This window comes from Acetobacterium sp., from assembly GCF_036508315.1.
Taxonomy (GTDB): domain Bacteria; phylum Bacillota; class Clostridia; order Eubacteriales; family Eubacteriaceae; genus Acetobacterium.
Window position 1 is genome coordinate 1 of record NZ_DATCHP010000107.1, and the last position, 57,671, is coordinate 57,671.

55 protein-coding genes, 1 tRNA gene and 1 riboswitch (1 of these 57 running past the window's edge) are annotated in these 57,671 nt (G+C 40.9%); of the genes, 44 read left to right on the plus strand and 12 right to left on the minus strand.

The genetic code is table 11. The features are described from left to right. Together VIK44_RS12860 and VIK44_RS12865 are read left to right on the plus strand one after the other, a co-directional pair. On the plus strand, window positions 1-2,031 hold a 2,031-nt coding region (locus tag VIK44_RS12860; RefSeq protein ID WP_331554295.1), incomplete at its 5' end, for a CheR family methyltransferase. Continuing rightward, a complete protein-coding gene (locus VIK44_RS12865) occupies window positions 2,028-3,074 on the plus strand; it encodes a PAS domain-containing protein (protein WP_331554296.1) in 1,047 nt (348 codons plus the stop codon). The genes VIK44_RS12860 and VIK44_RS12865, both read left to right, overlap by 4 nt. A 107-nt stretch (window positions 3,075-3,181) precedes the next feature. Here the strand turns inward: VIK44_RS12865 and VIK44_RS12870 are convergent, their stop codons facing one another. After that, window positions 3,182-3,370 (minus strand): hypothetical protein, encoded by a 189-nt coding sequence (locus tag VIK44_RS12870; RefSeq protein ID WP_331554297.1) that lies wholly within the window; start codon window positions 3,368-3,370, stop codon window positions 3,182-3,184. A gap of 8 nt (window positions 3,371-3,378) precedes the next feature. Continuing rightward, window positions 3,379-3,531 carry a hypothetical protein gene (locus tag VIK44_RS12875; protein WP_331554298.1) on the minus strand — a complete coding sequence of 51 codons (153 nt, stop codon included), beginning with the start codon at window positions 3,529-3,531 and terminating at the stop codon, window positions 3,379-3,381. A 237-nt stretch (window positions 3,532-3,768) separates the two neighbouring features. Here VIK44_RS12875 and VIK44_RS12880 point away from each other — a divergent pair, with 237 nt between their 5' ends. The 27 genes from VIK44_RS12880 (at window position 3,769) to VIK44_RS13010 (ending at window position 31,337) form a co-directional block, all read left to right on the plus strand. Then, on the plus strand, window positions 3,769-4,443 hold the full coding sequence (locus VIK44_RS12880; protein WP_331554299.1) for a response regulator transcription factor: 675 nt from the start codon (window positions 3,769-3,771) through the stop codon (window positions 4,441-4,443). A gap of 13 nt (window positions 4,444-4,456) precedes the next feature. After that, window positions 4,457-5,461, plus strand: a complete 1,005-nt coding sequence (locus VIK44_RS12885) for a sensor histidine kinase (protein ID WP_331554352.1) — start codon at window positions 4,457-4,459, stop codon at window positions 5,459-5,461. 129 nt (window positions 5,462-5,590) lie between these two features. Continuing rightward, window positions 5,591-6,358, plus strand: coding sequence for an ABC transporter ATP-binding protein (locus VIK44_RS12890; RefSeq protein ID WP_331554300.1), 768 nt, complete (start codon window positions 5,591-5,593; stop codon window positions 6,356-6,358). After that, window positions 6,351-8,345, plus strand: coding sequence for an FtsX-like permease family protein (locus VIK44_RS12895; protein WP_331554301.1), 1,995 nt, complete (start codon window positions 6,351-6,353; stop codon window positions 8,343-8,345). The genes VIK44_RS12890 and VIK44_RS12895 overlap by 8 nt, the downstream gene beginning before the upstream one ends. A 225-nt stretch (window positions 8,346-8,570) precedes the next feature. Beyond that, window positions 8,571-9,497, plus strand: coding sequence for a metal ABC transporter substrate-binding protein (locus VIK44_RS12900; protein WP_331554302.1), 927 nt, complete (start codon window positions 8,571-8,573; stop codon window positions 9,495-9,497). Beyond that, window positions 9,497-10,309 carry a metal ABC transporter ATP-binding protein gene (locus VIK44_RS12905; RefSeq protein WP_331554303.1) on the plus strand — a complete coding sequence of 271 codons (813 nt, stop codon included), beginning with the start codon at window positions 9,497-9,499 and terminating at the stop codon, window positions 10,307-10,309. Before VIK44_RS12900 ends, VIK44_RS12905 begins: the two co-directional genes overlap by 1 nt. Further along, window positions 10,302-11,144, plus strand: coding sequence for a metal ABC transporter permease (locus VIK44_RS12910; RefSeq protein ID WP_331554353.1), 843 nt, complete (start codon window positions 10,302-10,304; stop codon window positions 11,142-11,144). Before VIK44_RS12905 ends, VIK44_RS12910 begins: the two co-directional genes overlap by 8 nt. A gap of 69 nt (window positions 11,145-11,213) precedes the next feature. Then, window positions 11,214-11,666, plus strand: a complete 453-nt coding sequence (locus VIK44_RS12915) for a Fur family transcriptional regulator (RefSeq protein WP_331554304.1) — start codon at window positions 11,214-11,216, stop codon at window positions 11,664-11,666. Between the two features lie 155 nt (window positions 11,667-11,821). Next, window positions 11,822-12,001, plus strand: a riboswitch (cobalamin riboswitch). Window positions 12,002-12,231: 230 nt separating this feature from the next. Next, window positions 12,232-12,978, plus strand: coding sequence for an energy-coupling factor ABC transporter permease (locus tag VIK44_RS12920; protein WP_414637083.1), 747 nt, complete (start codon window positions 12,232-12,234; stop codon window positions 12,976-12,978). Further along, entirely contained in the window at window positions 12,956-13,255 is a 300-nt protein-coding gene (locus VIK44_RS12925) for an energy-coupling factor ABC transporter substrate-binding protein (RefSeq protein WP_331554305.1), read from the plus strand. Before VIK44_RS12920 ends, VIK44_RS12925 begins: the two co-directional genes overlap by 23 nt. 28 nt (window positions 13,256-13,283) lie before the next feature. Then, window positions 13,284-13,985 carry a cobalt ECF transporter T component CbiQ gene (gene cbiQ / locus VIK44_RS12930; protein WP_331554306.1) on the plus strand — a complete coding sequence of 234 codons (702 nt, stop codon included), beginning with the start codon at window positions 13,284-13,286 and terminating at the stop codon, window positions 13,983-13,985. Then, on the plus strand, window positions 13,978-14,820 hold the full coding sequence (locus VIK44_RS12935; protein ID WP_331554307.1) for an energy-coupling factor ABC transporter ATP-binding protein: 843 nt from the start codon (window positions 13,978-13,980) through the stop codon (window positions 14,818-14,820). Before cbiQ ends, VIK44_RS12935 begins: the two co-directional genes overlap by 8 nt. Next, window positions 14,795-16,087 carry a glutamyl-tRNA reductase gene (hemA, locus tag VIK44_RS12940; protein ID WP_331554308.1) on the plus strand — a complete coding sequence of 431 codons (1,293 nt, stop codon included), beginning with the start codon at window positions 14,795-14,797 and terminating at the stop codon, window positions 16,085-16,087. The genes VIK44_RS12935 and hemA overlap by 26 nt, the downstream gene beginning before the upstream one ends. Beyond that, the gene (locus VIK44_RS12945; RefSeq protein ID WP_331554309.1) at window positions 16,065-16,637 is read left to right on the plus strand and encodes a bifunctional precorrin-2 dehydrogenase/sirohydrochlorin ferrochelatase; all 573 of its coding nucleotides are present in this window, start codon (window positions 16,065-16,067) and stop codon (window positions 16,635-16,637) included. Before hemA ends, VIK44_RS12945 begins: the two co-directional genes overlap by 23 nt. A gap of 52 nt (window positions 16,638-16,689) precedes the next feature. Continuing rightward, complete coding sequence (hemC, locus tag VIK44_RS12950; protein WP_331554310.1) at window positions 16,690-19,107, plus strand: hydroxymethylbilane synthase; 2,418 nt, start codon at window positions 16,690-16,692, stop codon at window positions 19,105-19,107. A 196-nt stretch (window positions 19,108-19,303) separates the two neighbouring features. Then, window positions 19,304-20,269, plus strand: coding sequence for a porphobilinogen synthase (gene hemB / locus VIK44_RS12955; RefSeq protein ID WP_331554311.1), 966 nt, complete (start codon window positions 19,304-19,306; stop codon window positions 20,267-20,269). A gap of 147 nt (window positions 20,270-20,416) precedes the next feature. Further along, window positions 20,417-21,706, plus strand: coding sequence for a glutamate-1-semialdehyde 2,1-aminomutase (hemL, locus tag VIK44_RS12960; RefSeq protein WP_331554312.1), 1,290 nt, complete (start codon window positions 20,417-20,419; stop codon window positions 21,704-21,706). A gap of 192 nt (window positions 21,707-21,898) precedes the next feature. Continuing rightward, window positions 21,899-22,690 carry a sirohydrochlorin cobaltochelatase gene (locus tag VIK44_RS12965; protein WP_331554313.1) on the plus strand — a complete coding sequence of 264 codons (792 nt, stop codon included), beginning with the start codon at window positions 21,899-21,901 and terminating at the stop codon, window positions 22,688-22,690. Window positions 22,691-22,898: 208 nt separating this feature from the next. Beyond that, window positions 22,899-23,657 carry a precorrin-4 C(11)-methyltransferase gene (cobM, locus tag VIK44_RS12970; RefSeq protein WP_331554314.1) on the plus strand — a complete coding sequence of 253 codons (759 nt, stop codon included), beginning with the start codon at window positions 22,899-22,901 and terminating at the stop codon, window positions 23,655-23,657. Window positions 23,658-23,660: 3 nt separating this feature from the next. After that, on the plus strand, window positions 23,661-24,716 hold the full coding sequence (locus tag VIK44_RS12975) for a cobalt-precorrin 5A hydrolase (RefSeq protein WP_331554315.1): 1,056 nt from the start codon (window positions 23,661-23,663) through the stop codon (window positions 24,714-24,716). Between the two features lie 41 nt (window positions 24,717-24,757). Beyond that, window positions 24,758-25,495, plus strand: coding sequence for a precorrin-3B C(17)-methyltransferase (gene cobJ / locus VIK44_RS12980; RefSeq protein ID WP_331554316.1), 738 nt, complete (start codon window positions 24,758-24,760; stop codon window positions 25,493-25,495). Then, window positions 25,492-26,259, plus strand: coding sequence for a precorrin-6A reductase (gene cobK, locus VIK44_RS12985; protein ID WP_331554317.1), 768 nt, complete (start codon window positions 25,492-25,494; stop codon window positions 26,257-26,259). Before cobJ ends, cobK begins: the two co-directional genes overlap by 4 nt. 34 nt (window positions 26,260-26,293) lie before the next feature. Continuing rightward, on the plus strand, window positions 26,294-27,787 hold the full coding sequence (locus VIK44_RS12990) for a cobyric acid synthase (RefSeq protein ID WP_331554318.1): 1,494 nt from the start codon (window positions 26,294-26,296) through the stop codon (window positions 27,785-27,787). Window positions 27,788-27,792: 5 nt separating this feature from the next. Beyond that, on the plus strand, window positions 27,793-28,806 hold the full coding sequence (cbiB, locus tag VIK44_RS12995) for an adenosylcobinamide-phosphate synthase CbiB (RefSeq protein WP_331554319.1): 1,014 nt from the start codon (window positions 27,793-27,795) through the stop codon (window positions 28,804-28,806). Window positions 28,807-28,829: 23 nt separating this feature from the next. Continuing rightward, on the plus strand, window positions 28,830-29,873 hold the full coding sequence (locus VIK44_RS13000; RefSeq protein WP_331554320.1) for a threonine-phosphate decarboxylase: 1,044 nt from the start codon (window positions 28,830-28,832) through the stop codon (window positions 29,871-29,873). Window position 29,874: 1 nt separating this feature from the next. Further along, window positions 29,875-30,429: a bifunctional adenosylcobinamide kinase/adenosylcobinamide-phosphate guanylyltransferase gene (gene cobU, locus VIK44_RS13005; RefSeq protein WP_331554321.1), complete on the plus strand. Its 555-nt coding sequence runs from the start codon at window positions 29,875-29,877 to the stop codon at window positions 30,427-30,429. 212 nt (window positions 30,430-30,641) lie between these two features. Beyond that, a complete protein-coding gene (locus VIK44_RS13010) occupies window positions 30,642-31,337 on the plus strand; it encodes a DNA alkylation repair protein (protein ID WP_331554322.1) in 696 nt (231 codons plus the stop codon). Window positions 31,338-31,499: 162 nt separating this feature from the next. Here the strand turns inward: VIK44_RS13010 and VIK44_RS13015 are convergent, their stop codons facing one another. The 5 genes from VIK44_RS13015 to VIK44_RS13035 all read right to left on the minus strand — a co-directional run bounded on the left by VIK44_RS13015 (window position 31,500) and on the right by VIK44_RS13035 (window position 36,557). Continuing rightward, entirely contained in the window at window positions 31,500-32,750 is a 1,251-nt protein-coding gene (locus VIK44_RS13015; protein WP_331554323.1) for an ABC transporter permease, read from the minus strand. Continuing rightward, the gene (locus tag VIK44_RS13020; protein WP_331554324.1) at window positions 32,737-33,465 is read right to left on the minus strand and encodes an ABC transporter ATP-binding protein; all 729 of its coding nucleotides are present in this window, start codon (window positions 33,463-33,465) and stop codon (window positions 32,737-32,739) included. Before VIK44_RS13020 ends, VIK44_RS13015 begins: the two co-directional genes overlap by 14 nt. Next, on the minus strand, window positions 33,466-34,389 hold the full coding sequence (locus VIK44_RS13025; protein WP_331554325.1) for an efflux RND transporter periplasmic adaptor subunit: 924 nt from the start codon (window positions 34,387-34,389) through the stop codon (window positions 33,466-33,468). 367 nt (window positions 34,390-34,756) lie between these two features. Then, the gene (locus VIK44_RS13030; RefSeq protein ID WP_331554326.1) at window positions 34,757-35,860 is read right to left on the minus strand and encodes a HAMP domain-containing sensor histidine kinase; all 1,104 of its coding nucleotides are present in this window, start codon (window positions 35,858-35,860) and stop codon (window positions 34,757-34,759) included. After that, window positions 35,853-36,557, minus strand: a complete 705-nt coding sequence (locus tag VIK44_RS13035; protein ID WP_331554355.1) for a response regulator transcription factor — start codon at window positions 36,555-36,557, stop codon at window positions 35,853-35,855. Before VIK44_RS13035 ends, VIK44_RS13030 begins: the two co-directional genes overlap by 8 nt. Before the next feature lie 183 nt (window positions 36,558-36,740). On the opposite strand from VIK44_RS13035, the gene VIK44_RS13040 reads away from it, so the two are divergent. Next, window positions 36,741-37,241, plus strand: a complete 501-nt coding sequence (locus VIK44_RS13040; protein WP_331554327.1) for an SEC-C metal-binding domain-containing protein — start codon at window positions 36,741-36,743, stop codon at window positions 37,239-37,241. 70 nt (window positions 37,242-37,311) lie between these two features. Here VIK44_RS13040 and VIK44_RS13045 read toward each other — a convergent pair whose 3' ends face one another. From VIK44_RS13045 to murC, 5 genes are all read right to left on the minus strand, one after another. Then, window positions 37,312-38,640, minus strand: a complete 1,329-nt coding sequence (locus tag VIK44_RS13045) for a patatin-like phospholipase family protein (protein WP_331554328.1) — start codon at window positions 38,638-38,640, stop codon at window positions 37,312-37,314. Between the two features lie 83 nt (window positions 38,641-38,723). After that, window positions 38,724-39,617 (minus strand): DUF4190 domain-containing protein, encoded by an 894-nt coding sequence (locus tag VIK44_RS13050; RefSeq protein WP_331554329.1) that lies wholly within the window; start codon window positions 39,615-39,617, stop codon window positions 38,724-38,726. Between the two features lie 59 nt (window positions 39,618-39,676). After that, window positions 39,677-40,444: a prolipoprotein diacylglyceryl transferase gene (locus VIK44_RS13055; RefSeq protein ID WP_331554330.1), complete on the minus strand. Its 768-nt coding sequence runs from the start codon at window positions 40,442-40,444 to the stop codon at window positions 39,677-39,679. A gap of 87 nt (window positions 40,445-40,531) precedes the next feature. Further along, on the minus strand, window positions 40,532-40,816 hold the full coding sequence (locus tag VIK44_RS13060) for a hypothetical protein (RefSeq protein ID WP_331554331.1): 285 nt from the start codon (window positions 40,814-40,816) through the stop codon (window positions 40,532-40,534). 59 nt (window positions 40,817-40,875) lie between these two features. Beyond that, window positions 40,876-42,294, minus strand: a complete 1,419-nt coding sequence (gene murC / locus VIK44_RS13065) for a UDP-N-acetylmuramate--L-alanine ligase (protein ID WP_331554332.1) — start codon at window positions 42,292-42,294, stop codon at window positions 40,876-40,878. 264 nt (window positions 42,295-42,558) lie between these two features. Between murC and purR the strand changes: the two genes are divergently transcribed. The 14 genes from purR to VIK44_RS13135 all read left to right on the plus strand — a co-directional run. Further along, window positions 42,559-43,362, plus strand: a complete 804-nt coding sequence (gene purR / locus VIK44_RS13070; RefSeq protein ID WP_331554333.1) for a pur operon repressor — start codon at window positions 42,559-42,561, stop codon at window positions 43,360-43,362. A 219-nt stretch (window positions 43,363-43,581) separates the two neighbouring features. Beyond that, the gene (gene spoVG / locus VIK44_RS13075; protein WP_331554334.1) at window positions 43,582-43,905 is read left to right on the plus strand and encodes a septation regulator SpoVG; all 324 of its coding nucleotides are present in this window, start codon (window positions 43,582-43,584) and stop codon (window positions 43,903-43,905) included. Between the two features lie 76 nt (window positions 43,906-43,981). Continuing rightward, on the plus strand, window positions 43,982-45,340 hold the full coding sequence (gene glmU, locus VIK44_RS13080) for a bifunctional UDP-N-acetylglucosamine diphosphorylase/glucosamine-1-phosphate N-acetyltransferase GlmU (protein WP_331554335.1): 1,359 nt from the start codon (window positions 43,982-43,984) through the stop codon (window positions 45,338-45,340). Between the two features lie 67 nt (window positions 45,341-45,407). After that, complete coding sequence (locus VIK44_RS13085) at window positions 45,408-46,367, plus strand: ribose-phosphate pyrophosphokinase (RefSeq protein ID WP_331554336.1); 960 nt, start codon at window positions 45,408-45,410, stop codon at window positions 46,365-46,367. Between the two features lie 15 nt (window positions 46,368-46,382). Next, on the plus strand, window positions 46,383-46,991 hold the full coding sequence (gene pth, locus VIK44_RS13090) for an aminoacyl-tRNA hydrolase (protein ID WP_331554337.1): 609 nt from the start codon (window positions 46,383-46,385) through the stop codon (window positions 46,989-46,991). An 87-nt stretch (window positions 46,992-47,078) separates the two neighbouring features. Continuing rightward, window positions 47,079-50,510 (plus strand): transcription-repair coupling factor, encoded by a 3,432-nt coding sequence (gene mfd, locus VIK44_RS13095; protein ID WP_331554338.1) that lies wholly within the window; start codon window positions 47,079-47,081, stop codon window positions 50,508-50,510. 84 nt (window positions 50,511-50,594) lie between these two features. Continuing rightward, on the plus strand, window positions 50,595-52,094 hold the full coding sequence (locus VIK44_RS13100) for a SurA N-terminal domain-containing protein (RefSeq protein WP_331554339.1): 1,500 nt from the start codon (window positions 50,595-50,597) through the stop codon (window positions 52,092-52,094). Between the two features lie 139 nt (window positions 52,095-52,233). Next, entirely contained in the window at window positions 52,234-53,865 is a 1,632-nt protein-coding gene (locus tag VIK44_RS13105; protein WP_331554340.1) for a polysaccharide biosynthesis protein, read from the plus strand. Window positions 53,866-53,893: 28 nt separating this feature from the next. Continuing rightward, entirely contained in the window at window positions 53,894-55,375 is a 1,482-nt protein-coding gene (mazG, locus tag VIK44_RS13110; RefSeq protein ID WP_331554341.1) for a nucleoside triphosphate pyrophosphohydrolase, read from the plus strand. Window positions 55,376-55,481: 106 nt separating this feature from the next. Continuing rightward, window positions 55,482-55,757 (plus strand): HU family DNA-binding protein, encoded by a 276-nt coding sequence (locus tag VIK44_RS13115; protein WP_331554342.1) that lies wholly within the window; start codon window positions 55,482-55,484, stop codon window positions 55,755-55,757. 88 nt (window positions 55,758-55,845) lie between these two features. After that, window positions 55,846-56,085, plus strand: a complete 240-nt coding sequence (locus tag VIK44_RS13120) for an RNA-binding S4 domain-containing protein (RefSeq protein ID WP_331554343.1) — start codon at window positions 55,846-55,848, stop codon at window positions 56,083-56,085. A gap of 29 nt (window positions 56,086-56,114) precedes the next feature. Beyond that, the gene (locus VIK44_RS13125) at window positions 56,115-56,447 is read left to right on the plus strand and encodes an FtsB family cell division protein (RefSeq protein WP_331554344.1); all 333 of its coding nucleotides are present in this window, start codon (window positions 56,115-56,117) and stop codon (window positions 56,445-56,447) included. After that, the gene (locus VIK44_RS13130) at window positions 56,425-57,405 is read left to right on the plus strand and encodes a Ppx/GppA phosphatase family protein (protein WP_331554345.1); all 981 of its coding nucleotides are present in this window, start codon (window positions 56,425-56,427) and stop codon (window positions 57,403-57,405) included. Before VIK44_RS13125 ends, VIK44_RS13130 begins: the two co-directional genes overlap by 23 nt. 191 nt (window positions 57,406-57,596) lie before the next feature. Further along, window positions 57,597-57,671 (plus strand) — tRNA-Leu (locus VIK44_RS13135); it runs 13 nt beyond the window's last position.

The window sequence follows — 57,671 nt, forward strand, 5'->3', positions numbered from 1 at the left end:
GTTTGGTCCACAGGTTGTTCCACAGGTGAGGAGGCTTATTCCATTGCGATCCTCCTTCAGGAACGCATGGATATGCTTAAGAAAAGTTATATTATTAAAGTGTTCGGTACCGATATTGACACCCATGCCATTGAAACTGCCAGAGCCGGGCTTTACCCGGCAAGTATTGCTGCCGAAATTTCACCGGAACGGCTGGCCCGTTTTTTCACATTGGAGTCTGATGGTGCCAATTACCGGATTCACAAAAGCATTCGCAACATGCTGATTTTTTCCGAACAGGACGTGATCAAAGACCCTCCCTTCTCAAAAATCGACCTGATCAGTTGTCGTAATCTGATGATCTATATGACCGGAGCATTGCAGAAAAAATTAATTCCATTATTCCATTATGCTCTAAAACCAGGTGGCTTTCTCTTTTTGGGATCATCAGAAACCATTGGTGAGCATGGGGAGCTATTTAATGTACTGAACCAAAAAGCAAAACTGTATGAAAGCAAAGAAATTCCTTTCGGTGAACAACGCATGAAGATGAATGGCGTCATACAGCCATTATCGCTAATGAATCCAATGACTCCCCATGTCAATAAAAGGATCGGAAATGTTGAAAAAATACCGCTCCGGGAAATCACTGAGCAAGCACTTTTGCAACAGGTCGGTTTGGCTGCGGCACTTGTCAATAGTATCGGCGATATATTGTATCTCCATGGTCGCACTGGGATGTACCTTGAACCAGTATCGGGAGAGTCGGGAACGAACAATATTTTAAAAATGGCAAGGGAAGGATTAAGGCACAAACTCACCATGGCTATTCAGAGTGTTGTGGTGAAAAATGAAACAGTGGAACATCCGGGACTGTTGGTTAAAACAAATAGTCATTTTACAGGTGTTAACCTTACCGTTCGCAGAGTATCAGCTGGTTCAGATAAGAGGCCAGAGTCGCTTTTGTATCTGGTCGTCTTTGAGGATGCAAAAACAACGGCACTTCCAGGAGCGAAACAGGAGTGTTCAGATGCGGTCCCAGTAAAAGCAGGCGACAATCCGGAGATTAATAACGAAATCATCACTTCCCTTAAACAGGAACTTCAAGCAAAAGATGAATACCTGCTCACAATAAAAGATGAACTTGAAACATCAAACCAAGATCTGAAATCTACAAATGAGGAAATGCAATCTATAAATGAAGAAATGCAGTCCGTCAACGAAGAACTGGAAACATCCAAGGAAGAATTGCAATCCGTTAATGAAGAACTGGCAACCGTTAATGGGGAGCTGCAGATTAAGGTGGAGGATCTTTCCCAGGCCAATAATGATATGAATAATCTCCTGGCGGGAACCGAAATTGCAACCATCTTCTTAAATCAAAAAATGGAGATTTTGCGCTTTACACCTGCTGCCATACAAATTATCAATCTGATCCAGGGAGATATTGGAAGACCTGTCGGACATATCGTGCCTAATCTGGTTGGCTACAATTGTCTGGTCCAGGACACAAAGGCGGTGTTAAAAAACCTCATTCCCAAAGAAATTGAAGTGCAGACAGTGGAAGGTAAGTTTTACATCATGCGTATTCTGCCCTATCGTACCCAAAACAATGTGATTGAAGGGGCGGTAATCAATTTCATTGATATTACTAAAAATGTGAAGACCCGGGAAGCCCTCCGTACAGCCAACATTGAGTTGTTGCGGTTGGCTGTCGTAGTGAGAGATTCACATGATGCCATTACCGTACAGGACCTGGAGGGTAACATCAAAGCATGGAATCCTGCTGCAGAGAAGACGTATGGGTTTAGTGAATCTGAAGCGCTGCTCATGAATGTCAGTGAACTTATTCCAAAGAACCTGATTGCGAAAGAATTAGAAAAGATAAACCAATTGACCCAGTCAAAAATTTTAAAACCCTACAAGACTCGGCGAATAGCTAAAGATGGGTCTGATGTAGAGATATGGATGACCTCCTCAGCTTTGTTAAATGGGGATGGAAAAATATATGCCATAGCGACAACAGAACGATCAATAATGAGAGGTGCATGATGAAAAGACAGGATACAAAATCTGAAAAATCTGATTCTACCGCGAATGAAAAGCGGGAATTGCGAAAGCGTGCTGAAGATTTGTCCAAAGGGAGGGAGAAATCAGTTCCTGAAGACCTTGAATTAATGACTTTGGAAGAAATAGAACAAATCGTTCATGAACTGCTTGTGCATCAGATAGAACTGGAGTTGCAGAATGAAGAGCTGCGAAGAGCCCAGTTAGAAGTGGACCGTGTCCGGGCACGCTATTTCGATCTGTATGATATGGCACCGGTTGGCTATTGCACAATCTCCGAAACCGGAGAGATTCTAGAGTCCAACTTTACGTTATCAACGCTTCTAGGCCGAACTCGGGGAACACTAAAGGGCAAATTAATCTCCAACTTCATTTACAGTGAGGATCAGGATATTTATTACCTTATCAGTAAACAGCTCTTTGAGATCAGGGAGCCTCAGGAATGTGAGTTGCGCATGGTCAAAGAAGATGGAACACTCTTTTGGGCTCATATGGTGGACACGGTTGTCCAGAATGAAGATGGCAAACCTGTATTCCGAGTCACCGTCAATGATATTACCGAGCGTAAAAATGATGAAAATAAAATACGTATAAGTGAAGAAAAATATAGGACCATCGCAGAAAACATATCTGACGTCATTTCAGTATATAATATAAAAAATGATAAATTCACCTATATCAGCCCTTCCGTCTTCCAATTTAGAGGATTTACAGCAGAAGAGGCAATGAAGGAGGGTCTGGAGGAAAAGCTTACCCCTGAAACACTGGTGATTGAAAGAAAAAATGCAGGAAGATGCCTGAATGAGTTTTTGAGGGATCCGGAAAATCCTAAAAATTACATTAGTGAGATTCAGCAGTTCTGTAAAAACGGGGATATTATTTGGGTTGAACTCTCAAAAAAACTTCGCTTCAATGCTGATGGAGAAGTCGAAGTTGTGAGTGTAAGTCGAAATATTACTGAAAGAATTATTGCATTTGCAGATGCATATGATGAGATGATTAACCATAAAACATTTCAAAAGCATTAAGCATGGAAGATGGCATTAGCAGTTTTTAATCACAAAAAAACGTCTAAAAAAGTAAAACTCCCAGTCAAATTCAGGCTGGGAGTTTTCACTTTTTTTGACACTGAAATTTAGTCCATTGTAATAATATCCGATCCGGCAAATTCAAATGGCAAACGATATTGGCCATTGCCAAGATATTCTGCAGCACTATATTCGAACCATGTTTTATTTTCATGACGGCAACTCAATTTATTATCGCCTGGTGTGCCAAAATCAAATTCAATGGGGATATCCCCTGCATTATAGCCCTCAATCATAATAATTATTACTTTAATATTGCCTCCGTTTTAAGCAGTATCAACGACGACATAGTCACCACCACTGGTTCAGGATCTTTTGAATGCGCTTCTTTTGAAATTAATTCGTCACTTTCAAAATTTTCTTCAATGGTTCCATCTTCCTTTTCCTGAGTATTCATGATTAACCCTCCAAAATTAAAATAATTCCTAGTGAATATCAATACTCAACCCATGTAGTTAGTCAATACCCACAAATACTGGTTATAATTATGTGATGAACAATCATTATAATGGGCGTAATATTTTGCCATAATGTTTATCATAGTTTGAATTTATTAAGATTTGAATTATAATAGAAAGTAATAACTGAAATTCAAATAATTAACAGTGAAAAATAAAAATAGAGCGGGGAAGCCATGTATAAAATATTAATCATTGAAGATGATGGAATCATTGCACAATCCTTAAAAACCCACCTGTGCAAATGGGGATTTGAAGCACAGTCGATCCTGGATTTTCACCAGGTGATTAATGAGTTTGTGGCCTATGATCCCCAGCTGATTTTAATGGATATTTCATTACCATTCTTTAACGGATACCATTGGTGCAGTGAAATAAGAAAGATCTCAAAGGTTCCCATTATATTCATTTCATCAACCAGTGACAACATGAATATTGTCATGGCCATGAATATGGGGGGAGATGATTTTATTGCCAAGCCTTTTGATCTAAGCGTGGTGGTCGCAAAGGTTCAAGCCCTGCTGAGACGGACCTACTTGTTTCAGGGACAGATGAATCTCCTGGAACACAAGGGTGCCATTCTCAATCTGAATGATGCAAGTATTACCTATGAGGATCGTAAGGCAGAGCTCAGCGGAAATGAATTTAAAACCCTTCAGATTCTTTTGGAAAATAAGGGGAAAACAGTATCCCGGGACATCCTTATGAAACGCCTTTGGGACAGTGACTGCTTTGTGGATGATAATACACTAACGGTTAACATCACACGGCTTCGAAAAAGATTGGATGGATTAGGACTTGCTGATTTTATTACCACAAAAAAAGGAATAGGCTATTTGATTGGGGATTAGCGTGAAAAGTTCAATGAGATTTATGTTTTATTCATATATAAAAAGTCGGTTAAAAGTGCTGTTGGTCTTTGTTTTATTTATCATTATTTTTACAATCGTTTATGCCTTGTATGGATTGCCTCTGGAACCCATCGTTTATAGCCTTGAATTGGTGGTTGTCCTTGGGGCTGTTTTTGTTAGCATTGACTTTGTGGGGTTCTATCAAAAACATCAAATCCTATCGGGGTTGATCACTTCAATAGCATTCAATATGAAAGAATTGCCAAATCCAAAAAATCTTTTGGAAAATGACTATCAGAATCTGATTAAATGCCTGGCTGAAAATCGCCGGGATCTGATTTTTCAGTTTGACAATAAACAAACTGAAATGATTGATTACTATACCCTCTGGGCCCATCAGATAAAAACCCCCATATCAGCCATGGGATTATTGCTTCAAACCGAGGATAAACCCAGTGAACAAACCAGGGCATACCAACAGGAATTGTTTAAAATTGAACAATACGTGGAAATGGTGCTCCAGTACCTGAGGCTTGAAAGTATGACTTCGGATTTAATTATAAAAGAATATGACCTGCTTTCAAGTGTGAAACAGGCGGTTAAAAAATACAGTATGATATTTATTAATAAAAAGATCGCTTTAGATTTGGAAGAAATACAGTGTCAGGTGATCACCGATGAAAAATGGCTGGTTTTTGTTCTGGAACAGATACTGTCAAATGCCCTGAAATATACTCATCAGGGAAAGATTGCAATTTATATGGACCAGGAAAAAGAAAAAACCCTGATTATTGAAGATACCGGGGTAGGCATCCGCGACGAAGATATTCTCCGGATTTTTGATCGGGGCTTTACCGGCTATAATGGACGAATGGACAAAAAATCCACCGGCATCGGCCTTTATCTGTCCCAGCAGGTTTTGAGTAAGTTATCCCATTCGATGACGGTGACATCAGAAGTTGGCAGGGGAACAAAAGTCAGAATTGATTTATCCACCCGGGAGTTTGAAGCTTTATAAGGCAACCTTACAAAACTGTAAGGTTAAAATGGAAAATGTAAGCCAAAACGATGGTCGAGCATTTTCTTTTTTATTATACTTAAGTTGTAAATAAAGTTATTAAAATTTCAAACTAAAAGGGAGAAAAACATGCGGTTATTAGAGGTTAGGAGTTTAAAAAAAATATACACAACACGTTTTGGCGGAAATCAGGTTCAGGCGCTGTCTAATGTGACTTTTTCTGTGGATCAAGGGGAATACGTGGCCATTATGGGCGAGTCCGGTTCAGGGAAAACAACCTTGCTTAATATATTGGCTTCTCTGGATAAGCCCACCAGCGGAGAAGTGTTTTTAGATGGCAAAAACATCGTAACGATTAAGGATAGTGAAATCTCAGCGTTTCGACGGGAAAATCTGGGTTTTGTTTTTCAGGATTTTAATTTGCTGGATACCTTTTCCATCGAGGATAATATCTTTCTGCCCCTGGTACTGGCACAGAAAACCTATGATGATATGAACAGTCGGTTAAAACCGCTTGCTAAAAGGCTGGAAATTAATGACATCCTTAAAAAATTTCCCTATGAAGTCTCCGGAGGACAGAAACAGCGGGCGGCAGTGGCGAGAGCCCTGATTACCCAACCTAAACTGGTCCTGGCCGATGAACCCACCGGTGCCCTGGATTCAAAGTCCGCCATGAATTTATTAAAAATATTCTCCAGTATTAATGCTTTGGGGCAAACAATTTTAATGGTGACCCACAGTATTGTGGCGGCAAGTCATGCCAATCGGGTATTGTTTATTAAAGATGGGGAAATCTTCAATCAAATCTACCGGGGTTCCATGAGCAATGAGGACATGTATCAGAAAATATCCTTTACCCTGGCATTGTTGGCAACCGGAGGTAACGACGTTGAATAGGCTATTTTACCCCAAATTAGCATTTCTGAATCTTAGAAAAAATGCCAACACATATATTCCTTACATTTTGACCTGTATTGGTTCGATTGTTACCTTTTATATCATGATTTCCATTTATGGGAACAAGGGCCTGGACACCATGCCGGGTTCTGAAAATTTAAAAATCATTCTTTTTCTGGGTACCATTTTTATCGGTATTTTCTCAGTGATTTTTCTCTTTTATACCAACAGCTTCCTGATTAAACGGCGAAAAAAAGAACTGGGCCTGTACAGTATTTTAGGCCTGGAGAAGAAACATATTGCCAGGGTATTGTTTTATGAAACCTTGTTTTCCAGTACGATCAGTTTGGTTCTGGGATTACTGGGAGGAATACTCATTGGGAAATTGCTCTTTCTGTTATTACTTCGGATGATTCATTTTCAGATTCCCCTGGCTTTTAGTGTGGATGTTTTCGGATTGATTGTTACAGCCATTGTATTTCTCATTGTGTTTTTATTGACGTTGCTGACAAATTTTCTGCAGGTTAAACTGGCAAATCCCATTGATCTTTTAAAGGGCGGCGAACAAGGGGAAAAAGAACCAAAGGCCTCCTGGATCGTCACCATTATTGGGCTTATTTCTTTGGGTGTGGGTTATACCATTGCATTGATGGTGGAATCCCCGGTTGAAGCGATCTTTCTCTTCTTTGTCGCCGTATTGTTTGTCATTATTGGAACCTATGCATTGTTTACTTCAGGGAGTATTGCCCTATTAAAATTATTAAAAAGAAATAAGAAATATTATTATCAATCGAGAAATTTTATTTCTGTTTCAGGCATGATTTACCGTATGAAACAAAATGCCGTTGGGCTGGCTAGTATTTGTATTCTTTGCACCATGGTGCTGGTGACGATCTCCACCACAGTATCCTTGTACATCGGTCAGGAAAGCATGATGCGGGATCTTTATCCCCTGGATGTGGGTATTATTGGAACGGCCAGTGAAGTTGATCCCTTAGCCACTCAAAGCCTGATTGCAACAGAAAAAACAAAGGCCAATGTGGAAGTGACGGATGTGTTGGTATTTAATTTCAATCAAATAAGGACCATTCGTGATGGCAATCTTTTTTTGCCGGATAACTTAAATGAGAGCAACTCAGATGCTATGAATTATGAAGCAATGAGTGAACTTTGGGTGATTCCATTGGATGATTACAACCGCATCACTCAAAGTGATAAAACCCTTACTGAAAATGAGGTGATGATTTTTTCGGTAAGTGAAAATTATGGGGAAAATTCCATGATGTTTGGAAATAATCAATTCTCAGTTAAAGAAGAATTGGAATCCATTCCCATGGATCAGAAAAAAGGACTGACCATCGGAAATAAATATTATCTCATTGTTAAGGATGAACAAACCATGACCACCATGCTCCAGTCCCTGAATGGAAATGAACAGTCCAATGCCCTTCAAGCTGCTACACTCTTTAATCTCAAGGGCACAGAAGATGCTAAAATGCTTTTCTCGGAAAATCTGGAGGGATCATTGGCGCAAACAAATCCAAATATAAGTATGGACAATCTATATTTATCGATGTCCGAGTGGTATATACTCTTTGGCGGGTTTTTATTTCTTGGCGTGTTTTTAGGCTCGCTGTTTATCATGGCAACGGTACTGATTATTTATTTCAAACAAATATCCGAGGGCTATGAAGATTGCGAGCGCTTTGAGATCATGCAAAAGGTTGGAATGGATAAAAAAGAAGTCAAAAAAACCATTGGGAAACAAATTCTTATGGTATTCTTTTTACCTCTGGCAGTGGCTTTCATTCATGTTGGCTTTGCATTACCGGTAATGATCAAAATGCTGGCTGTATTTAGGCTGACTGAAACTTCGCTGATCATCCTATGCACTGGAGTTACGGCTTTGGTGTTTGCAGTATTCTATGCCCTGGTTTTTATGCTGACGGCTAAGTCCTATTATAAGCTGGTAAAACAGGAGCGATAAAAAAATAAAATTACTTTCATTCATATACAATGATATCGGAAAAAATTCATCTGCTCAGATTTTCCTGATCAGAAATTTGAGAACAATTAAAAGAAGCGTATCAGGGTTTGATACGCTTCTTTTTTAGCATAAATTGTCATTAATCCTTTAAATTGTTCTTTTATAAAATTTTGGGGTATAATAGTAAATGCAAATGCAAATCATTATTATTTGGAGGAAGTTATTGTGCACAGAAAAAAGATCGGGTTTTTCATTATTATTCTCGTTGCCATTACCGTTTTAAGTGGATGCGGATCAAATAAAGGGGTTGAGAGTCGATCAAGCTCAGACAGTACCTCAACAGAAAAAAACTTTACGATTGTCACTTCTTTTTATCCCATGTATATTTCAACCATTAATGTGACCAAAGATATTCCTGCGGTTGAAGTTATTAATATGACTAAACCTCAAACCGGATGCCTTCATGATTATCAGTTGACCCCCCAGGATTTAATCACGGTTGGGAATGCCGATGCCTTTGTTATTAATGGCGCAGGAATGGAAACCTTTCTTGGTGACATATTAAAACAGCAGGAAAATCTTATTATTATTGATGCCAGCAAAGGAATAGAGCTCATTAAAGATCCATCCGGGGAAGACAATCCTCATGTTTGGGTGAGTATCTCGGATTCAATCATCCAGGTAAGAAATATTGCAGATCAACTTTCTCTGGCAGACCCGGAAAATGCAACACAATACAAAGCAAATGCAGACGCTTATATTGTTAAGTTAGAGGCTTTAAAAGAAAAAATGCACAGTTCTCTGGAAAATGTGAGTAGTCGGGATATTATAACCTTCCATGAAGCCTTCCCATATTTCGCCAGGGAATTTAATCTCAATATCGTGGATGTTATTGAAAGAGAACCTGGGACAGTGCCTACCCCTAAAGAACTGGAAGAATCTATTAAAATAGTTAACGATTCAAAGGTCAAAGCCCTTTTTACAGAACCCCAATATCCTGCAAAAGCCGCTGAAACCATTGCCAACGAAACCGGTGCTAAGATTTATCCCCTTGATCCAGGGGTTACAGGTGAGGCAACCGAAAATGCCTATGATGATTATTTGAACATCATGGAAAATAATTTAAAATCTCTGGAAGAGGCATTAAAATAATGGAAGAGTTAAAAGAAAAGCAGATCCACGATGACCAGTGCTCTGGTTTGTGTTGTACAAAGGTCAAAAATTTTAATGTGAACTTTGGTAATACGAAAGTTCTTGAAAATGTTAATCTTCATATTCATTGCGGCGAATTAACAGCGATTATAGGACCAAATGGCGGCGGAAAAAGTACGCTGTTAAAGGCCATGCTGGGAGATGTTAAGCACACTGGGCAACTCGAATACCTGGATGAAAAGAATAAGGATAGCGGCGTTCCTTTAATTGGGTATGTTCCTCAGAATTTAAGCTTTGACAGTGGCACCCCAACCAGTGTTCTGGATCTTTTTATGGTATGTAATTCTAAAATCCCGGCATGGTTGCTCAGCACGAAAAATATAAGAAATAAAGTGAAAGAAAGTCTTTCAAAGGTCAAAGCAGAACATCTCATCAATCGAAGAATTGGGGCCTTATCAGGAGGAGAGCTTCAGCGGGTTTTGCTTGCGTTGGCCCTTGATCCCATTCCTGATTTATTGTTACTGGATGAGCCTGTATCCGGGATTGACCAGAATGGATTAGAGGTTTTTTATGACACGGTGTCTGAGTTAAGAAAAGAATATGATTTATCGATTATTTTGGTTTCCCATGATTTGGATTTGGTTGAAAAGTATGCGGATCGTGTTATTTTATTAAACGGAACCGTTCTATGCTGTGGATCGCCCAATGAGGTTTTCAACAATCAAATAACATCAAAAATATTTGGAATGACTTGGTTTAAACACAGATCCAGTGATCATGGGAATAACTGGGGTGAAGCAAATGATGCTTAGTTTATGGCATGATCTTATTACTGTTATGTTACCATTTCAATGGGCAGGTTATGATTTCATGAAAGATGCTCTTTTGGCCATACTCTTAATAACCCCTCTTTTTGGCTTATTGGGAACCATGATTGTCAGTAATAAAATGGCGTTTTTTTCAGACGCCTTAGGACACGGAGCTTTTACCGGAATCGCCATTGGATCACTGATTGGTTTAGTCAGTCCCATTTTTGCAGCAGTGGCCTTTTCAATTGTTTTTGCCTTGGTCATTACAGTCATCAAAAATAAGAGTCGGGCTTCAACCGATACCATTATCGGTGTTTTTTCCTCAATTGCCATTGCTCTGGGGCTGGTGTTAATGTCTCTGGGTGGAAGCTTTAATAAATATTCATCCTATTTAATTGGAGATTTGCTCAGCATAACCACATCTGAAATCCTTATTTTAATCGGGGCTTTTATCATCGTTATTTTTCTTTGGAGTGTCATTTTTAATAAGCTATTGATGGTAAGTATCAATCAATCTCTTGCACGAAGCAGAGGGGTAAACACACTTCTGGTTGAAATGATATTTACAACGATGATTGCTGTGATCGTCACAATTTCAATACAATGGGTGGGCCTTCTTATTATTAACTCACTTTTGGTATTACCTGCAGCAGGTGCAAGAAATATTACAAGTAATGTGAGGCAGTATACCCTGGTATCGGTAATGATTGCTGTTTTTTCAGGGATCAGCGGATTGATAGCCTCTTACTATTTGAATACCGCAACCGGAGCGACAATCGTATTAGTATCCGGAATTATTTTCTTCTTAACCCTTGCATTTAAAAGTAAATTCGAATAAAAGTAACCGCCATAAATTATGCAGACTGTGGAAAATCACGTTATGATTTGTCATGAAACGAGGAGTAATATGAGTGAAATAACAACCTATAAGGAAGCTTTAAAGCTTAAGGGTTTAAAGAATACAAAACACCGAAATTCGATATTAAAACTATTGGAAGAAGGCACCCAACCATTAACGGCGGATCAAATTTATCTGGCACTCAGCAACCAAAAGATCTCTATAAATTTATCGACCATATACAGAGTTTTGAATACCCTTGTGGAAAATGAATTGATCATTAAAACGAGTACGGTAAGCGATAATAAAACGTTATTCGAGCTCAACAGTTTCGAGCATAAGCATCATCTTGTATGCATGAGGTGCAAAAAAATAACGATGGTTGATGAATGTCCATTTGATGAGTATGAAAAAAAGATAAAAGAAAAAATGGGCTATACTATTCTTGGTCATAAACTTGAAATCTATGGCGTGTGTAAAAGTTGCAGGGAAAAAGAAAATAATGGTAAAAGCATTGTCTAGGTTATTGCGAAAGTACTGTGAGCTTCGCTGTCAGGTTACGGTTGTGTTTATGAATTTCGCAATGACCTATATTTAAATTTAAGCTAGTATCACAGTCAGCAAAAAAATCTGGACTTTTAAATCAACCATGTTATAATGAAGATACAATTAAATAAGAAATGTAAAATTCATTTAGGATGAACAAATTCATTGAGGGAATCTGGTTAGAATCCAGAACGATCCGGTCACTGTAATTAGTTATGTCTCCTTAATATGTCACTGGGCACGTATTGTCTGGGAAGGCGAGGAGAATAAAAGCTATAAGTCAGGAAACCTACTAAATTGAAGTGCTAGAATATCCTTCCAGGGAAAAGGGAAATTAGTAACGTTAACAAAAGTTGGTTCTGAGACATCACAATAGTAGGGATCAATGGATAAGTGTAATAGTTAACCTCTTTTTCAATAGAAATATGGAAAGAGAGGTTTTTTTCGTTTCCATTTATTATAGACTTTTAGTGGGTCTGCTTGATTGGACAGCGTAAGATAGTCTTTAAATGGTTGAACTATAAATTTTCGGGAGAAAGAAATGAAAAAAAATAAGAAAAGCGTTGCAATGGTTGTAATGTTAACCTTTCTGGTGGTGATTGTAGCACAGCCAGTTAATGCCATGCACATTATGGAAGGATTTCTTCCCATTGGCTGGGCAATTTTCTGGTGGGCATTGTCATTGCCATTCATGGCATTTGGGCTTTATAAAGTGGGAAAAATATTTAAAGATAAACCGGAACAAAAGGTATTGCTGGCTATTGCAGCTGCGTTTATCTTTGCATTATCGGCTTTTAAATTGCCTTCAGTCACAGGAAGTTCTTCTCATATGACGGGAATTGGTTTAGGTGCGATTGCCCTTGGACCCTGGGCAACCATAGTGGTTGGAACAATTGCCCTGTTATTCCAGGCATTGTTGCTTGCTCATGGGGGTTTGACCACTCTGGGTGCAAATGCCTTTTCGATGGCTATTGTAGGATCTTTTGTGGCCTATGGTGTTTACAAAGGATTATTAAAACTCAATTGTCCCAAACCGTTAACCATCTTTTTTGCTGCTTTTCTGGGAGATCTCATGACCTATGTAACGACGTCGGTTCAGTTGGCCCTGGCGTTTCCAGATCCCATTGGTGGGTTTATAGCTTCCCTGACAAAGTTTTTAGGGATTTTTGCAATCACGCAACTGCCGCTGGCCATCATTGAAGGCATACTGACGGTATTAGTGATTAATACCATTTATAAATATAAAGAAAAGGGGATATTATCTGATGAAACTTTCACTGATAACTAAAATTGTTTTAGTCTTAATAATCGGGGCACTCATTATTATTCCGCAGATTCTTTTGCCCAATGCAACGTTTGCCGGGGCTGATAATAAGGGAAGCGATGCGATTACGTCCATTGATCCAAATTATAAACCCTGGTTTGAAAGCTTGTTTAAGCCGGGAGATATGGAAAAAAATCTTTTTCATTTTCAGCAGGCACTGGGAATTGGCGGCTTGATTGTATGTTTCGGTTATTTATATAAGAAATCAAAAAATATTTCAAAAGTTGATAAATCATCTTGAGCATCTGCATTGATGAAAGGAAAATACCATGATTGATCGTATTGCACATACCAATAGACTCAGCAAAGCCAACCCTACATTAAAGGTCGTGGGTTCCCTGATAATGCTCCTTTCTGTTTTTTTTATTAAGGAACCCCTGTATATGGCAGGGGTTTTTGGTGTTATGGTGGGATGCACGCTATTGTGGGCAAAAATTCCGGTGAAGGTTTATCTGCATACCCTGATTTTTGATTCACTCTTTATTATCCCGGGGGCACTGGCCTTGCTTTTAACGATTTCCCAGGGGGAAGGGAATTATCTGTTTTCCTTTCAATTGTTTAACCTTACAGTTGGCATTACCCCTGAAAATATTGCCATTGCCAGCCTTGTTTTCTGCCGGGCCATGTCAGGCGTATCCTGTATGCTTTTCTTGATATACACCACGCCTGTGATGCAAATCGCCGGGGTAATGAAAAAAGCCCATATCAGCAATACTTTTTTAGAAATTTTTATTCTGACCTATCGCTTTATTTTTGATTATTGGGATAAAATCAAGTTAATGGCTACTGCTCAGGAATTGCGATTTGGATATCGCAACTTAAAAGGAACCTTTCAATCCATTGCAATGATATTAAGTAATCTTTTGCTGATGGCTGTGAAAAGTTATGAAGAAATGACCCAGACCCTGGAATTAAAGCAATACCAGGGGGATTTTCATGTAAGCTATAAGAAAGGTTTTTCCCATGATTAAAACAGAAAATTTAACTTATCAATATCCTGACGGAACAAAGGCTTTGAAAAACGTTTCAGTTGACGGTAGCAAGGGAAATTGTATTGCTCTTATCGGTGAAAACGGTGCCGGCAAGTCCACCCTGATGGCGGCGTTAATCGGTCTCATTAAGCCTACCGAGGGTCGCGTTTCTTTTAAAGGGGAACCCCTTTCCTACAAAAAGAAAGACTTGTATGCTTTCAGAAAACAGATTGGCCTGGTGATCCAGGAGTCCGATAAACAGGTTTTTTATTCAGGTATCTATGATGATATTGCCTTTGCGCTAAGAAACATGAGAATGGATGTTGATGAGATTGATAAACGGGTAAAAAAAGCCATGGCAGCCACCGGGGTTACTGGGATTTCGGAACGTCCCATCCATTATCTTAGCTATGGTCAGAAAAAACGAGTGGCTATGGCAGGCGTTTTGGCCATGGAACCCGGGATTATGCTCATGGATGAACCAACTCTGGGACTTGATCCTAAAAGCAAGGCCGGAGTGAAGTCTATTATTCGCAATGCATTGGGAAATGGCATGAAAATTATTTTATCCAGTCACGATATGGATTTCATTTATGAATTCTGTGATTACACCTATGTCCTCCATCATGGAGAAGTCCTTTGTGAAGGCGAAACCACCCAGGTTTTTAAAAATGATGAAGCACTGAAAACCGCGAGTTTAGAACAGGCAACCATGACACGTCTCGAGGCGTGTCTGGGAATTAGAGGATATCGAAGTATTGCTGAACTGGAAAACGCAGTGGAAAAGCAAAAAAAGGAGGTTCAAAAAGATGAAACTGGTTGTAGTAGGAATTAATCATCGAGATACCCCCCTTGCCATTCGGGAAAAGGGCGCATTTCTTAATCGAGCCCTTAACGAAGCCATCCGAACCCTTTTAAATGAAGAGGCCATCGCAGAAGTGATTATCCTTTCGACCTGTAATCGCAGTGAGATATACGTTTCGACCCGAAATGAGAATGCTGTGGTTGAAATTTTAAACCAATTTTATCTCAGGGAGAAATCTGAAGCATTAGCTCCATATCTTTTTGAAAAAAAGGGCAGAGAAGCATTAGTCCATCTTTATGAAGTTGTCACCGGACTGGATTCCATGATTTTGGGAGAAGATCAGATTTTAGGTCAGGTCAAGGATGCTCTGGAAAAATCCCAGGCCATTAAAGGCTGCGGAAAATATCTGACAAAAATGTTTCGGGAAGCCATTACCTTTACAAAAAAGGTGAAAACCGAATATAAAATTTCAGAAACCCCATTGTCATTAAGTTCAACGGCAGTTAAACATATTAAACGACAATACCCGCAAGATTATGGAAATAAAAAAATACTGATTATCGGGTCAGGGAAAATGGGGGTATTAGCGCTAAGGTACATGAAGGCCGAGGGCTTCCAAAATCCTTATATGACCAACCGAACCTTTCATAATATGGATGAGTGTGAAGCGATTCATGAAAATGTCCAAATGGTTCATTATGAAAAACGCTATGACATCATACCGAAAATGGATGTGATTATTACGGCAACTGCTTCCCCTCATGTCATTTTAAAGGCTGAAAATATGCCCAAGCGAGTCAAACCGCTAACGATTATCGATTTGGCCTTACCCCGGGATGTTGAAGAAGCCATTGGCGACGTTGCCGATATTGAATTATTGACCATTGATCATTTTAAGGAAATGATGGATGAGACAATGGTTTATCGTCAGAAAATTGCAAAAAAAATCGCCATTGAAATACAAGAGGAAATTGATGGGCTCCTTTTATGGATAACCCATGCCAAGGTTGATAATATGGTGGGGGATCTTAACGAAAAATCCCGTCATTTAGCAGAAGAAACCATAACAAATCTTTGCAGACATTTGGAACTCACAAAAAAAGAAGAAGAATATCTGGCCAAGATTGTAAAGTCAAAATTCCGGGAAATGGTCATGGCTCCCATTAAGCAGTTAAAATCTTTGGACACTGAAGAGGAAATTTTAGGGATTGAAAAAACAGTGACCTATCTTTTCTCGGGAAACCCTAAAAAAGCCATTTCAGGAGTTGAAAAAAATGATGACACCGCTGCTGTTTAACTTGAAAAACAAAAGGGTTCTGGTGGTCGGTGGCGGTAAAGTAGCCACACGTCGCAGCTTAACACTTTTCGAAAATGGCGCCCGGGTTGTATGTGTGAGTCCCGAGTTTTCAGATTGCCTTGTGAAAACCCAGGATGAAGGGTTAAAATTGATTAAAGACACTTATCATTGCGATCAGCTGGAAGGCATCGATTTAGTGGTGGCGGCAACCAATAGCGAAGCCATTAATGCCCAGGTAAAAAAAGATTGTCAAGCTTTGGGTATCTGGTGTAATCGGGTGGATAGTCCGGATGATTCGGATTTTATTTTTCCCAGTGTGATCAGGCGAGGGGATTTAACCCTGTCGGTTTGTACAGAAGGCGCCAGTCCTTTTTTAACCAAAGCCATTATCGAAGATTTATCCCGGCGCTACGATGAAAGCTATACTGAAAGAACCGTACTGCTTCGGGAATGTCGAAAAAGAAGTTTAGAAAAAGGCGACGATAGTCAAAAGCTTAAAGTCTTAGCCCACTGCTCCATTGCAGAGCTGAAAGAAAAACTTAAGAAATAAAAGATCTCATTCTTTGGGATGATATGACAATAGATGAATTGGAGATAATCTTATGAATATAAAAGTTGGAACCCGGGGAAGCACCCTGGCAAGGGTCCAGAGCCAATGGCTGATTGATGTTTTGGCAAAGGCACATCCCCAGATCAATTTCGAAATGGTTATTATTAAAACCAAAGGGGATTTGATCCAGAATAAACCCCTGGATAAAATCGGAGACAAGGGTCTGTTTACCAAGGAATTGGAAGATGCCCTGTTATCCGGAGAAATTCACATGGCCATTCATAGTATGAAAGACATGCCGTCAAAGCTCCCCGACGGGTTAATCTTAACCGTACCACCAAAAAGGGAAGATCCCCGGGATGTACTGCTTACTCCCCATAATATTGATTCTCTGGAAGCACTACCTCAGGGAGCCACTGTAGCGACCGGAAGTAAACGGCGGATCTATCAGCTAAAAAAACAGCGACCAGACATTCAAGTGGTCGGAATTCGTGGCAATATCGACACCCGGATTCGCAAAATGCAGGAACAAAACCTGGATGGTATTATCCTTGCAGCAGCAGGCCTGAAACGCATCGGTCGCTTTGAGGATAAAGGCTTCCACACCATTGCACTGCCGGAAACCACCTTTATTCCCGCACCGGCCCAGGGAATTCTGGCTGTTGAAATAAGAGACGATAATGAAACGGTTAAAGATTTAATGACAGTCATTTGTGATAAAGATACCATTATTCAGATGAAAGGGGAACGAGGCTTCCTCAAGGCCCTTAACGGTAGCTGTCATATTCCCATTGGGGCTTACTGCGAAATAAAGGGTGAAACTGTTAAGCTTTATGGTCTCTATGGCCTGGAAGATGGCAGTGTTGTGGTGACACGATCCGTTGAAGGACCAGTTGAGGATGTAGAAGTCTTAGGAGAACGCCTGGCTAAAGAGTGTTATCAGTCAGTGCATACTAAACCGGGAAAAGTTTATTTAGCCGGTGGCGGCTGCGGAGATCCGGGACTATTAACTGTCAAAGCGCTGGGTGTTTTAAAAAAAGCGGATGTTCTGGTTTATGATGCTTTGGTGAATGAGAGTTTCTTAAACGAGGCAAAGGAAAACGCGGAAATCATCTATGTGGGAAAACGGGCCGGAAATCATGCCATGCCCCAGGAAGAAATCAACGCTTTGCTGGTCAGAAAAGGCCTGGAAGGAAAAACCGTTATTCGATTAAAAGGCGGGGATCCCTATGTATTTGGCCGGGGCGGCGAAGAAGGCGAAGAACTGTACGATGCCGGTGTGCCCTTTGAGGTAATCCCCGGAATTACTTCAGTCATTGGTGGCCTGGCCTATGCCGGCATTCCCATTACCCACCGTGATTGTGTTTCCTCGTTTCATGTGATTACCGGTCATTTAAAATCAAATGCCTATGATGGCTCTTCAGATTTAGATTGGCCAGTGCTGGGAAAACTTACCGGTACCATTGTTTTTCTAATGGGAGTCAAAAACCTGAAGAAAATTTGCGATGAGCTGGTAAAAAACGGCATGAATGCGCAAATGCCGGTGGCCGTTGTCCATCGGGCATCAACTCCCTATCAACGGGTGGTGGTTGGCAATCTGGAAACCATTTATGATATTGCAACCCAGGCGAAAATTACCGCCCCCAGCCTTATTGTGGTGGGAGAAGTGGTTAATAAACGACAAAAACTCCGATTCTTTGATGAAAAACCATTGTTTGGAAAAACCATTATTGTGACGAGGTCCCGGGAGCAAAGTTCACAAATGTCAGAAAAAATTGTTGAGCTTGGCGGAAATCCCATTGAATACCCTACCATTAAAATTATTCCCATTAACGAAGCGGCCTGTGACGAAAAAGTCATGATGCTTGAGAAATATACCCATATTATTTTCACCAGCATCAATGGAGTGGAAATCTTCTTTGACTCGCTGAAACGCTGCGGTAAAGATGCCAGAGCCTTTGGTAAGCTTCATATTACCGCCATTGGTGAAGGAACAAAGAACGCCTTACTAAAACGGGGACTGGCTGCAGATTTTGTCCCGGAAAAATATATTGGTGAAGAATTGGTCAACGGCCTGGCACCATTGCTCACCAGGGATTCAAGAGTTCTTGTTCCCCGGTCTAAAAATGCCCGGGTTTATGTAGTTGAAAAGTTATCAGAGATTTGTCCGGTGGATGAGGTCCAAACCTACGAAACGGTCAGAGAAGATCACGCCACTGTCGATCCTCTGGAAATGTTAAAAAATAATAAAATTGATTATATCACCTTTACCAGCTCCACCACCGTTGAGTTCTTTGTGGAAAAAATTGGAGCCGAACATCTGGATGATATTAACTCAGCCAAATGCGTTTCCATTGGCCCCCAAACCTCAAAAAAATGTCTTGAATTAGGCATTGATGTTGATATAGAAGCTGAAACTTATACCATTCAGGGAATGCTGGATGCCATCCTAAAGGATGCAGAAAAGTAGACGATAACTTCGGAATTTAAAAACACAAACAAATTTTGCTTTGATGGCAGTTTTCATAAACAATTTTGTAACGTATAGGCGAACAGTTCGAAGAACTGTCCGCCGTATAGTGGAAAAATTGTTTCATGAAAACAGGCAGCGAAGCTCACGATACTTTGGCAATTACCTAGAAAAATTGATTAAGGAGTGAAGCATTATGTTACCAACACGACTTAGAAAAAATACAGCCATTCGAAACCTGGTAAGGGAAACCCAGCTTTCCATGAACGATGTGGTTTATCCCTTGTTTATTGTCGATGGAGAGGGTATTCGATTAGAAATCAGCTCCATGAAGGATCAGTACCATTTGTCTTTGGATATGCTGGGAGCTGAAACATTGGCTCTTAAAGAATTGGGAATCCGTTATGTCATTATTTTTGGGGTTCCAGATGAAAAAGACCGTGAGGCAACACCGGCCTTTATTGAAACCGGACTGGTTCAGGAAGCCATTCGCGTCATTAAAAAAACGGATCCTGACATGTATGTGATTACCGATGTCTGTTTATGTGAATTTAAAAGTGATGGACACTGCTGCTTTTTTGAAGAAAACGGCGATATCCAAAGGGAAAAAACATTGAAGACCCTGAGTAGAACCGCTTTAAGTCATGCCCAGGCCGGTGCGGATATGGTGGCGCCATCGGATATGATGGATGGCCGTATTGGTCATATGCGAGAAACTCTGGATGATGAGGGTTATGAAGCCATTCCCATTATGGCTTATTCAGCCAAGTTTGCATCAAGCTTTTATGGCCCTTTCCGGGATGCAGCCAACTCGGCCCCAGCCTTTGGGGACCGCAAAAGCTATCAAATGGATCCTGCCAATTCCAGAGAAGCCTTAAAGGAAATGGAAATGGATATCGACGAAGGTGCGGACATTGTTATGGTCAAGCCAGCCATGCCTTATCTTGATATTATTGCCAGGGGCAAGGAACTTTCCTATTTGCCGATGGCAGCTTATCAGGTCAGTGGCGAATATGCCATGATTAAAAACGCTGTGGATGCCAACCTCATGGATCGCCGGGTGATCTTCGAAAGCCTGATCTGCATTAAGCGCGCCGGAGCTGACATTATCATTACCTACTTTGCCAAAGAACTGCAAGCCATGCTTAAAGACTATCAATGACACTTTTACCCAATTTTTTTTTAAATTTGGTAGGTCACTAAGCGTGAGCGTGTGACCGGTATAAAAGCTAACGTAATTTTGGGCTGAATTCATCCTAAAAAAAATCAAGAATTCAGACGAAAAATATGATCATTATGGGAGGAACTTATGAATCGAGAAAAATCAGAGAAATTATTTATAGAAGCGGAAAAAGTTATACCCGGTGGGGTTAACAGTCCGGTTCGGGCCTTTAAATCTGTGAATATGGCCCCGGTGTTTATTGACCGTGGGAAGGGTTCCAAGATTTATGATGTTGATGGTAACGAATATACGGATTATATTTGTTCCTGGGGACCCCTTATTTTAGGGCATGCCTCACCGGTTTATTTTGACGGCATCCAGGAAGCCCTTGAAAAAGGCACCAGCTTTGGCGCCCCGACAGCCATTGAGGTTGATATGGCAAAGCTGATGACCCAGGCTTATCCTTCCATGGAAATGGTAAGAATGGTCAGCTCAGGAACCGAAGCAACCATGAGCGCATTGCGGGTAGCCCGTGGCTTTACCGGACGTGATAAGATCATTAAGTTTGAAGGCTGTTACCATGGTCATGCCGATGGACTTCTTGTAAAATCAGGGTCGGGAACACTGACTTTTGGTGTGCCTACCAGCTCCGGGGTAACACCTGGAACAGCCAGAGACACCCTTGTTGCCACCTATAATGACATTGAAAGTGTAAAAGCTCTTTTTAGAGAAAATCCTGGAGAAATTGCGGCAATCATCGTCGAACCCGTAGCCGGTAATATGGGAGTTGTTCCGCCGGATATGGACTTCATGAAAGGTCTCCGGGAAATCACCGAGTCAGAAGGCACGGTTTTAATCTTTGACGAAGTTATTACCGGATTTCGTTTGGCCTACGGCGGCGCCCAGGAAGTATTTGGAATTAAACCGGATATGACCACCCTTGGGAAAATTATCGGTGGCGGAATGCCGGTCGGCGCCTATGGCGGACGTCGTGATATTATGGAAACCGTGGCTCCGCTCGGTGGGGTTTACCAGGCCGGCACCCTGTCAGGAAATCCCATTGCCATGAAAATGGGAATGAACACATTAACCTATTTAAGAGATCATCCTGAGATTTATGTGGAACTGGAAGAAAAAGCAAAACTCCTGGAAGCAGGTTTTAAAGCAAACATAAAAAAAACCGGAGTCAAGGCCCAAATGGTCCGCGTTAAAGGAATGACCTGTCTCTTCTTTACCGACCAGCCCATTAATGGCTACAAAGCGGTAATGACATCAGATACTAACGCGTACACTCGGTACTTTAAATCCATGCTGGATGCAGGAAACCTACTGCCACCAGCCCAGTTTGAAGGCATTTTTCTTTCAACGGCTCACACCATAGAAGATATTCAAAAAACCATTGAGGACAATTACCAGGCTCTGAAAAACTTAAAATAGAAACATAAACAGATAATTATGAAATAGTATAAAACTGAATTGCTTTGATGGCAGTTTTCATAAACGATTTTGTAACGTATAGACGGACATCTCGTTAGAGTGTTCGTCGTATAGTGGAGAAATTGTTTCATGAAAACAGACAGCGAAGCTCGGCGCACTGTTGCAATTAAATAAAAATAGGAGATCTGATTTATGGAGAAAAAAGCATTACTGGTGATCAGTTTTGGAACATCCTATCCTGAGACCCGGACAAAAACCATTGAGGCAACGGAAAAGTTTTTACAGAAAGCTTATCCGGATTATGATTTTTATCGGGCCTTTACTTCTCGTATGATCATTAATAAGCTGAAAAAACGGGACAATGAAATTGTGGACCTGCCAAAAGAAGTCTTGAAGAAACTCAAGGATGCAGGGTACACCCATGTGCATTGTCAAACCACGCATATCATTAATGGCTATGAATTTGATATCACCCTGAAAGAACTCAAAGCCTTTGAAAAAGAGTTTGAATCGCTGACCCTGGGTCGTCCTTTATTAACAACCGTCGAAGATTATGAAGAAACGGTGGATATTGTGATGAAGGAAATGCCCAAGCTGAAAAAAGGCGAAGCTCTGGTTTATATGGGCCACGGCACCGATCATCATGCCAACGCCACCTACCCTTGTTTAGACTATATGTTTAAAATGAAGGGTTATGAAGATGTATACGTTGGCACCGTGGAAGGTTTTCCTGAACTGGAAAACATTATTCCGCTGCTTAAAGAGAAAAAATACAAAAAGATCTATCTGGCACCCTTTATGTTAGTGGCCGGAGACCATGCCACCAATGATATGGCCAGCGATGAAGAGGATTCATGGAAAACCATTTTGGAAGATGAACGCTTTAAAGTGGAGTGTATTCTTAAAGGCCTTGGCGAATATCCGGGGATTCAAAACATGTTTTTAGAGCATTTAAAAAAGGCGAAACCCGTTACAGAAATGTAGTGACGGTATTATAGGTAATTGCGAAAGTACTGTGAGCTTCGCTGTCTGTTTACATGAAACAATTTTTCCACTATACGTCGGACACTCTAACGAGATGTCCGCCTATACGTTATAAAATTGTTTATGAAAACTGACATCAAAGCAATTTACAATTGTGTTTATGAATGTCGCAATTGCCGGACAAATATTAATATAGGAGAATAAATTTATGAATACAGTTTATATGGTAGGAGCAGGCCCTGGAGATCCAGAGCTGATTACCGTTAAAGGCCAACGGATTGTCAACGAAGCCGATATTATTATTTATGCAGGTTCCCTGGTGAATAAAGCCATTATCGCAGGACACAAGCCTGATGCAGAAATCTTTAATTCCGCATCCATGACATTGGACGAAGTCATTGCCGTGATTAAACGGGGAACAGATCAAGGCAAAAAAATTGCCCGGGTACACACCGGAGACCCATCTATTTACGGTGCCATTCGTGAGCAAATGGATCGTCTTGACGCTTTAGGGATTCCATTTGATGTTATTCCAGGGGTTAGTTCCTTTGTAGCATCGGCTGCAGCCCTTAAAAAAGAATTTACCCTGCCGGATGTATCTCAAACCGTTATTTTGACCCGTCTGGAAGGCAGAACCCCAGTACCTGAAAAGGAAAAACTGGAGAGCTTAGCTGCCCATCAGGCATCCATGGCCATTTTCCTTTCGGTACAAATGATTGATGATGTGGTAAAAAGCTTAATGATCCATTACAAACCAACCACCCCGATTGCTGTTATCCAACGGGCAACCTGGGAAGATCAGAAAATTGTAATGGGAACATTGGAAACCATTGCCCAAAAAGTTAAGGATGAAAAGATTACAAAAACTGCTCAGATTTTAGTCGGCGATTTTTTAGGGGATGACTATAGTTTATCCAAGCTTTATGATCCCAGCTTTACCCATGAATATCGACAGGGAATCGAGTAAGCTGTGAAGCGGGAAAAATGGGCCATTGTTACACTGTCCAAGGATGGGGTAGGCCTGGCAGAGAATCTTGTTAAATGCCTTGTTGACAAGAATTGCACCATTTATACAAAAGAAAAATATGCACGAGAAAATATAAAAATCATTGAATCCGATATTGAAACTTTCATGGGAAGTATTATGAGTGACTATGATGTGTTATGTTGCATTATGGCAACAGGCATTGTGGTGAGAGCCATTGCACCATTTCTTGGGCACAAATCGACAGACCCTGGAATCCTGGTGATGGACACCCATGGGGATTATGTCATCAGTCTATTATCAGGACACCTGGGTGGTGCCAATGATGCTGCCCGATTAGTGGCAAAACGATTCGGTGCCAAAGCAGTGATTACCACAGGCACTGATGTTAAGGGAACCATGGCGGTTGATGTTCTGGCAGAAAAGATTCAATGCACTATTGATGATTTTACTGATGCCAAGGATATCACTGCACTCATTTTAAACGGCGAAGCCATTGGATTGATTAATCAGTCAAACGTTGACCTTGACGATATTGTACTCCCGGGTAACATTGAACTTTTATCAGATCAGAGTAATCTTAAAAAATATGCAGGGCTCATTATCATTTCCCGAGAGATCGAAAAGACTTCAGTGAAGGTGCCAACTGTTAAGCTTGTACCTAAAAAAATAGTGCTGGGAGTGGGATGTCGCAAGGATACACCTGGAAAGAAAATTATTTTGGCTATTCAATCCACATTAGCGTCTATAGCCCTTAGTGACAAGGGAATTAAAACCTTTGCCACCATTGGCCTGAAAGAAAATGAGACTGGTATTCAGGAGGCATGTGACTACTTTAAGGCAAAAAAGGTGATTATTCCTGATGAAATGATTCAAGTGGTTCAAAGCCGTTTTGAAGCCTCGGAGTTTGTCTTTCAAACAACAGGTTTATATGCTGTATCGGAACCCTGCGGTTATATTGCCTCAGGTTTTGGAACCTGTCTTTTGGAAAAACAAAAGCTGAATGGCATTACCCTATCAGTATGGTTAGAAGAATATTAAGCATGGGTTTGAATGCCTGTGGATAAAAGAAGGAGCACAACATGAGTAAAATTTATGTCACAGGGATTGGTCCCGGACTTTATGAACATATGACAGAAGCCGCCAAGGCAAGCCTTGCGGATGCGGATATTATTATAGGGTATAAAACCTATATTGATATTATTGCAGACTTAATTGGAGACAAGGAAGTCTTATCATCAGGAATGCGTCGGGAAATTGACCGCTGTGAAAAAGCATTGGAGCTGGCTGAAGACGGGAAAACCATTTGTCTGGTCAGCAGTGGGGATGCCGGCGTTTACGGTATGGCCGGGATTATGCTCGAAGTGGTCGAAGCTAAAAAAAGTGATGTTGAGGTTGTGATTATTCCAGGGATTTCGGCGGCTAATGCGGCAGCATCCACATTGGGAGCACCCCTGATGCATGACTATGTGGTGATCAGTCTCAGTGATCTTCTTACTGATTGGGCAGTGATTGAAAAACGTCTCAATTGTGCAGGGGAAGGGGATTTCATTGTGAGTCTCTATAACCCTAAAAGCAAAGGCCGGCCGCATAACATTGAAGCCGCCCAGGAAATTCTGCTGAAATACAAAGCCGCCGAAACCCCGGTTGGCATTGTTCGTAATGCCAAAAGAAAAGATGAATCCTATGTAATTACAAGCCTGGGAAAAATGAGCGAGGCAGAGATTGATATGTTTTCTATGGTTATTATTGGAAATTCAAAAACCTATATCACCGAAGATCATCTCAAAATGATTACCCCAAGGGGCTACGTGCTATGATTCTGGTGCTTGGAGGAACCCTGGACAGTCGACAGCTTACCGAGGCCCTTCTTGCCAATGGGAAAGAGGTTTGTTATTCATCCCTTACCAATATTGCCACAGATAAACTTCTCAGTAATCCCAGGTTAACAAAAATTTCAGGACTGTTAGATGGGATTACCCTTAGGGAAACCATGACCATCTACAATGTGAAACTTTGCATTGACGCCACCCATCCCTATGCCCGGGAAATATCAGAAAATGCTATCTGGGCCTGTGACGCCATGAATGTTGAATACATTCGATTGGAACGCCCTACATACATGATTAGCAAGGGAGCCAATATTTTATCCTATGACACCTATGAAGGGGCACGGGATTATTTAATCGGTGCCATGGGAAAAAGTGATCAGAATGTTTTATTGACCACCGGCAGCAGGCAGCTGGAAGCCTTTGAAGGGCTCCCCAAAGAACGCACGTATATTCGGGTGCTGCCAACCTCAGGCGTTATGAAAAAATGCGAAAATCTTGGATACAAACCCCGACATATTTTTGGAATACAAGGTCCATTTTCCATAGAAATGAATTACGTGATCATGATGGAATATAACATTGGATTTGTAGTCACCAAGGATAGTGGTGACGTTGGCGGTGTTTCTGAAAAAGTAGCAGCAGCAGAAAAAGCGGGAGCCAAAATTTTATTTATTCGCCGGCCTGTGGTAGCATACCCCAAAGTTGTATCTACGGTTGAAGACGCAGTCAACCTGGGAATAAAAGCAGATTAAGATAGAGATCATTAGGAAAAAAGAAGGAGAAACAATGGCAAAAAATATTATGTTCATGGGTACCGGTTCTTCGGTGGGGAAAAGCCTTCTCACTGCCGCACTGTGCCGGATTTTAAATAACCAGGGTTATCGGGTGGCACCCTACAAATCGCAAAATATGGCGCTGAATTCCTATATCACAAAAGACGGTAAGGAAATGGGTCGGGCCCAGGTTGTTCAGGCAGAATGTGCGCGAATGGAACCCCAGGTGGAAATGAACCCGGTGCTTTTAAAGCCGAATTCTGATGTAGGTTGCCAGGTCATTCTCATGGGAAAAGCTGAATATAATATGGATGCCCAGGATTACCATGCCCATAAACCAGAACTTGTGGAACTGGTTGTTTCAGCCTATAACACATTGGCTGAAGGAAAAGATGTGATCGTTATCGAAGGGGCAGGAAGCCCGGCAGAAATTAACCTGAGAGACAACGATATCGTAAATATGGGTTTGGCAGAACTGGTGGATGCCCCGGTGCTTCTTATTGGAGACATCGACAAGGGTGGGGTTTTTGCTTCGATTTACGGTACCATAATGCTACTGGAACCAGAGGAACAAAAACGGATTAAAGGTTTCATCATTAATAAATTTCGCGGAGACGTCGCCTTATTAATGCCTGGTATTCAAATGATTGAAGAAAAAATTAATATTCCCTGTCTCGGGGTTGTTCCCTACAAACGCTTTGTCATTGATGATGAGGATAGTGTCAGTGAACGGTTTGATAACAAAAGTGAGGGTCTTATTACGATTGGAGTGGTTTATCTGCCACATCTTTCTAATTTTACCGATTGCACTGCCTTTGAAATGCATCCAGAGGTTAAGGTGGAATATTACAGGAACCAACGGGAGCTCCAGTTGGCCAATCCGGATTTACTGGTGATCCCCGGAAGTAAAAATACCATTGACGATACCTGTCATGTCATGGAAAGCAAAATGGGGGGAGAAATAAGGCGCCTTCATGAGTGTGGTATTCCCATTGTTGGGATTTGTGGGGGTTATCAGCTTTTGGGAAATGAAATTCGGGACCCATCCGGCGTCGAATCATCTAAAGGAACCATTGAAGGTTTGGGATTATTAGATATCATCACAACCATCGGTGAAGAAAAACGAACCGTTCGGACATCCGGAAAAATTCAGGGAAATTTTATGGACATGGATCTGACTGATCTGATGATTGAAGGTTATGAAATTCATATGGGAGAAAGTGAAGCCTCGGAGAATACCAAAAGTTTTGCTGTTCTGGAAGATGGTACTATGGATGGTGTCGTCTCAAAGGATGGATCAGTGATGGGTACCTATCTCCATGGAATTTTTGACAATGATGATTTTAGAGAAAAAATCATCGAAACATTACGGGTAAAAAAGAATTTAGAAAAAGGGCCTGCCGCCTTTGATTTTAAAGCCTTTAAAGAAGAACAATATGATCTTTTGGCAGAAACAGTAGAATCAAGCCTGGATATGAAAAAAATCATGGAAATCATTGGAGAGTAAAGATTATGAATTTATATGAGGCTCTTCCCCTGGGTACAGGAGCGGGCTATTGGTTTTGTCTCATTATAATCGGGGTACTTCTGGATTGGTGGCTTGGGGATCCTCGGTGGTTGCCCCATCCCATTGTTTTAATGGGGAAAACCATTGGCTTTTTAAATAAAAAACTTAATCGCGGAAAGCATAAAAAGGCAAAGGGATTTGTTCTTTTATTTTTAGTTCTTGGCCTGACAAGTGGCATACTATTTTTTATTCAGATTCTATTATATCAAGTCCATATCGCTTTATATTTGTTGTTTAATCTATATTTGATTATGACTTCCCTTGCGGCAAAAACACTTTCAGTTGAAGTTGAGAAAGTGAAGAATGGCCTAATGTCAGGAAATTTACAGGAAGCAAGGACTAAGGTTGGCTATTTAGTTGGACGAGATACCTCTGGGCTTTCAGGAAAAGAAATTATTCGAGCCACAGTTGAAACAACCGCCGAAAATACCATTGATGGGGTTCTTGCACCTCTTTTCTACCTGTTTTTAGGGCTTCTATTTCCAGTGACCTGGCTAAATCCCGGGATTTTGGTGATGTTGTACAAGGCAACCAATACCATGGATTCCATGGTCGGTTATATCCAGGAACCCTATAAGGATTTTGGCTATGCGGCTGCAAAGTTTGATGATCTTTTAAATTTTATCCCTGCCAGAATTGGAAGCATATTCATGCTGCTTAGTGGCATTGCTTTAGGCTTTAATATTAAAGAAGGCTACCGGATTTATAAGCGGGATCGGACCAGGCACAAAAGCCCGAATTCCGGACATCCTGAATCGGTGGTGGCAGGACTTTTAGGCATTCAGCTTGGTGGAAATAATCAATATTTTGGGGAAGTTTTAGAGAAACCCACCATTGGCGACCCTACAACGGAAATGGTACCCTTTGATATCCGGGAAACCATTAGTATTATGTATGGCAGTGAAATACTGGTGGTTATTTTAAGTATAATAATAGCATTCATTATTTTTTCATTATAATCTGATTGCATGGGAGGATCTTTATGAATAAACATGGCGGGTACTACGGAGAAAATCCTGAAATGCTTGATTTCAGTGTCAATATCAATCCTCTTGGGATTCCACAGCGAATTAAAGAAAAGCTTATTGCAGGCATTGATGGATTGGTGAATTATCCTGAAATTTCAGGAAAATCTACCATTGAGAAGCTGGCAACTGATATCGGGGTAAGTCCTGAAAATATAATTTTAGGAAATGGCGCCATTGAACTGATTTATTTATTTGCCCGAAGTCATGAACCAGCAAAGGCACTCATTATTCAACCGACCTTTAATGAATATGAACGGGCTTTAAAGCTCTATGGCTGGGAAGTAGAACATTTTATTCTGGAAGAAAAAAGTGATTTTACCATTGATCCGACAAAGTTGTTAAAAGCCATTGAAACCATAAAACCACAGGCAATTTTTTGTTGTAATCCCAATAATCCTACGGGCTGTGGTTATTCCCGGGAGTTTATAACCCAGCTGGCTGAAAAATCATCAAAGCAAACTATTTGGTTTTTAGACGAATCCTTTATGGGTTTTACTGAAGAGGAAGATGGACTGCCTTTGATTAAAAATCCCGATCATCCGGTTTTTTTATTAAGATCCCTGACAAAGTTTTACGCGCTTCCCGGCCTTCGTATTGGTTATGGAGTAGGCACAGAATCCATTATCAAATCCATGGAAGCCTATAAGGAACCCTGGACCATTAATGCTCTTGGGCTTATTGCAGCAGGAGCGGTGTATGATGAAAAGGAATATGAAAAAAAAACCCGGGATTACATTGCCAGGGAACGCCAGCGGGTTTATAATGAACTTAAAAAAATAGACACTATAATGGTATTTAAAAGCACAACGGATTTTCATCTTTGCCGACTGATTAACGGCAAAGTGACGGATCTTCAATCCTATTTAGAAGGTCATGGTATGAATATCCGAACCTGTGAGGATTTTAAGGGTCTGGATGAGTCCTATTTCCGTATTGCCATAAAAAAGGAAAAAGACAATAATCAGCTTTTAGCTTGTCTGAAGCAGTGGAGGGGATAAAATGGGTTATTTAATATTTGTTACCGGAGGTGCCCGAAGCGGAAAAAGCACCTTCGCTGAGAAATTGGCAAAGGAAGAGTTAACGTCAGTGGTTTATATTGCAACAGCCATTCCCTTTGACGATGGCATGAAGGACCGCATTGCCAGACATCAGGAACAGCGGCCGGCTCTTTGGGAAACTATCGAGCAGTATAAAAACTTTGAAACCATGAAAGAGGATCCGGCTTTTAAAAAGGCTGAAATTGTTCTTTTTGACTGCCTGACCGTTATGGCCACCAATAATATGTTGGATTTTCCCATAGATTACGACACCTGTTCCATGGACAAGGTTGCAGAAGTCGAAGCGGCCATTAAAAAAGAAGTGGAAACCCTGTTGGACGTCTGCAAAGATAAAATGCTTATTCTGGTTTCTAACGAGGTAGGAATGGGTTTGGTCCCTGCTTATAAATTGGGAAGTTATTTCAGGGATATTGCAGGACGTATGAATCAGCTGGTGGCAAGCCGAGCCGATGAAGCTTATTTTACGGTTTCGGGCATTCCCATGAAACTGAAATAACCCCAATCAAAATTGGGCCAACAAACGACCGTACCGACCAATTGTTAATCAGTTGTATGCTTCAATTCGTACAGGCTATCGCCTGTTCACCTAGATGCACACAACACGATATAACAATTATCGGTACTGATTTATCTGTATGTCTACATAGAAAACCCATAGAAAAATTTAATTTTCTATGGGTTTTCTCAATATGAAAGGATAATGGAAACATGAAACTGACTCCTGAAGCTTTAAATATCGAACTTCTATCCCTGACAGATGAAAAGTATCGGAAATTTTCAAGTGCCCTGACACCGGGAACCGAAAATATTCTGGGAGTGCGACTGCCGGTGCTTCGCAAGCTGGCAAAAGAAATTGCCAAAGAAGACTGGAAAACCTATTTGAAAACAGCTCATGATAATTCTTTTGAGGAGATCATGCTTCAGGGGATGGTCATTGGCCTGGTGAAAATCGGATTGGAAGAACGCCTGGCTTTGATAAAGGGTTTTATTCCTAAAATTAACACCTGGGGTTTATGTGACAGTTTTTGTACCGGGCTTAAATTTACTAAAAATCATAAAGAGGAGGTATGGCTGTTTTTACAGTCATACCTCCAATCAAGCGAAACCTATGAAATTCGTTTTGGTGTGGTGATGATCATTTGTTATTATGTGGAATTGGATTATATGAAACCCATATTTAAAGCCTTTGATGATATTGATCATGACGATTACTATGTGAAAATGGCGGTTGCCTGGGCCATTGCCAGCTGTTACACAAAATTCCCTGATATAACCATGATCTATCTCAATGACAATACCCTGGACAGGTTTACCTTTAACAAAGCATTACAGAAGATCACAGAGTCCCGACAGGTTGATCAGGATCAAAAGATCATGATCCGGAGCATGAAACGAAAGGTTTAAAAAGCTTTCATATAACTTAAAGCAGAGGTATTGAAAAAAATTCGAGGACTATTATTTATCTAAATTGTGTGCCTCATGGCGAACAGGCGTAGCCTGTCCGAGCATGCAGCACACAATGATAAATAATGGCCTTGAATTTTTGGTTTAGGAACAATCTGATCGTTACTCGTAGCGCAGAGCATCAATGGGATTAAGTTTTGCTGCCTTGTTGGCAGGGTAATAGCCGAAGAAAACACCAATAATCATTGAGAAGCAAAGGGCGATGACCATGGGTCCAAGAGGCGGAGCTACCGGAAATTTGAGTAAGGTACTGCCTAATGCTCCCAAAGCTGCACCGAGAGCAACTCCGATAAGCCCGCCGATGAGACAGATAATAATGGATTCAATGATAAATTGGCTGCGAATGGCTGAGTTTCTGGCGCCCAATGCCTTTCGAATCCCAATTTCTTTGGTCCGTTCGGTGACAGAGACCAGCATAATGTTCATCACGCCGATGCCACCAACCAATAAGGAAATTCCAGCAATGACTGAGATGCCAAGAGACAGGGTGCCTAACATACCGGTTGCTTCACTGGCCATGGCTTCCATACTGGTGACATCAACTTTATAGTCGGATAGAGGATTCATGTTTTTGTTAAAGTATTCTTTGGCAATGAGGGTAAAGGCCGCTGAATCGGCTTGGGGTCCAAGCATAACAGTAAAGTTGTCATAGCCCGAAGTATTGGGGGATAGCGGATCAAGGGCCTTTAAGGTTGTAAAAGGTATAAAACATTCCACACGGGTATCATCACCCATATAGAATAATGGATTATCAATGGTAACTTTTTCATAAACACCAATAATGGTATAGGACTGATTGCCATTTCTGGTTTCTACGGAAATATCCTTACCGATAGGATCGCCGTTAAGTCCGACCAAACTATCTCTTAGAGATTTTTCAATAATAATAACATTTCTTGCGCTGCTCAGATCGCGATCATTAACAAAGCGGCCCTGAATCAGGTTGATATTATTGACGACACGATAGTCAGAGTTGGCTCCGGTGATGCTGACGTTCTTATGAATATAGCCACTGTTAAGCTTTCCCGAACCGAGAGTATTTGTCATGCTGATTGCTTTAATCTGATCACCATGGGCGGCCTTAAAACCATCCAGCTGATCCTGGGTGATATAATCTTCCGGTTGAATACTGGAGGTCGTATCATAATTCTTAGGCATTAAGGATACCATAATATTTTTCCCGCCTAATTTATCCATGGTGCTGGTAACAGAACCGGTCATGGCGGAACCCAGGGTGGAAATGGCCATGACGGAAGCAATCCCAATGATGATCCCGAGCATGGTTAGAAGCGCACGCATTTTGTTTGCTCTTAATCCTTCCAGGGCAAGCCGAATATTCTCAAACAGATTCATAGCATCCCTCCAACTGATTTTGTCCGTTCATATGGTTTTCCACAATGGAACCATCCCGAAGCTTTATGGTTCTTTGGGTTTCAAGAGCCAGCTCAGTGTTATGGGTAATCAGAATAATGGTCTTACCCTGCTCCTGATGAAGCCGATGGAATATATCCATGACCAAACGGCCAGTTTGGGTATCCAGGGCTCCGGTCGGTTCATCTGCAAGAATAATGGCGGGATCATTGGCCATGGCCCGGGCGATGGCCACCCGTTGCTTTTGTCCCCCTGATAATTCATTGGGCCGATGATGGGAACGGTCATTCATTTCAACTAATTTAAGGAGCTCAGTTGCTCGTTTTGTTCGTTCACTGCGAGACTTTCCGCCATAAAGCATGGGCAGGGCAACGTTTTTTAAAGCTGTGGAACGGGGAATAAGATTGAATGTCTGAAAAACAAAACCGATTTTTTTATTTCGAATTTTCGATAAGCCGTCATCTTTAACATTTTCCATGGGCAGATGATCCAGAAAATAGGTGCCCCGGGTTGGTCGGTCTAACGCCCCAAGGATATTCATTAGAGTGGATTTACCTGACCCGGATGCGCCTACAATGGATAAGAATTCACCTTCATAAACGTCAAGATCAATCCCATGGAGAATTTCCAGTTCATTGGAGGTTCCCAGATAATAGGATTTGACAATCCCTCTCATTTCGATGATCTTTTTTCTCATTTAAACCACTGGCCCTTCTTCAAGGGAAACTGCTGCACCTGGCTGAATCGTCAGAGGTTGGCTGATGACTGCCATTCCAGCGACGAGCTGGTCACTGGATATTTCAACGGACAAGTCTGTTTCTAAACCCAAGTTAACGGGAATGGATTCAACAATCCAGGTACCCGGTGTGTCGGGGTTTTCTTTGGCAATATAAATACATGATTTTCCTGAATCATCCGTAACCAGGGCATCAAAGGGAATACTGAAAACGTCATTTTTTTCTTCGGTTACAATCGTTAATCGGGTGTTCATTCCTATTTTAAGTCCCGGTACATCTGTGGGAAGATCAACCTCAATTTCGAATTCCGCATTTTTTGACGTTGCTCCGGTGGAAGGCTCATTCTTTATTGCAGTTGGGGCAATTTTAGTGAGGTTTCCTTGAAAACTTTGGTCTCCGGTGGCGTCAGATTTTACAGTGACTGTCATATTTTCACAAATTTGGTTTAAATTCGCTTCTTTTATCTTCCCGGTAATTTTAAGGTCGTTGGTGTCTTCAATGGTAAAAAGCTCACCGCTTGCCATACCGCCTTTAATGGCATTAATGGCTGTGATCGTACCGCTGGTATCTGATTTGATGTTGGTATAAGTATCAGTCTCTTTGTTATAGAGTTGGTATAACCAATCCCCATTGCCGACCCATTCACCAACAGATACATAGACTTGCTCAACAATATCAGTGCTATTATTGCTGATTTTCACAAGGGTGTCACTTTCCACAACGCCTGTGGCGGAAACAGTGTTTTGAAGGGTTCCCTTTGCCAGTGGTACTGTTTTAACAATCGTTGCGGTTGGGGCTTGGGTGCTGGCATAAACAAAGGCTCCGCCACCGGCCAGGATGACTGCTCCAATAATAATACCAAGGATGATTCTTTTGTTCTTCATAAGTTTCTCCTCTAACGTTAATTAATTTAATAGCTTAAGTATACAGGATAAATGTTAAGATCTGGTTACTTAAATTCTTAAGAATTCTTAACAAAGCAACTAATATTCGTCAATTGGTAATTTCGGCACTCTCTGATTCTATAGTTTCATATTTTATTAAAGAACTAACGTTCACTAATTAGCCACAAAAAAAAAAGCTAAGCTAAGCTCTTTGACTGTAGATAGAATTAAAAGGTAAGTCCTGGGGACTATCGTAATATCAGTTGTCTGCATCATGGCGCACAGGCGATAGCCTGTACGAGCATGCAGCAGACAACGATTTACCATTGTCCCCAGGATGGGTTTGTCAACGAACACAGAGCTTTAGTTAAAGCTCTTTTTTAGACTCAAAAGGAGTTTGTTGTTGGACTGGCAGTGAAAGCTCGACTTTAAACAGATGATGGAGTTGATGATAGTTAATCTTACCCAGATGTCTCACAATGATTCTTTTGCAGGTAGCCAAACCAATACCACTACTGTCAACGGATGTGTTCCCGGAGATTTGAAAATCAGCGATTGTTTTATTACGTTGAATAATGCATAATTCTTTATTATTGAGGATGAGCCCAAGATCAACCGGTTGCTTGGGATCCGCATATTTCAAAATATTAGAAACCAGATTATCAAAGATCCGCCGCAGTTGTTTGAGGTCAACGGTTAATGAAAAATCCTGATCAATACAGTTTTCAACAACCAGTTGGAACCCTCCTTCTTTTAGAGAAAAGGTAATTTCTTCAACAATTTGAGAAATAAGCATATTCCCATCGTAGGTTTCAAAATGAAAGGGAACATCACCATTGTCGGCCAAAGCATGCTCAAAAAGACTGGTGATCAGACCTTTAATCTGGTAGGCCTTTTCCAGAGCGGTATTAAGATAAGCTTTTTCCTTAACAGGGTCTCTTACCCGACCATCCTGGATAAGCTCCAGATAACAGACAATGGAAGTTAATGGGGTCCGGATATCGTGGGAAACAGACGTAATTAATTGTTGATTTTCCCGTTTGGCTTTTTCCTGGGATTTGATTTCCGCATCCAAAGCCCGACGCATTTCATTAATGCTTCTGGCCAGGGAAGACAGTTCATCATGACCTCGAATGGGAATTGTATAGTCCATGCTGCCGCCTTCAATGATTTGGATGCCCTTTTGAATTTCATTAATATAGTGTATTTTTTTTCCCAAAAGAGAAATGAGAAGAATCAGCATGAAGATACAGGGTAATACACTATAGATAACAATGGACCAAAACTCGCTCATGGTAAACCAGGGTTTTATAAAGGTCGTGACGAGTACGCTAAAAAGCATGGCGCAAACAAACGCAATGGCCATGTATTTTAAAAGGGTGAATCCCAGTCTGGAAAATAGAAAAAATTTTTTTTCAGGGTTTTCGGTTGGCGGAGCTGTGTTTTCTTTAGAGAATTTTTTTTTAGTCAATGTAATATCCTTTCCCCCAGGCGGTTTTAATATATTGGGGTTCCCGGGGATTTTCTTCGATTTTTTGACGCAGATTACGAATATGAACCATAATGGTATTATTTGCCTGATAGAAATAAGGCTCTTGCCAAATACTTTCGTATATATTTTCGGCAGAAAAAACCTTTTTCAAATGGGTCAGCAGGAGTTCCAGGATCTGATATTCAATGTCGGTGAGGTTAATCACAGAATTCCCACGGGTCAGGGTTTTACTATCAGTGTCAAGAGCCAGGTCCTTAAGAATGAAGAGGTTGAGCTGAGTTTTAATTCCGGCACCCTGGTAAACATAATAGCGACGCAACAGAGATTTTACTCTGGAAACAAGTTCAACACAGGAAAAGGGCTTAGAAAGATAATCATCCCCACCGGCAGAGAAGCCCATAACCTTATCGGAATCCTGGGTTTTGGCGGTTAGAAAAAGAATGGGGACGGTTGTTATCTTCCGGATTTCCACACAGGCTTTAAAACCCGATTTTACAGGCATCATCACATCTAAAATAATAAGATCAATGGTATCATCGGTAAGATCCACAGCCTCCTGTCCATTTTTGGCACTGACGATTTCATAGCCCTCGGCTGAAAGAAGAATGTCTGCCAGTTCAAGAATATCCGGACTGTCATCGGCTACTAAAATTTTTTGAACGCCCTGATTATTCACCCAGGCACCTCCCTTATTTTTAAATTCTTTTGTAACACTATTGTAAACTGAAATTGCTGATAAAGCAATACTTGTCCGATTCTGCAAAGAGAAACCCCGGTCTGAACAATTTGATAAATTTGGGTTTAATTCTTGATCAAAATGAGGTATAATAAACCCTAGTAAATGATGAGGAGAAAAAGAATGAGTTTATATGAAGAATGGAAAAACTACATAGAAGAGAATTCCAAAACTGAGGAAGAACAAAATAAGTTTTGGGAAAAATATTGTGCAGATGAAAAGGTATTATACCAAAAGATACTGAGCAATAAATTGCAGATCATTGAAGGCACAGTTGAAGGCCTTTCAAATGAAAATAAAATGATTGCTCCTCAATTTATGGGATTTTTAGATGGCATTAATGACAGCCTTGTAACATCCCTGGATCTTGATGCAATCGCATTGGATACAGAAATAAAGCTGGAAATTGATTTTGAAAAGCTTTATAAAAACATGCTGGCAGTACCGGCAGAATGGCTGTATTCCCTAGAAGAATGGGATAACATTTTGAGCGAAGAGAAACGAACTGAACTCACAAAAGAGTATAAGCGCTCAAAAACAGTGGTTAATGAGGAAAAGGTTGGCCGTAACGAACCTTGTCCCTGTGGATCCGGAAAAAAATTCAAAAAGTGCTGTGGAAAATAGTTTAAGCATTGTCTAAAAATAAAAGCCTTGAAATTTGGAGAGTTTCTCCGGATTTCAAGGCTTTTTTATGTTATTTTTTAAGCATTTCATGGATATAAAAGAGGGTAATCATGGAAAGGGAGATGTCCGGAGTGAATTTACACAGGAAAGCATTCATTTTATCACGGGAAAGATCCCCGGGAATGCTCATAAATACAATATAAAAGGTAATAAAGTTGTATCGCCGGAAGTTATTGTTAGCGGGTAATAAAAACTCCATCACGATTCTTGGGTTTTCAAGAAGGGTGAGATTTTCTTCCATCAGGGCACCCAGCTTTTTTAAAATTGCCTGGAAGAACAAATCAATGGAATACTTTTCCAATCGCGGAACCCCAAGACTTTTTGCGGTAATTTCAAGGAGAGACAGGGCCAAAGGACGATTTCTGAAAGTGGTTTTTTTCAAAAGGTCTTCAAGGCCGGACAATATATTATTTTTATCTGTAGCTTTAAGATTGTGAAGTAATTCGATTAGCTTTTGCTGCTTCAAGGTATCGGATAATGTTAATCCAAGCTGGGTTTCGAATCTTTTAAAAATAGTATTATTTTTTTGAGTATCAATGTAATAATACTTGCCTTCCAGAGCCCCGAAGGTTTTCATGGCATCCAGATAACCCAACTGAATGCTGTGGTCAATGGTTTTGGAATTAAAATTCAAGGTTCCTCCCAGGAACTCAGAATTATTAACAGTAATAATTTTAATATTTTTATTTCGAACCCATTTCCGAATTGCCAGAACTGGAAATTCCACAGAAATAATCTGATGGAAGTTTTGTTCCAGCATAAAATTAATGGGAACATTGTCGAAAAAGCCCCCATCAAGATAAGTTTTACCATCAATTTCCTGTTTTTGAAAAATCGGAAGGGCAGCGCTGGCAAGTAAATAGTCAATGAGCTGACCCTGAGGAATATCCTCAATCATTAATTGTTTGGGTTTAAGACTGGTAAGATCAACCGTTACTAAACCAAAGCGAATGGAAGATCGCCGTATCGCTTCTTCAGAGATTAAACGGGTGAGATTATTTCGCAAAGGAGTAATATCGAAACCATCGGAAAAGAGTAACGTTAAAAAACCATCGCGAAAAGTATCAAAACTTTCCTTTGACCAAGTTTCAACATAGTTATTCGTGACCGTTTTACTGAGATTCAAAACGTGAGTTATTGTAATCTTTGACCAAAATTCCATGGCTGCGTCAAAGTTATTTTGAGCAATCATAGCTGCATTAATGGCTCCTACCGAGGTGCCAATAACCGCACCGATGGGATAATCACACTCCCGAATGGCTTTCCAGACTCCCATTTCAAAGGCACCTTTAGCACCGCCGCCACTGAGAACCAGGCCGTATTCCCCTTGAGACAACATAATTTCACCTCTCTGTAAAAAAGAAACCTTTACGGCGGATGACGAGCACCCGCCATAAAGGCATTCAAGCATTTAAGTTAAATTCAGTAATAGGTTCCATTGGGTATGCCATTGGACATATTATTAAACATACCGCCAAACAACCCTGCTGTACCTATGCCCATACAGGCGACACATGCAATGAAAACAAGCAGAGCAAGAGCAAGTCCGACGATAGAACAGATTAAACCGGCCAGGGCCATGCCTGTTGGGCGTCCCAGGGATTTTCGTTCCTTCATAGCGATAATTCCAAAAATCAGACCAACACCACCAATCATGGCACCTCCTATAAAAGAAAAACAAGTGATAATCGAAAAAATACCCAGGGAAAGTGCAATAATGGATTTAGAGTCATAATTGGCTTCCAATACTTCTTCGGGTTCGGGATGTCGTTCATCATATCCTTCTTTATTTCGGATGACAAATATAAAAATCGGTCCCATAAAAGGGAAAATAATACTCAATACAAGGAAAAGTACCCGATGGGTTTTACTATAAATACTGAAAAGCCAAAACAATGCAGTGCATTGATAAAAACTAAGGGCCAGGGAAATGAGAATGATGAAAACGGTACCCAGTACTGGAATCAAGCCAAGGATACTCATAATCAGAGCAAAAGCAAAAGGAGACAGTGGCAAAAATATTTTCGCATAGGGAATATGCATTGAACCAATAGAGACATCATCATTAATGAGTTCACCCGTCAGATAGCTGCTGGCAATGGGAATCCAGGCCAGCCACGCATGATCCAAGTTCCGGTTTTTAGCCATAGTGTAGAGACCAATGGCATTAAAAACATAACAAAGTATTCCGATAATAAGTGCAGTAATTAATACAACGATTAAGACAGACAAAAGAACTGGTATCAGACCGTAAAAAGCATCCGTTCCTGAACCAGAGCCAATCCCGCCATTATAATAGGGTTGAAGCGCATTCATAATAAAACCTCCATAAAATTATTTCTTTAAATGATTATACCCCAAAAAAATCAAAACAACTATTTTTTCCAATTTTTTTCGTAAAGTTTTTGGGGGATTTTCAGGAGGAACAAGATGCCAAGTGTGATAACAAACAGACTGATCCACTGGGAAGTTGAAAAAAACAAAAATGAGCCTCTGGGATCAGAGCGAAAGAATTCATTTATAAACCGGAAAATGCCATAGACGATTAAATAGAAGCCTGTAGTAAAACCGGGAGTTTTGCTCTTCTTTAACACCCATAACAAAACAACGGTTAAAATAAAGAGAAAAAGGGATTCCACTAACTGGGCCGGAAAAAGTCCGATGCCGGAAGGCGGATAAGAGCCAACCGGGTAGGTGACAGAACAAAAGCCTTCATAGGGAGCACCGTAGCAGCATCCGTTAAAAAAACAGCCGATGCGGCCAAAACCTTGGGCAAGTGCCAGACAGGGAACCGCCATATCGAAATATTCAACAGGTTTAAGGCGGTAAATAGCAGTATAAAGAAAACCACTCAAAATACCGCCAATGAGACCTCCGTAAAAAACGGTACCGCCGGTGAAAATTAGAATAATCGTCTCCGGATGGGTAATAAAGGTGGGAAGCGCAACAATAATATAGAGAAGCTTTGCCCCAACAATGCCGCCGATGATTCCGAAAAGCCCAAAAAACATGGCGTCCATGGTGGGAATTTCATATTTTCTGGCAGTGAAAATAGCCAGCAAAAAAGCGGAGCCAACCCCAAGAAGAAAGAAAATCCCAAAGGTGGGAATTGAAAAATTGAAAAATCTTATAATTGGATACATGGTCTTCCTTTCGTTAATGCTTAAATAACGGATTCAATAAAAAAATAGACGATGGATATCGTCTATTCATAGCATTGGGAATCAATTTTAGTAAGGTGCACTTAATAATCCAGCACATACCACACATGAAAGACATGAAAATAGAACTGAAGACAATATAAGCCCAATAATAGAAAGAACAAAACCGGCAGTGGCCGTGCCGCTGGGTTTAAAACCCTCTAACTGACCGGCTTTACGGATTTGAATACCGAAGATTAAACCCACAACAGCACAGGCAATACCAATCAGTGAAAAAAACCACAATACTGAAGAAACGACTGAAATAATTCCTAACACCAGAGACGCCGTCGCTTTGTTGTTATACTGCTCCATAAGAACCTCCTAAGAATAATATAATTATAGTATCAGGATAACCTAATCATGAAAGAAAGTCAAGAATTATGGATTTCTTTTAACCTTTCAACCAGGTCAAAGGCCACATGATTAATGGTTTGTGAGCCGGCAACAAGAACTAAATCGTTGGGGCATAAATGCTCGGTGAGATAATCAACAATATCCTTAAATGCAGAAATAGTCACTGTTGGGATATGATATTTTTCTTCAATGGATTTTTGAAGATCTTCAGAGTAAATGTTCCAGTCATTGGCTTCACGGTCTGAATAAATATCATTAAGAATGACAAAGTCCGCTTTGGAAAAGGCATCCACAAAGTTATCAAAGAAAAAGAAAGTTCTGGAGTAAGTGTGGGGTTGGAAAACAACCCAAAGCTTATGATGTTCATAATTCAGGCAGGCATCCACAACAACCTTTAGTTCAGTAGGATGATGGGCGTAATCCTCATAAACATTAATACCATTGACTTCACCACGGAATTCGAACCGACGTTTAGCACCGGTAAAGCGTGCCATGGCAATAATAGAGGTTTCAACCGGGATTCCCAGGAAGTCACCGCAGATAATGGCAGAAAGGGCATCCAGAACATTATGCTCCCCGGGAATAATAAGCTGGTAATGACCATAAAAATCATTTCCTTTAAATACGTCAAAGCTGGGTTTCCCTATTTTGTCATATTCAATGTTTTCCGGATGCCAGTCATTCCTGGGATCTAAACCATAGGTAACAACCGGACAGGCAAGATCTTTAACAACATCTAAAACATCCTGGGAATCCCCATAGGCAATCATGATACCCGTTGATGGCAAAATTTTACCGAATTTATGAAAGGATTCTTTGATTTGAGGAAGACCGCCGGTAAAGTAGTCAAGGTGATCCGCTTCAATGTTGGTAATAATGCCAATGGAATGGGATGTCTTTAAAAAGCTATCCACATATTCACAGGCTTCAACTACAAAAAAGTCCTTTGAGGCAACCACCGCATTACCACCGAATTCGTCAAGAGTTCCTCCAATGCTTAGGCTGGGGTTTAAATTGGCCTGGTGAAGAAGACAGGCCACCATGGAAGAAGTGGTGGTTTTACCATGGGTTCCTGAAACAGCAATGGTTTTATCAAAAATATGAGAAAAAAGTCCGAGAAAATCCGAACGTTCAATTTTTGGCAGACCTAAATCGGTTGCCTTAATCATATCCGGATTATCCTCATGGATAGCCGCAGAATAAACCACGCAATCGGTATCCAGTGGAATATTATTATAATCATGGCCAATATGTACAGGGATGCCAAGACCCTCTAATTTTTCAATGTAGGCTGAGGTAATCATATCAGAACCTTCAATGGAGAAACCCTGTGATAAAGACATTGTGGCAAGACCACTCATGCTGCTTCCACCGATGCCAATGAAGAATAATTTATGTATGGGTTTGTTGAATTTTTTTTCAAGTTGTGCTTTCATAATATTAGCTCCTTAATAAACAATGAATTTCTTAATAAATTCTTAATAACTCATTTGTTTGTGTGTTTTTTTTCCTGCTTAAATAGAATAAAATGATCAGAGAGGTCCTTATAAACCCCTTTAAACACTTCATCAGAAATTATAACACAGGAGTTTCACTTGAGTAAAGGCTAAAAATAACTTGCGCTTTTCATAAAATATGAATAAAATTATGAATATCTAAAATAATGTTCGGATTTTTAAAAAAATCAACACAGGTGGGAAATGAAGAAAAACGAAAGAATCAGTATTATAACTAAGATATTATCGGATCATCCCAACGAGGTCTTTAGCTATAATTATTTTACTAATCTTTTAGATGCCGGGAAATCAAGCGTTTGTGAAGATGTTGCTATTGTTAAAAGTGCTTTTCGGATCATTGGTGTGGGTTCTGTGGAAACATTCTCAGGTGCTACAGGGGGAGTGGTTTATCATCCGGAAGTTTCGACATCAGAGGAAGTGGGAATTCTGGATGAAATTGCAAAGCTTCTTCTTGAGCCCTGGCGCAGGATCCAGGGAGGGTTTATATATTATAGCGACATTCTTTCCAACCCGCGATACGCTCAAAACATTGGTCGGATCATTGCATCAAAATACAGAGACCAGGGTATTGAATATGTGGTTACTTCAGAAACGAAAGGCATTCCGGCAGCACTTGAAACAGCACGTTATCTTAATGTGCCCATGGGCCTGATCAGACGATCAAATCGGGTGACGGAAGGCGCAACCACCAGCGTTAATTATATCTCAGGTTCATCGAATAAAATTAAGACCATGTATCTGAGCCGCCGCATTGACTTAATCGGAAAAAAGGTTTTAATTATTGATGATTTTATGAAAGGCGGAGGGACTGCCAAGGGGATGACAAATCTCATGGAAGAAGTCGGTGCAAAGGTAATGGGGATCTGTATTATTTTTGTGACAAAATTGCCGGTGGAAAAGCTTGTGGACAATTTTACTCCTCTTATTATTATGGACGATGATGATATGGATGGTGCCGGATTAAAGGTTTCTCTGTATTCTAAGTAGCAAAAAACCTCACTTATATTTAGGACATTTAATAAGGAGTGTAATTAGGAGTCACTGTTTTTATTCCAGAGGTATGGGATGCTGGATGATCAGCCCTTAAAAAAAATGTTATTGATTCAAAAAAATTGAGGTTTTTGTTTTAATATTTATAAATTTGTGATAGTATGTGTATAAGGTTAGACAGATGATTTTATTTCAAAGGGGAAGGATTACTACGAAATGGAAATAACGGACGTAAGAGTAAGAAAAACGTATCCAGAAGGTAAAATGAGAGCGATTGTTTCGGTTACTTTTGATGACCAATTTGTTGTTCATGATATCAAAGTGATTGAAGGGCAAAGTGGATTTTTCATTGCAATGCCAAGTAGAAAAACCCCGGATGGCGAGTTTAAAGACATCGCACATCCCATTAACATGGGTACCCGTCGTGAAATGCAGGAAAAGGTACTGAAAGCTTTCGAAAAAGCCATAGAAGATGATATCCAACCGGTCAAAGAAGAAATCGAAGAAGTAGAACTAGAAGTAGATTACGAAGAAGAATAAAAAGATATAAAAAAAGGGGGAATCATTTCCCTTTTTTTGTTGTTAATAAATTGATAATATTGGAGAGTATAAAACCATGAAGAAATCAAAGACAATTATCCTGGCAGCCGGCCAGGGAACTCGGATGCAGTCTCAAAAATCAAAAGTGCTCCATCAGGTTTGTGAAAAAAATATTCTGGATTATGTGGTTGATGCCAGTAAAGGTTCAGGAATAGCTGATGTGGCTGTTGTTGTGGGTTATCAGGCTGATGAAGTTAAAACCAGCCTTTGTCCCGGAATTGCTACCATACTCCAGAAGGAACAGCTGGGTACAGGACATGCTGTTTTACAGGCATTGCCTTTTTTTAAGGGCCTGCAGGGGAATCTCATTGTACTGGTAGGAGATGCACCACTGATCCGCCCGGAAACCATAAAGGGTCTGGTGACAGAGCATGAAGCCAGAGGTCATGGAGCCACAGTGCTCACTGCAGAATTCGAGGATCCGACAGGTTATGGAAGAATGGTGAAAAACCAGGCAGATGAGCTTCTTAAAATCGTAGAAGAGCGGGATGCCACGGTGGAAGAGAAAAAAATCCGGGAAATTAATTCCGGGATGTATTGCTTCGACGCTCAAACATTGATCCTGGCCTTAAAAGAACTCAATACCAACAACACCCAGGGTGAATATTATCTTACCGATGTGATTGAGATTATGCGTCAAATGGGTAGAACAACCGGCACCTATATGACACCGGATCCTGAAGATATCCAGGCCATTAACTCAAAGGTTCAACTTTCAGAGGTAGCAGCTGTGATGAGAAAACGGATTAATTCAAGTCTCATGGATAATGGGGTCATTATGATTGATCCTGGTGCCACCTATATTGGGTGTGAAGTCATTGTCGGACAGGACAGTACCTTATATCCTGGAGTTATTCTGGAAGGAAAAACAATAATTGGTAAAGATTGTCTGATTGGTGCCAACAGCCGTTTGGTTAATGCTGAAATCGGAGATCATGTGACGATCCAGAATTCAACTATTTTAGACAGTTCTGTGGATGATGACACCAGCGTCGGACCTTATGCCTATGTACGACCGGGAAGCCGAATCGGTAAGCACTGTAAAGTCGGCGATTTTGTTGAAGTGAAAAATTCCACCATGGCCGATGGCGCAAAGGCATCTCACCTGACTTATATCGGGGATGGGGATGTTGGAGAAAATGTAAACCTGGGATGCGGAACCGTTTTTGTGAACTACGACGGCAAGAAAAAATACCGGACGACGGTGGAAAAAAACGCGTTTATCGGGTGTAATACCAATCTTATTGCCCCGGTAACTGTAAAGGAAGGCGCCTATATTGCTGCCGGATCCACCATTACCGATGATGTGCCGCAAGAGAGCTTAGCCATTGCCAGAGCACGACAGATCAATAAGGTCGGTTATTTGAAAAAATAAGCTTGCTAATTTTATGAATCATGTCATTATTATAGAATAAAGAAAATTAAGTTGAGGTACTGAAATTATGGATGGAAAGTATAGTGGAATTAAGATTATTGCTGGGAATGCAAACCTCCCACTGGCAAATGAAATTGCCGATTATTTAGAAGTACAGCTGTGTAATGCAGAGGTCGTCTCTTTTAGTGATGGAGAAATTGGGGTTAATGTTTTTGAATCTGTCCGTGGTGCAGATGTTTTTGTTATCCAGTCCACAGGAGCCCCTGTGAATCATAATCTCATGGAATTATTAATTCTTATTGATTCCATGAAACGTGCTTCAGCAGGACGAATTAATGCCGTCATCCCTTACTACGGTTATGCCAGACAGGATCGTAAGGCAAAATCCCGTGATCCGATTACCGCAAAATTAGTGGCCAACCTGTTAACCACAGCCGGAGCCGATCGGGTGATCGCCATGGATCTTCACTCCAACCAGATTCAGGGGTTCTTTGATATCCCCGTGGATCATTTATCCGGTGGCGGGCTTATTACCGAATATTATAAAGAAAAGGGCCTGGAAAACATGGTGGTAGTATCTCCGGATGTCGGGAGTGTTAAGCGTTCCCGTAACCTGGCACGTCACCTGAGTTGTCCTTTTGCAATTATCGATAAAGATCGTCCCCGTCCAAACGAAACCAAAGTCATGAATGTTATTGGGGATGTTAAAGGGAAGAACTGCATCATGATTGATGATATGATTGATACCGCCGGAACCATTACTTCCGGGGCCAACGCACTGATGGACCTGGGCGCTAATTCCATTTATGCAGCCTGCAGTCATGGCGTTTTTTCAGGACCGGCGATCCAACGCATTCAGGATTCATCCATTAAAGAACTGGTGACATTAAACACGTTGGTTATTCCTGAAGAAAAACAAATTGAAAAAATAAAAATCCTTTCCACCGGCACCCTGTTTGGTCGAGCCATTGATTATGTCCATTTTGGACGTTCCCTCAGCAAGCTATTTGTTGGAAGATACGTTTAGGATTGGCAGAAAATCATGTATCTGATTGTGGGATTGGGAAATATCGGCAGTAAATATGATATGACCCGACATAATATGGGCTTTCAAGCCATTGATCACCTGAGTAAAAAAAAGGGTGTTACTGTCAATAAGAAGGAAAAAAATGGCTTAACCGGGGTTTATCGCGAGTTTGGAGAGAAAATTATGCTGGCCAAACCCACTACTTTTATGAATAACAGTGGTCTTTGTGTGTCCGGACTTGTCAATTTTTATGAGGTCCCATTGGAAAATCTATTGATTATTTACGATGATATTGACCTTGCTCCCGGAGATGTCCGGATCCGTCAGCATGGCAGCGGCGGCACTCATAATGGCATGCGTTCCATTATTCAGAGTTTGGGAAGTCCGAATTTTCCAAGAATCCGGATTGGTATCGGTAAACCCGAGGACTGCTCTGATTTAGTGAATTACGTTTTAGGCTGTTTTGCAAAAAGTGAGCTGCTGCCCATGGAAGATGCAGTCATAGAGGTTTCCAGGGGAGTGGATTATTTCGTGAAGGATGGTGTGGATTTGGCAATGAACCAGATTAATGTTCGCAAAAAGCCAGAAAAACCAACTGCCACAGCAATAGAAGAAAACAATTAAAAAATAATATGGAAAAAGATAGTAAAATCAAAAGCCCGGGTTTCAAAACCTGGGCTATCAGTGTTTAGAAAAAGAAAGAAGTGACAAATGGATTTACTGTATGAGGACCTTCTGGGGTTGGAAAAGACAAAAATTATTCTTAATGCACTGACACCCGGGGAAATTGTGAACCTTTCCAATATGAATAACAGTCTTAAGGAAGTACTGACCGGATTAATTTACAATAATCAGGAAAAACGGATTCTTTATGTGACGGCCACCGATTATCTGGCACAAAAAAAAGCGGTCGCCATCGAAAAGATTCTTCAGGAAAAAGTGCTTTATTTTCCCATGGAATCGATTCATGATTATTTTGCCGATGTCCACAGCCAGGAGATTAATCAACAACGTTTGGCTGTTCTCGAAATGATTTTATTGGGGAACAAGGAAGTTGTGGTGACCAGCGTTGAGGCGCTCCTGAAAAAATGCATGCCGCTGGAAAAGTTCCGGGAACTGGCATTTAGCCTGGGGCTGGAAGAATCATGGGATCCCCTGGCATTGGTGGATCGTCTTTTTGCTTTAGGATATAACGGCGTCTATCAGGTTGAAGCACGCGGACAATATGCTCACCGAGGCGGAATTTTAGATGTCTTTCCACCCATCGGAAGAAATGCTTATCGGATCGAATTTTTTGGAGATACCATTGAGTCCATTCGATGTTTCGATCCGGAAACACAATTATCGACCCGGTCGGTTGATCGTGTTCGGATACCGCCAGGCCGGGAAATTATCCTGGATTCAGATGAACGCAAAAAAGCTCTGGCCCTTATGGAAAAACGTTATGGCACCGTTTCGGAGTATGCCGCATTACTTGAGCGAATGACCGAAGATCCCGGTGCCCATGATGAAACCCTGATTTCCTTTATTAAAAGCGAAGCATCTTTTGTGGATTATCTGGGAGATTGTGTTTGTATCTGGGATGAACCCCCGCGGATCAGAGAATCTCAGGTGTTATTCCAGGAAAAAATCCAGCGGAATTTTGAAACGCTGATGCATGAATTTTTTATGTTCCCCGAGGAACAGAACAAATTTTATGCCCTTTCAAGAATTGAAAAAGTCATGGAAAGCCAGGCTCAGCTAAAACTCCACTTGTTCACATCAAAAGGGAAAAAAGGGATATCCCTGGATATGGAAGCCAAGGATATCGATTCTTTTCTGGGACAGCTTCCGCTGTTTACTCAATTTATCCGGGAACAACTCAAAAAAAATGCCATTATTAACTTACGCGCCCGGGATGAGGCCGGACTTGAAAAATTAAGGCAGCTCATCACCGAAGCTGATATCCATAATTTTACAACCGGGGCCAGCCCGGGAATTCAGTTATCCATTGGCGAACTGGAAAGCGGTTTTGAACTCCCGGAGGATGGGCTTGTTTGTATTAATCAAAGTGAAATTCTAAAAGAATCCCTATCGGGAAAAAGACGAAAACGGATCAAGGGCCGAAAAATAGATTCGTTTACCCAACTGAACCAAGGGGATTTTGTGGTTCATGATACCCATGGCATTGGAATTTACCGGGGCATCGAGCAACTTAAAATTGACAAAACCATTAAGGATCTGATTGTCATTGAATATGCCAATGATGCCCGGTTTTATTGCCCGGTTGATCAAATGGAAGCCATTCAGGTATATGTTGGAACCGGAGAGAAAAAACCGAAAATCAACCAACTGGGAACCAATGACTGGCATAAATCAAAGTCCCGGGTGAAAGCAGCCGTTGAGGATATGGCCGATGAGCTCATTGCTCTCTATGCTAAAAGACGAAGTCTGGTGGGGTATGCCTATGGGCCTGATTCCAGTTGGCAAACCGAATTCGAAGAATCGTTTCCTTATATGGAAACAAATGATCAGCTCCAGGCTGTTGAGGAAATTAAGGTGGATATGGAAACGCCGCGGCCGATGGATCGGCTTCTTTGCGGGGATGTCGGTTATGGAAAAACAGAGGTCGCCCTGAGGGCTGTTTTTAAGGCCGTAATGGAAGGCAAGCAGGTGGTACTGCTGGTACCAACCACTATTCTGGCCCAACAGCATTACCAGACCGCAATCGATCGATTTAAAAAATACCCGGTAAATATCGGACTCCTGAGCCGATTTAAAACAAAAAAAGAGCAGGAACAAACCTTAAAAGAACTGGCAGCGGGACAAATGGATCTGATTATCGGAACCCATCGCCTGTTATCAAAGGATGTAATTTTTAAAGATTTAGGGTTGCTTGTTGTCGACGAGGAGCAGCGATTCGGGGTCCGGCATAAAGAGCGGATTAAACAGCTTAAGGAAAACGTGGATGTTCTGACCCTGAGTGCCACCCCTATTCCCAGGACCCTTCACATGTCAATGGTAGGGGTTCGGGATATGAGTGTTATTGATGAACCGCCAGCCGGCAGGCGACCGGTTCTGACCTATGTCATGGAATACAACCCGGCTATTGTCAAAGATGCCATTGAACGGGAACTCAGTCGGCAGGGACAGATTTTCTTTGTTCACAATCGCATTCACGATATTTTCGAGGTTTCCAGAAAGCTTCAAAAACTGGTGCCGGAAGCGCGGATTGTGGTGGCTCACGGACGGATGTCGGGTCCGGACCTTGAAGATATTATGGTGGATTTTCTTAAAGAAGACTATGATATGCTGGTAACCACAACGATTATTGAATCAGGACTGGATATAAAAAACGCCAATACCCTTATTGTTGATAACGGTGATCAAATGGGGCTTTCCCAATTGTATCAGCTTCGTGGCCGGGTCGGGCGCTCAGATGTTCAGGGCTATGCCTATGTGACCCACAAACCAAAAGTGCTTTCGGAAATATCGCAGAAGCGTTTAAAAGCCATAAAAGATTTTACTGCCTTTGGATCAGGCTTTAAGATTGCCCTTCGGGACCTTGAAATAAGAGGGGCAGGAAATATTTTAGGGTCAGCCCAGTCCGGAAATCTGGCAACCATCGGCTATGAACTTTATTGTCGGATCCTTGAGGAAGCCGTTCAGCGCCGAATGGGTGATGAAAAGGCCTTTATTCCAAGTGAACTTATTATCAATTTGGATGTGAGCAGTTATATTCCCGAAAACTATATCAGCAATGAAGAACTCAAGTATGCCATTTACAAAAAGTTATCCTATGTTAAGTCAAAAGCAGATTATGATGAGCTGGAGGATGAGCTTTTAGACCGTTTTGGAGAAATCCCGGATGGTGTCTATAACCTCATGGCTCTGGCAATGATCAAGCATTTGGGAAGATCCCTGGGGATGACGGAGATTCGTGACCGCGGTCACAGTGTTCTCTTTACGTTTGATGGCTCAAGAGAGGTCCCCATACCGGAACCTGAACTGATGAAACAACTTTTTGATCAGTATAATATTAAGTTTAACGCCGGTAAGGGGGAGCAGCTGCGCTGGCGGATTGTCTTAAAACATGAACAGGATCAGGTCTTTTTAAGGGAATTGGGCAATTTTCTTGAAATGCTGGCTCCTGAAAAAAATTAAGAAAAAAAGAAACGGTTCTATGTTATACTGGCAACAGTTTTATGTTACACTAATTAAGATTTTATGAAATATGAGGAGAGCTATATGAAAACAAAGAAATCACAGATATTGGTTATATTACTGGCAGTTACAATCCTTGTCAGTTTGTTGGGCTCTGGATGCAGTCTGGTTAATGTGGATCCTGAGAAGGATAAACAACAGACAGTGGCAGAAGTTGACGGAAATAAAATACTCAAAGAAGAATTTAATAATTACATGGCTTATTACCAGATGTATTTTGATTCCAATGGACAGACCTTACCGACAGGAAAAGAGTTTGTCCAGCTTAAAAAAGATGTGTTAGATGATTTAGTCAGAGTAGAAACCATGACCGCCCAGGGAAAAAAAGATGGGGTCACTGTTGATGAAGCTGCTCTTGGAACAGAGGCGGCAACCATGATCACTAACCTTAAAACGACCATGGTTGGGGAGGATAAATACAATTCCACCCTGGCAACATACAATACAGATGCGGCATCCTTTGAAGCCTTTATGACAAAATTTATTGTTAATAACGAGGTTGCCAATACGGTGTCAACAAATTACGATACGGCATTAAGAGCCGATCCCAGCAAAGAATTAAACACTGTAGTAGGCAAAATTGATGGCGAAGATATAAAAAAAGATCTCTATAATTATCGTTTAGCCAATGAAGAATTGCTCACTTATTATCAAACGCAAAAACCGCTGGCAACAGATGCAGCGACTGTGAAAACCACCAACCAAACCATATTTAATACCATTGCTCAACAAAAGGCAATGATTAAATACGCTGAGGATAATAAATTAACGGTGCCACAGGAAGCCATTGACAGCAATGTGGCAAGTCAGACTGCGTTTGTGAATACTCTGATACCGGGAGATGAAGCACTGCAAAAATACCTCGATCAAAAATATCTGACAGTGGCAAAATTCCGGGAGTTTCAACAACAGGATGCCAAAGCTGCAGCAGCAAATACAGTCATTCAGTCGGAATTAGCAAGCAAGGTCACAGTCAGTGACGGTGACGTTAAAAAATATTATGAGGACAATAAACAATCCTATGACACCAGTACGGTTTCAGCAAAACATATTTTAGCCACGGATGAAACATTGGCTAAACAAATTTACGAAGAAGCTAAAAACGTGAAAACAACCGAAGAATTTGATGCCCTCATCGCAAAATATAAAACAGTGGATGGCGTTAAAGAAGCCACGGATTTGGGGGCATTTACCTCTGGAAAGATGGTGCCTGAATTTTCAGCAGCCGCTTTTGCGCTGGAAAAGGGTGGCGTGAGTGAGCCGGTAAAAACAGATTACGGATATCATATTATCTATGTATATGATAAAACACAAGGCCAGATTCCAAGTTTAGAAGACAAGAAAACAGAGGTTACCGAAGCAGCTAAGAGTGAAAAGGCCGCGGCCGATTACTCGAAATTTACGGCAGACCTGCTGAAAAAACAAAAAATTGAAATGAATGATATTGTGACACCTCTGGCAACCTATATCACTCAACTAAAAAAAGACTTAAATGTAAAAGTTTATGAAAATAGAATTAATTAAATAAAAATGCCAGGCACTGGAACATGTTCCAGTGCTTTTATATTGCCACAGTTTGATTAAAAGGATATAATAAAAAACAATCTGCGAAGAACATCAACATTATGGTGTTCCAGAAAAATATTTTTAAAGAGGATTATCAATGTCAGATAAAACATCCAATTATTTAAAAGGTGCCAGCATTTTAGCTGCTGCCGGAATATTTTCCCGGCTGCTGGGTCTCTTTTTCAAGATTCCGCTGTATCAAATGGCTGGAAGCTATGGGAATGGAATCTATGCGAATGTTACCAATATATATCAATTATTGTTAATGGTATCAACCGTCGGGATACCTCTGGCCATATCTAAAATGGTTTCGGAAAATATTGCCAAAGGGGAATATGCCACTGCCCATCGGGTTTTTAAGCTCTCATTTATTGCGCTTGTCACGATGGGATGCGCCGCCAGTCTGTTCTTATTTTTTGGAGCAGATTGGATTATTGAAACCGCCAACTGGACAGCGGAAAGTTACCCGGCCATTGTAGCGATTGCATTGGCACCACTGTTTATTTCAATTTGTTCCGCCTATAGAGGGCTTTTCCAGGGGTTTGAGATTATGACCCCGACAGCGATTTCCCAGATCGTTGAACAGATTGTTCGGGTTATTCTCGGAGTGCTCCTATGCTGGATTTTCGTGGCAAATTTTGGGGTTGGTATGGGTGTGGGCGGTGCTGTTTTTGGCGCCACTGCCGGTGGGTTTGCGGCAGCCATATTACTGGGCTATCTTTATCGGACTTTTGTGAGGGATAACCGTCGTCTTCTTAAAAAAAGAACAGGAAGGCGGCAACGCTCAAATAAGGCCCTGTTAAAACGATTGCTGATTATCTCAATTCCGGTCACATTGACTTCGGCACTGGTTTCAATGTTTTCTACCATCGACTCATTTATCTACGTTACAAGACTTGGATTAGCAGGGTTTGGGGCAGTTGATGCGACCATTATGTTCGGGGATTTCAGCAATGCGGAAATTCTCATTAATTTGCCATTGATTCTCAGCGGAACCCTGGCAATTGCAATGATACCAACGATTTCCAGGTCGTATGCGCTACGGGATCGTGAGGAAACGAATAAAAAAATCAGTTTGTCCATTCGTATTATTTTACTCGTGGCATTTCCATCCTGCATTGGATTATCGGTGCTGTCCTATGGAATTTTTGATCTTTTGTTTCCGGGATCCCCTTACGGGGCTCAAATACTAAGCACTCTATCCTTTGCGACTATTTTTATGATGCTGTCAAATACTTTCCAGAGTATCCTCCAGTCCATTGACCGCTTTCGGGTGCCTCTGATTAACCTGGGGGTGGCCATTATTATCCGGTTTATCACCGGCTGGATATTCCTGGCCATTCCGGCCATTAATATTTATGGGATTGTGCTCAGCACCATTATCACCTTTGTCTATTTAACGGTTGCTAATTTCCTGTCAGTCAGGCGTTTTACCGGAGTACGCATCGATTTATTCCATACCCTGGTTAAGCCCTTGTTTGCCGCGGTTATAATGGGGCTGATTACCTTTTATGCATTTAACTTTGTTTCATCCATTGCCGGGAACTTTTTAGGGCTTGTTATCGCCTTTGTTGTTGCGGTTTGTGTATATGGGATCATCATGATTTTCATTAAAGGAATTACCGAAGAGGAAATCGGATATTTCCCCGGGCATCAGCGTCTCCTTGTTGTGTATGATCGCATCAACCGATTGGTTCCAGGTCGAAAAAAACCCCGAAAACGGCGCTAAGATTTAATTTCAGAAAAGGAAGTGAACCATGTCACGCATTGATATTGTCGGGTTAGGACCGGGAAACCCCGGTCAGATAACCCTTGAAACATTAGCATTACTTAAAAGTCCTAATAAAAATTTCTTTCGGACAGAAATCCATCCGGTCATGGATTTTATTCGGGAAGAAAAAATTTCCTATGAAAGTTTTGATGCTTTTTATGAAACAGAAGAATCCTTTGAGGATGTTTACGAAAAGATTGTCGAAAAACTCATGATGGTGGCAAAAGAAGGACAGGACATTGTCTACGCGGTGCCGGGGAATCCCCTGTTCGGAGAAAAAACCGTTGAGATACTCATAAAAGTTGCAAAACTTCAAGGGGTGGATTATTATATCAGTCCCGGGGTAAGCTTTGTGGATGTGACCATGAATGCCCTGGAAGAAGACCCGATCCAGGGCATTAAAATCATGGATGCTTTTGATTTTAAACAGAATCCACCGGATCCCGGGGTTGGTTTATTAATAACCCAGGTCTATGATAAACACATGGCATCCGAACTAAAGCTGGGACTGATGGAGATCTACGATCCTGAAAAAAAAGTGGTGCTCCTTATTAATTCAGGCATTCCCGGGGCAGAAATAGTAAAAGAAATTTCTCTTTATGAGCTGGATTGGGTGGATGAAATTAATCATCTTACCAGTCTCTATGTTCCGGCTGAAAAGAATGGAAACATCGGTTTTAACGGTACTCTTGCCATAATGAAGACCCTTCGGAGTGACGATGGGTGTTCCTGGGATCGGATTCAAACCCACGAAAGCCTGAAAAATTGTCTCCTGGAAGAAAGCTATGAAGTGATTGAAGCCATTGATAACGAGGACTGGGAGAATCTCACTGAAGAATTAGGAGATTTGCTGTTTCAAATTGTTTTTCATGCGGAAATTGGAAGCGAAAAAAGTCGATTTAACATGAATAATGTCATTAAGGGTATCAATGAAAAAATGATCAGAAGGCATCCCCATGTTTTTTCAGACAAAGCTGACTTTGATCCTAAAAAGGTTGAAATAAATTGGGATGCCATTAAACGTCTGGAAAAAAACGAAAGTGAACCCCAGGAAAAAAGCGAATCCCACCATCAGATTTCCCGGGAAATGAAAAATATTCCAAAGGCAATGCCGGCATTGATGGAGGCCTTTAAGGTTCAGAAGAAGGCTGCAAAAGTCGGATTTGACTGGGAAGATGCTTTGCCTGCTATGGACAAAATTACCGAGGAAACAGCTGAATTATGGGAAGCACTCAGGGAGAATCATTCAGAACATATCGAGGAAGAGCTTGGGGATTTATTGTTTACCGTTGTTAATGTGGCGCGTCTGCTTAAAATTCAACCGGAAATGACCCTAAGGAAAGCCACGAAAAAATTCATCAGTCGCTTTGAAACAATGGAAAAAATTGGAAATCAGGAGAAAAAGAACTTGAATGATTACACTTTAGATCAATTAGATGCCATCTGGAACCGGGCAAAAGGGCTTTAGAAGTGGAAAAAGTAGAAAAAAACAAAAAAAACTTGTAATATACAGGGCAACACGTTTATAATGTTAAACATAGAATACTGGAAAACTAAATAATGGAGGAAAAAAAATGAACAAATCAGAGTTAATTACTGTAATGGCTGAAAAGTCAGGTTTATCGAAAAAGGATTCAGAAAAGTCACTAAGTGCTTTTCTTGATTCAGTTGTTGATACTTTAAAAAATGGAGATAAAGTATCCTTGGTCGGTTTTGGAACATTTGAAGTGAGAGATCGTGCAGCTCGCACCGGTCTGAATCCAAGAACAAAAGAACCTATCCAAATAGCCGCTTCAAAAGCTCCTGGCTTTAAAGCAGGCAAAGGATTTAAAGACGAAATTAATCAGTAAGTGATAAAATAAAAGCCAGGGCAATGCCCTGGCTTTTTATTTTATCAGAATTTAATTATCTGAAACCATGGGAATACCGAGGAAAAAAATGAGAATAGACAAATTTTTAAAAAATGCAAGAATTATAAAAAGAAGAACGGTCGGTAAAGAGGCTTGTGACGGTGGACGAATTTCCATTAATGGAAAGGTAGTCAAGGCCGGAGACAAAGTATCACCAGGCGATATTATAACAATACGCTATGGCGATGGGGAACAAAAGGTGGAAGTACTTGAACTTTTAGAACATGCGCCAAAGGATCATGCAACAGATATGTATCGAGAAATATAAAAGGACTAAAATAAAAATGGTGAAAGATAATGACTGAAAAAAAGAAACGATTTATTAGGCGGCGGCTACTGATAATAATGATGCTCGTATTTATATTTGGTTTTACGGCCTATCTTTTTGCCAGTAATGCCATAAAGTTTTATGAATTACAGGATCAGCAAAGTCAGCTTGTTCAAAGAATTGAGGAAGAAAAAATAAGAAGCAATCAATTAGACGAGCAGGTTAAGCAAATAGGCAGTAAAAGCTATGTGGAATTCGTTGCCCGTAAATACCTGGGACTCTATTATCCGGACGAAGTGATTGTGATTCCTGTGGAAGCTGGAAAGGATGGCGCAAGCAATGACCAGACAATTGGAAAATGAAACAAAAAACAATGAAACAGAGTCGGAAAAAATTAAAGATAATGTTGCGGTGATTGATATCGGAACAAACTCTACCCGGATGCTTATCTTCAGAAATGATCATGAGAATTTGTTTCGGGTGAATAAAACAGTCAGATATACCCGAATGGGCCAGGGCGTCAATCGTACCGGTCAACTTCATCCCGACGCTCAAAAACGAAACTTAGAGGCATTGGAAGAGTACAAAAACATTGCCGCAGAAGACTATGATGTAAAAGTATTTTATGTTTTTGGAACAAGTGCGATGCGGGATGCCGAGAACACCGAAGAATTTACCGATCAGGTCAAAGAAAGACTGGGGCTTGACATTGAAGTGATCTCAGGAGAAACTGAAGCGGAACTTGGTTTTATCGGGGTCTCGCAAAGTTTTAATGAAAAGCTGCTGATTTTTGATATTGGTGGGGGAAGTACTGAATTTATTGTTGGCGAAAACAGGCAACTGGAAAAAATGATCAGCCTGAACATGGGATGTGTCCGGGCAACTGAGAAATACCTTTTTTCGGATCCGCCGACCTTTCAGGAGCTTGAACGACTCAATGAGGACATCTATGCAGAGCTGATAAAAGAAATCAAAGATTTTATACCACAAAGACCGTATCGGCTTATTGGTATCGGTGGAACAGCCACAAGCCTTTCAACCATTAAACAGGGGCTGAAGATCTATGACAGCGAAAAAGTTCATGAGAGTATTATTACCCGGGATGAACTGGAAGTCATGATTGAAGAATTATCAAAAAAAACCATTGCCGAGCGACAGCATATTGTCGGTTTAGAAGCGAAAAGAGCGGATATTATTTTGGCAGGAGCTTTCATTCTGCTTAATGTTTTTAAAGTGACCGGGGAAAAAAGTTTCACCGTTTCTGATTATGACAACCTTGAAGGTGCGGCATACCGCCATTTTGTAATGGGAAAAAAATAAAAAATGCCATAAAAAATATTGACATTGAAATTAAAATGTTGTAAAATGAGAATTCGTGTAAATGACACGTTCAGAGATAACAAAGAGCGGTGATTTGCAAAATAAAATAAATCGTAAAAAAGCTTGACATTGTTTTTGAAAGGGCGTATAATAACACTTGTCCCTCAAGAGAGCGGCGAAACGAAATTAATGCCGGAGTGGCGGAACTGGCAGACGCACAGGACTTAAAATCCTGCGATCCTAACGATCGTACCGGTTCAATTCCG

Coding starts and splice junctions, on each gene's coding strand:
- mfd (WP_331554338.1), top strand. CDS start 47,079: ATGGATTTACTGTATGAGGACCTTCTGGGGTTGGAAAAGACAAAAATT.
- VIK44_RS12910 (WP_331554353.1), top strand. CDS start 10,302: ATGCTTAGTTTATGGCATGATCTTATTACTGTTATGTTACCATTTCAA.
- VIK44_RS12915 (WP_331554304.1), top strand. CDS start 11,214: ATGAGTGAAATAACAACCTATAAGGAAGCTTTAAAGCTTAAGGGTTTA.
- spoVG (WP_331554334.1), top strand. CDS start 43,582: ATGGAAATAACGGACGTAAGAGTAAGAAAAACGTATCCAGAAGGTAAA.
- VIK44_RS12890 (WP_331554300.1), top strand. CDS start 5,591: ATGCGGTTATTAGAGGTTAGGAGTTTAAAAAAAATATACACAACACGT.
- cbiB (WP_331554319.1), top strand. CDS start 27,793: ATGAATTTATATGAGGCTCTTCCCCTGGGTACAGGAGCGGGCTATTGG.
- pth (WP_331554337.1), top strand. CDS start 46,383: ATGTATCTGATTGTGGGATTGGGAAATATCGGCAGTAAATATGATATG.
- VIK44_RS12905 (WP_331554303.1), top strand. CDS start 9,497: ATGGAAGAGTTAAAAGAAAAGCAGATCCACGATGACCAGTGCTCTGGT.
- cbiQ (WP_331554306.1), top strand. CDS start 13,284: ATGATTGATCGTATTGCACATACCAATAGACTCAGCAAAGCCAACCCT.
- cobU (WP_331554321.1), top strand. CDS start 29,875: ATGGGTTATTTAATATTTGTTACCGGAGGTGCCCGAAGCGGAAAAAGC.
- mazG (WP_331554341.1), top strand. CDS start 53,894: ATGTCACGCATTGATATTGTCGGGTTAGGACCGGGAAACCCCGGTCAG.
- murC (WP_331554332.1), bottom strand. CDS start 42,294: ATGAAAGCACAACTTGAAAAAAAATTCAACAAACCCATACATAAATTA.
- cobM (WP_331554314.1), top strand. CDS start 22,899: ATGAATACAGTTTATATGGTAGGAGCAGGCCCTGGAGATCCAGAGCTG.
- cobK (WP_331554317.1), top strand. CDS start 25,492: ATGATTCTGGTGCTTGGAGGAACCCTGGACAGTCGACAGCTTACCGAG.
- VIK44_RS12870 (WP_331554297.1), bottom strand. CDS start 3,370: ATGATTGAGGGCTATAATGCAGGGGATATCCCCATTGAATTTGATTTT.
- VIK44_RS12885 (WP_331554352.1), top strand. CDS start 4,457: ATGAGATTTATGTTTTATTCATATATAAAAAGTCGGTTAAAAGTGCTG.
- VIK44_RS13055 (WP_331554330.1), bottom strand. CDS start 40,444: ATGTATCCAATTATAAGATTTTTCAATTTTTCAATTCCCACCTTTGGG.
- hemL (WP_331554312.1), top strand. CDS start 20,417: ATGAATCGAGAAAAATCAGAGAAATTATTTATAGAAGCGGAAAAAGTT.
- glmU (WP_331554335.1), top strand. CDS start 43,982: ATGAAGAAATCAAAGACAATTATCCTGGCAGCCGGCCAGGGAACTCGG.
- purR (WP_331554333.1), top strand. CDS start 42,559: ATGAAGAAAAACGAAAGAATCAGTATTATAACTAAGATATTATCGGAT.
- VIK44_RS12875 (WP_331554298.1), bottom strand. CDS start 3,531: ATGAATACTCAGGAAAAGGAAGATGGAACCATTGAAGAAAATTTTGAA.
- VIK44_RS13085 (WP_331554336.1), top strand. CDS start 45,408: ATGGATGGAAAGTATAGTGGAATTAAGATTATTGCTGGGAATGCAAAC.
- VIK44_RS13115 (WP_331554342.1), top strand. CDS start 55,482: ATGAACAAATCAGAGTTAATTACTGTAATGGCTGAAAAGTCAGGTTTA.
- hemC (WP_331554310.1), top strand. CDS start 16,690: ATGAATATAAAAGTTGGAACCCGGGGAAGCACCCTGGCAAGGGTCCAG.
- VIK44_RS13020 (WP_331554324.1), bottom strand. CDS start 33,465: ATGAGAAAAAAGATCATCGAAATGAGAGGGATTGTCAAATCCTATTAT.
- VIK44_RS12925 (WP_331554305.1), top strand. CDS start 12,956: ATGAAACTTTCACTGATAACTAAAATTGTTTTAGTCTTAATAATCGGG.
- hemA (WP_331554308.1), top strand. CDS start 14,795: ATGAAACTGGTTGTAGTAGGAATTAATCATCGAGATACCCCCCTTGCC.
- hemB (WP_331554311.1), top strand. CDS start 19,304: ATGTTACCAACACGACTTAGAAAAAATACAGCCATTCGAAACCTGGTA.
- VIK44_RS13060 (WP_331554331.1), bottom strand. CDS start 40,816: ATGGAGCAGTATAACAACAAAGCGACGGCGTCTCTGGTGTTAGGAATT.
- VIK44_RS13025 (WP_331554325.1), bottom strand. CDS start 34,389: ATGAAGAACAAAAGAATCATCCTTGGTATTATTATTGGAGCAGTCATC.
- VIK44_RS13120 (WP_331554343.1), top strand. CDS start 55,846: ATGAGAATAGACAAATTTTTAAAAAATGCAAGAATTATAAAAAGAAGA.
- VIK44_RS13010 (WP_331554322.1), top strand. CDS start 30,642: ATGAAACTGACTCCTGAAGCTTTAAATATCGAACTTCTATCCCTGACA.
- VIK44_RS13105 (WP_331554340.1), top strand. CDS start 52,234: ATGTCAGATAAAACATCCAATTATTTAAAAGGTGCCAGCATTTTAGCT.
- VIK44_RS13040 (WP_331554327.1), top strand. CDS start 36,741: ATGAGTTTATATGAAGAATGGAAAAACTACATAGAAGAGAATTCCAAA.
- VIK44_RS12865 (WP_331554296.1), top strand. CDS start 2,028: ATGATGAAAAGACAGGATACAAAATCTGAAAAATCTGATTCTACCGCG.
- VIK44_RS13130 (WP_331554345.1), top strand. CDS start 56,425: ATGACCAGACAATTGGAAAATGAAACAAAAAACAATGAAACAGAGTCG.
- VIK44_RS12920 (WP_414637083.1), top strand. CDS start 12,232: ATGAAAAAAAATAAGAAAAGCGTTGCAATGGTTGTAATGTTAACCTTT.
- VIK44_RS12965 (WP_331554313.1), top strand. CDS start 21,899: ATGGAGAAAAAAGCATTACTGGTGATCAGTTTTGGAACATCCTATCCT.
- VIK44_RS12990 (WP_331554318.1), top strand. CDS start 26,294: ATGGCAAAAAATATTATGTTCATGGGTACCGGTTCTTCGGTGGGGAAA.
- VIK44_RS13015 (WP_331554323.1), bottom strand. CDS start 32,750: ATGAATCTGTTTGAGAATATTCGGCTTGCCCTGGAAGGATTAAGAGCA.
- VIK44_RS12880 (WP_331554299.1), top strand. CDS start 3,769: ATGTATAAAATATTAATCATTGAAGATGATGGAATCATTGCACAATCC.
- cobJ (WP_331554316.1), top strand. CDS start 24,758: ATGAGTAAAATTTATGTCACAGGGATTGGTCCCGGACTTTATGAACAT.
- VIK44_RS12935 (WP_331554307.1), top strand. CDS start 13,978: ATGATTAAAACAGAAAATTTAACTTATCAATATCCTGACGGAACAAAG.
- VIK44_RS13045 (WP_331554328.1), bottom strand. CDS start 38,640: ATGTTGTCTCAAGGGGAATACGGCCTGGTTCTCAGTGGCGGCGGTGCT.
- VIK44_RS12945 (WP_331554309.1), top strand. CDS start 16,065: ATGATGACACCGCTGCTGTTTAACTTGAAAAACAAAAGGGTTCTGGTG.
- VIK44_RS13125 (WP_331554344.1), top strand. CDS start 56,115: ATGACTGAAAAAAAGAAACGATTTATTAGGCGGCGGCTACTGATAATA.
- VIK44_RS13050 (WP_331554329.1), bottom strand. CDS start 39,617: ATGAATGCGCTTCAACCCTATTATAATGGCGGGATTGGCTCTGGTTCA.
- VIK44_RS13100 (WP_331554339.1), top strand. CDS start 50,595: ATGAAAACAAAGAAATCACAGATATTGGTTATATTACTGGCAGTTACA.
- VIK44_RS13000 (WP_331554320.1), top strand. CDS start 28,830: ATGAATAAACATGGCGGGTACTACGGAGAAAATCCTGAAATGCTTGAT.